Source organism: Flagellimonas sp. (assembly GCF_965233845.1).
Lineage (GTDB): Bacteria > Bacteroidota > Bacteroidia > Flavobacteriales > Flavobacteriaceae > Flagellimonas.
The window spans coordinates 812501-869143 of record NZ_OZ247584.1; the positions used below are offsets into that span (position 1 = coordinate 812501).

General features: G+C 42.3%; 57 protein-coding genes (2 of these 57 only partly in view). 26 read left to right on the forward strand and 31 right to left on the reverse strand.

All coding sequences use genetic code 11. The features are described from left to right. The 3 genes from ACO6S0_RS03685 to trhA all read left to right on the forward strand — a co-directional run. A protein-coding gene (locus ACO6S0_RS03685; RefSeq protein ID WP_422350664.1) for a TonB-dependent receptor domain-containing protein crosses the window boundary here: on the forward strand, window positions 1-825 show its 3' portion. Its footprint begins 2304 nt before the window's first position; 825 of the gene's 3129 nt are visible here — the last part of the coding sequence; its start codon lies beyond the left edge, outside the window; its stop codon occupies window positions 823-825. Window positions 826-886: 61 nt separating this feature from the next. Continuing rightward, complete coding sequence (locus tag ACO6S0_RS03690) at window positions 887-2227, forward strand: amidohydrolase family protein (protein WP_422350665.1); 1341 nt, start codon at window positions 887-889, stop codon at window positions 2225-2227. Between the two features lie 3 nt (window positions 2228-2230). Continuing rightward, window positions 2231-2863, forward strand: coding sequence for a PAQR family membrane homeostasis protein TrhA (trhA, locus tag ACO6S0_RS03695; RefSeq protein ID WP_422350666.1), 633 nt, complete (start codon window positions 2231-2233; stop codon window positions 2861-2863). A 55-nt stretch (window positions 2864-2918) separates the two neighbouring features. Here trhA and ACO6S0_RS03700 read toward each other — a convergent pair whose 3' ends face one another. Further along, complete coding sequence (locus tag ACO6S0_RS03700) at window positions 2919-4112, reverse strand: hypothetical protein (RefSeq protein WP_422350667.1); 1194 nt, start codon at window positions 4110-4112, stop codon at window positions 2919-2921. Window positions 4113-4257: 145 nt separating this feature from the next. Beyond that, window positions 4258-4947, reverse strand: a complete 690-nt coding sequence (locus ACO6S0_RS03705; protein WP_422350668.1) for a ZIP family metal transporter — start codon at window positions 4945-4947, stop codon at window positions 4258-4260. A 56-nt stretch (window positions 4948-5003) separates the two neighbouring features. Here ACO6S0_RS03705 and ACO6S0_RS03710 point away from each other — a divergent pair, with 56 nt between their 5' ends. Then, window positions 5004-6167, forward strand: coding sequence for a THUMP domain-containing class I SAM-dependent RNA methyltransferase (locus ACO6S0_RS03710; protein ID WP_422350669.1), 1164 nt, complete (start codon window positions 5004-5006; stop codon window positions 6165-6167). A 21-nt stretch (window positions 6168-6188) separates the two neighbouring features. Here the strand turns inward: ACO6S0_RS03710 and ACO6S0_RS03715 are convergent, their stop codons facing one another. Genes ACO6S0_RS03715 through rlmD form a run of 4 tightly spaced genes read right to left on the reverse strand, consistent with a single transcriptional unit; the run spans window position 6189 to window position 9241 of the window. Beyond that, window positions 6189-6530: a VOC family protein gene (locus ACO6S0_RS03715; RefSeq protein WP_422350670.1), complete on the reverse strand. Its 342-nt coding sequence runs from the start codon at window positions 6528-6530 to the stop codon at window positions 6189-6191. 11 nt (window positions 6531-6541) lie between these two features. Next, window positions 6542-7300 carry a DUF6048 family protein gene (locus ACO6S0_RS03720; protein ID WP_422350671.1) on the reverse strand — a complete coding sequence of 253 codons (759 nt, stop codon included), beginning with the start codon at window positions 7298-7300 and terminating at the stop codon, window positions 6542-6544. After that, window positions 7281-7799: a DUF6452 family protein gene (locus tag ACO6S0_RS03725; protein ID WP_422350672.1), complete on the reverse strand. Its 519-nt coding sequence runs from the start codon at window positions 7797-7799 to the stop codon at window positions 7281-7283. The genes ACO6S0_RS03720 and ACO6S0_RS03725 overlap by 20 nt, the downstream gene beginning before the upstream one ends. 29 nt (window positions 7800-7828) lie before the next feature. After that, window positions 7829-9241 (reverse strand): 23S rRNA (uracil(1939)-C(5))-methyltransferase RlmD, encoded by a 1413-nt coding sequence (gene rlmD, locus ACO6S0_RS03730; protein ID WP_422350673.1) that lies wholly within the window; start codon window positions 9239-9241, stop codon window positions 7829-7831. A 120-nt stretch (window positions 9242-9361) separates the two neighbouring features. Here rlmD and ACO6S0_RS03735 point away from each other — a divergent pair, with 120 nt between their 5' ends. From ACO6S0_RS03735 to rocD, 3 genes are all read left to right on the forward strand, one after another. Further along, entirely contained in the window at window positions 9362-9904 is a 543-nt protein-coding gene (locus ACO6S0_RS03735) for an RNA polymerase sigma factor (protein WP_422350674.1), read from the forward strand. 1 nt (window position 9905) lies between these two features. Then, window positions 9906-10286, forward strand: coding sequence for a DUF6768 family protein (locus tag ACO6S0_RS03740; protein WP_422350675.1), 381 nt, complete (start codon window positions 9906-9908; stop codon window positions 10284-10286). A 146-nt stretch (window positions 10287-10432) separates the two neighbouring features. Continuing rightward, window positions 10433-11677 (forward strand): ornithine--oxo-acid transaminase, encoded by a 1245-nt coding sequence (gene rocD / locus ACO6S0_RS03745; RefSeq protein WP_422350676.1) that lies wholly within the window; start codon window positions 10433-10435, stop codon window positions 11675-11677. A gap of 67 nt (window positions 11678-11744) precedes the next feature. Here rocD and ACO6S0_RS03750 read toward each other — a convergent pair whose 3' ends face one another. The 3 genes from ACO6S0_RS03750 to ACO6S0_RS03760 form a co-directional block, all read right to left on the reverse strand. Further along, the gene (locus ACO6S0_RS03750; protein ID WP_422350677.1) at window positions 11745-12797 is read right to left on the reverse strand and encodes a S66 peptidase family protein; all 1053 of its coding nucleotides are present in this window, start codon (window positions 12795-12797) and stop codon (window positions 11745-11747) included. 108 nt (window positions 12798-12905) lie between these two features. Further along, complete coding sequence (locus ACO6S0_RS03755; RefSeq protein WP_422350678.1) at window positions 12906-14162, reverse strand: carboxypeptidase-like regulatory domain-containing protein; 1257 nt, start codon at window positions 14160-14162, stop codon at window positions 12906-12908. 180 nt (window positions 14163-14342) lie between these two features. Then, window positions 14343-16793, reverse strand: a complete 2451-nt coding sequence (locus tag ACO6S0_RS03760) for a M14 family metallopeptidase (protein WP_422350679.1) — start codon at window positions 16791-16793, stop codon at window positions 14343-14345. A 146-nt stretch (window positions 16794-16939) separates the two neighbouring features. On the opposite strand from ACO6S0_RS03760, the gene bshC reads away from it, so the two are divergent. Then, window positions 16940-18541 carry a bacillithiol biosynthesis cysteine-adding enzyme BshC gene (gene bshC, locus ACO6S0_RS03765; RefSeq protein WP_422350680.1) on the forward strand — a complete coding sequence of 534 codons (1602 nt, stop codon included), beginning with the start codon at window positions 16940-16942 and terminating at the stop codon, window positions 18539-18541. Between the two features lie 289 nt (window positions 18542-18830). Here bshC and pgmB read toward each other — a convergent pair whose 3' ends face one another. Continuing rightward, a complete protein-coding gene (gene pgmB / locus ACO6S0_RS03770; RefSeq protein WP_422350681.1) occupies window positions 18831-19490 on the reverse strand; it encodes a beta-phosphoglucomutase in 660 nt (219 codons plus the stop codon). 235 nt (window positions 19491-19725) lie between these two features. Here pgmB and guaA point away from each other — a divergent pair, with 235 nt between their 5' ends. The 4 genes from guaA to ACO6S0_RS03790 are packed head-to-tail and all read left to right on the forward strand — an operon-like array spanning window position 19726 to window position 24299. Next, window positions 19726-21258: a glutamine-hydrolyzing GMP synthase gene (guaA, locus tag ACO6S0_RS03775; RefSeq protein WP_422350682.1), complete on the forward strand. Its 1533-nt coding sequence runs from the start codon at window positions 19726-19728 to the stop codon at window positions 21256-21258. Next, window positions 21255-23399 carry a LysM peptidoglycan-binding domain-containing protein gene (locus ACO6S0_RS03780; RefSeq protein ID WP_422350683.1) on the forward strand — a complete coding sequence of 715 codons (2145 nt, stop codon included), beginning with the start codon at window positions 21255-21257 and terminating at the stop codon, window positions 23397-23399. The genes guaA and ACO6S0_RS03780 overlap by 4 nt, the downstream gene beginning before the upstream one ends. Then, a complete protein-coding gene (locus ACO6S0_RS03785; RefSeq protein ID WP_422350684.1) occupies window positions 23377-23781 on the forward strand; it encodes an OsmC family protein in 405 nt (134 codons plus the stop codon). Before ACO6S0_RS03780 ends, ACO6S0_RS03785 begins: the two co-directional genes overlap by 23 nt. Beyond that, window positions 23769-24299: a DUF922 domain-containing protein gene (locus ACO6S0_RS03790; protein WP_422350685.1), complete on the forward strand. Its 531-nt coding sequence runs from the start codon at window positions 23769-23771 to the stop codon at window positions 24297-24299. Before ACO6S0_RS03785 ends, ACO6S0_RS03790 begins: the two co-directional genes overlap by 13 nt. A 12-nt stretch (window positions 24300-24311) precedes the next feature. Here ACO6S0_RS03790 and ACO6S0_RS03795 read toward each other — a convergent pair whose 3' ends face one another. The 7 genes from ACO6S0_RS03795 to ACO6S0_RS03825 form a co-directional block, all read right to left on the reverse strand. Then, window positions 24312-24788, reverse strand: coding sequence for a nuclear transport factor 2 family protein (locus tag ACO6S0_RS03795; RefSeq protein ID WP_422350686.1), 477 nt, complete (start codon window positions 24786-24788; stop codon window positions 24312-24314). A gap of 27 nt (window positions 24789-24815) precedes the next feature. Next, window positions 24816-25037: a hypothetical protein gene (locus ACO6S0_RS03800; protein ID WP_422350687.1), complete on the reverse strand. Its 222-nt coding sequence runs from the start codon at window positions 25035-25037 to the stop codon at window positions 24816-24818. Between the two features lie 133 nt (window positions 25038-25170). After that, a complete protein-coding gene (locus ACO6S0_RS03805) occupies window positions 25171-25458 on the reverse strand; it encodes a hypothetical protein (protein ID WP_422350688.1) in 288 nt (95 codons plus the stop codon). Between the two features lie 57 nt (window positions 25459-25515). Then, on the reverse strand, window positions 25516-25926 hold the full coding sequence (locus ACO6S0_RS03810; RefSeq protein WP_422350689.1) for a MarR family winged helix-turn-helix transcriptional regulator: 411 nt from the start codon (window positions 25924-25926) through the stop codon (window positions 25516-25518). A 58-nt stretch (window positions 25927-25984) separates the two neighbouring features. Then, window positions 25985-26803, reverse strand: a complete 819-nt coding sequence (locus ACO6S0_RS03815; protein ID WP_422350690.1) for a cyclase family protein — start codon at window positions 26801-26803, stop codon at window positions 25985-25987. A gap of 29 nt (window positions 26804-26832) precedes the next feature. Beyond that, a complete protein-coding gene (locus tag ACO6S0_RS03820; protein ID WP_422350691.1) occupies window positions 26833-27399 on the reverse strand; it encodes a 3-keto-disaccharide hydrolase in 567 nt (188 codons plus the stop codon). A gap of 45 nt (window positions 27400-27444) precedes the next feature. Beyond that, window positions 27445-28308 carry a hydroxypyruvate isomerase family protein gene (locus tag ACO6S0_RS03825; RefSeq protein ID WP_422350692.1) on the reverse strand — a complete coding sequence of 288 codons (864 nt, stop codon included), beginning with the start codon at window positions 28306-28308 and terminating at the stop codon, window positions 27445-27447. Window positions 28309-28352: 44 nt separating this feature from the next. Between ACO6S0_RS03825 and ACO6S0_RS03830 the strand changes: the two genes are divergently transcribed. The 3 genes from ACO6S0_RS03830 to yidC all read left to right on the forward strand — a co-directional run bounded on the left by ACO6S0_RS03830 (window position 28353) and on the right by yidC (window position 32224). Further along, the gene (locus ACO6S0_RS03830) at window positions 28353-28589 is read left to right on the forward strand and encodes a DUF3820 family protein (protein WP_422350693.1); all 237 of its coding nucleotides are present in this window, start codon (window positions 28353-28355) and stop codon (window positions 28587-28589) included. Between the two features lie 55 nt (window positions 28590-28644). Then, window positions 28645-30279: a CTP synthase gene (locus ACO6S0_RS03835; RefSeq protein WP_422350694.1), complete on the forward strand. Its 1635-nt coding sequence runs from the start codon at window positions 28645-28647 to the stop codon at window positions 30277-30279. A gap of 67 nt (window positions 30280-30346) precedes the next feature. Further along, on the forward strand, window positions 30347-32224 hold the full coding sequence (gene yidC / locus ACO6S0_RS03840) for a membrane protein insertase YidC (protein WP_422350695.1): 1878 nt from the start codon (window positions 30347-30349) through the stop codon (window positions 32222-32224). Window positions 32225-32501: 277 nt separating this feature from the next. Here the strand turns inward: yidC and ACO6S0_RS03845 are convergent, their stop codons facing one another. Beyond that, window positions 32502-34385 (reverse strand): fasciclin domain-containing protein, encoded by a 1884-nt coding sequence (locus ACO6S0_RS03845; RefSeq protein WP_422350696.1) that lies wholly within the window; start codon window positions 34383-34385, stop codon window positions 32502-32504. A gap of 478 nt (window positions 34386-34863) precedes the next feature. Here ACO6S0_RS03845 and mnmA point away from each other — a divergent pair, with 478 nt between their 5' ends. From mnmA to ACO6S0_RS03860, 3 genes are read left to right on the forward strand one after another with little or no spacing between them, the layout of a single operon-like run. After that, window positions 34864-36054, forward strand: coding sequence for a tRNA 2-thiouridine(34) synthase MnmA (gene mnmA, locus ACO6S0_RS03850; RefSeq protein ID WP_422350697.1), 1191 nt, complete (start codon window positions 34864-34866; stop codon window positions 36052-36054). A gap of 2 nt (window positions 36055-36056) precedes the next feature. Continuing rightward, window positions 36057-37001: an NAD(P)H-dependent flavin oxidoreductase gene (locus ACO6S0_RS03855; protein WP_422350698.1), complete on the forward strand. Its 945-nt coding sequence runs from the start codon at window positions 36057-36059 to the stop codon at window positions 36999-37001. 39 nt (window positions 37002-37040) lie between these two features. After that, the gene (locus tag ACO6S0_RS03860; protein WP_422350699.1) at window positions 37041-37520 is read left to right on the forward strand and encodes a hypothetical protein; all 480 of its coding nucleotides are present in this window, start codon (window positions 37041-37043) and stop codon (window positions 37518-37520) included. Here ACO6S0_RS03860 and ACO6S0_RS03865 read toward each other — a convergent pair. Genes ACO6S0_RS03865 through ACO6S0_RS03890 form a run of 6 tightly spaced genes read right to left on the reverse strand, consistent with a single transcriptional unit; the run spans window position 37512 to window position 43594 of the window. Next, a complete protein-coding gene (locus ACO6S0_RS03865; RefSeq protein WP_422350700.1) occupies window positions 37512-38843 on the reverse strand; it encodes a DUF58 domain-containing protein in 1332 nt (443 codons plus the stop codon). The genes ACO6S0_RS03860 and ACO6S0_RS03865 overlap by 9 nt on opposite strands. 2 nt (window positions 38844-38845) lie before the next feature. Then, window positions 38846-39829 carry an AAA family ATPase gene (locus ACO6S0_RS03870; protein WP_422350701.1) on the reverse strand — a complete coding sequence of 328 codons (984 nt, stop codon included), beginning with the start codon at window positions 39827-39829 and terminating at the stop codon, window positions 38846-38848. Continuing rightward, complete coding sequence (locus ACO6S0_RS03875) at window positions 39819-41048, reverse strand: DUF4350 domain-containing protein (protein WP_422350702.1); 1230 nt, start codon at window positions 41046-41048, stop codon at window positions 39819-39821. The genes ACO6S0_RS03870 and ACO6S0_RS03875 overlap by 11 nt, the downstream gene beginning before the upstream one ends. Beyond that, entirely contained in the window at window positions 41026-41712 is a 687-nt protein-coding gene (locus ACO6S0_RS03880) for a DUF4129 domain-containing protein (protein ID WP_422350703.1), read from the reverse strand. Before ACO6S0_RS03880 ends, ACO6S0_RS03875 begins: the two co-directional genes overlap by 23 nt. A gap of 48 nt (window positions 41713-41760) precedes the next feature. Next, window positions 41761-42639, reverse strand: coding sequence for a hypothetical protein (locus tag ACO6S0_RS03885; protein ID WP_422350704.1), 879 nt, complete (start codon window positions 42637-42639; stop codon window positions 41761-41763). After that, on the reverse strand, window positions 42623-43594 hold the full coding sequence (locus ACO6S0_RS03890) for a stage II sporulation protein M (RefSeq protein ID WP_422350705.1): 972 nt from the start codon (window positions 43592-43594) through the stop codon (window positions 42623-42625). Before ACO6S0_RS03890 ends, ACO6S0_RS03885 begins: the two co-directional genes overlap by 17 nt. A 32-nt stretch (window positions 43595-43626) precedes the next feature. Between ACO6S0_RS03890 and ACO6S0_RS03895 the strand changes: the two genes are divergently transcribed. Together ACO6S0_RS03895 and ACO6S0_RS03900 are read left to right on the forward strand one after the other, a co-directional pair. Then, a complete protein-coding gene (locus tag ACO6S0_RS03895) occupies window positions 43627-44343 on the forward strand; it encodes an RDD family protein (RefSeq protein ID WP_422350706.1) in 717 nt (238 codons plus the stop codon). A gap of 6 nt (window positions 44344-44349) precedes the next feature. Next, complete coding sequence (locus tag ACO6S0_RS03900; RefSeq protein WP_422350707.1) at window positions 44350-44961, forward strand: trimeric intracellular cation channel family protein; 612 nt, start codon at window positions 44350-44352, stop codon at window positions 44959-44961. Between the two features lie 18 nt (window positions 44962-44979). Here ACO6S0_RS03900 and ACO6S0_RS03905 read toward each other — a convergent pair whose 3' ends face one another. Both ACO6S0_RS03905 and ACO6S0_RS03910 read right to left on the reverse strand, forming a co-directional pair. After that, window positions 44980-45678 (reverse strand): response regulator transcription factor, encoded by a 699-nt coding sequence (locus tag ACO6S0_RS03905; RefSeq protein ID WP_422350708.1) that lies wholly within the window; start codon window positions 45676-45678, stop codon window positions 44980-44982. Then, entirely contained in the window at window positions 45662-46942 is a 1281-nt protein-coding gene (locus ACO6S0_RS03910) for a sensor histidine kinase (protein WP_422350709.1), read from the reverse strand. Before ACO6S0_RS03910 ends, ACO6S0_RS03905 begins: the two co-directional genes overlap by 17 nt. A gap of 214 nt (window positions 46943-47156) precedes the next feature. Here ACO6S0_RS03910 and ACO6S0_RS03915 point away from each other — a divergent pair, with 214 nt between their 5' ends. Beyond that, window positions 47157-48302: a transporter gene (locus tag ACO6S0_RS03915; protein ID WP_422350710.1), complete on the forward strand. Its 1146-nt coding sequence runs from the start codon at window positions 47157-47159 to the stop codon at window positions 48300-48302. A gap of 13 nt (window positions 48303-48315) precedes the next feature. Further along, window positions 48316-48837: a hypothetical protein gene (locus tag ACO6S0_RS03920; RefSeq protein WP_422350711.1), complete on the forward strand. Its 522-nt coding sequence runs from the start codon at window positions 48316-48318 to the stop codon at window positions 48835-48837. Window positions 48838-48941: 104 nt separating this feature from the next. Here the strand turns inward: ACO6S0_RS03920 and ACO6S0_RS03925 are convergent, their stop codons facing one another. Beyond that, a complete protein-coding gene (locus ACO6S0_RS03925; RefSeq protein ID WP_422350712.1) occupies window positions 48942-49661 on the reverse strand; it encodes a peptidylprolyl isomerase in 720 nt (239 codons plus the stop codon). Here ACO6S0_RS03925 and ACO6S0_RS03930 point away from each other — a divergent pair. Both ACO6S0_RS03930 and ACO6S0_RS03935 read left to right on the forward strand, forming a co-directional pair. After that, complete coding sequence (locus tag ACO6S0_RS03930) at window positions 49660-50301, forward strand: NUDIX hydrolase (protein ID WP_422351791.1); 642 nt, start codon at window positions 49660-49662, stop codon at window positions 50299-50301. The two genes, ACO6S0_RS03925 and ACO6S0_RS03930, sit on opposite strands and share 2 nt — an antisense overlap. 36 nt (window positions 50302-50337) lie before the next feature. Then, the gene (locus ACO6S0_RS03935) at window positions 50338-51150 is read left to right on the forward strand and encodes a lysophospholipid acyltransferase family protein (RefSeq protein WP_422350713.1); all 813 of its coding nucleotides are present in this window, start codon (window positions 50338-50340) and stop codon (window positions 51148-51150) included. Here the strand turns inward: ACO6S0_RS03935 and ACO6S0_RS03940 are convergent. The 3 genes from ACO6S0_RS03940 to ACO6S0_RS03950 all read right to left on the reverse strand — a co-directional run bounded on the left by ACO6S0_RS03940 (window position 51147) and on the right by ACO6S0_RS03950 (window position 53791). Next, entirely contained in the window at window positions 51147-51797 is a 651-nt protein-coding gene (locus tag ACO6S0_RS03940; RefSeq protein WP_422350714.1) for a hypothetical protein, read from the reverse strand. The genes ACO6S0_RS03935 and ACO6S0_RS03940 overlap by 4 nt on opposite strands. 3 nt (window positions 51798-51800) lie before the next feature. Next, entirely contained in the window at window positions 51801-52295 is a 495-nt protein-coding gene (locus ACO6S0_RS03945) for an RNA polymerase sigma factor (protein ID WP_420399156.1), read from the reverse strand. A gap of 68 nt (window positions 52296-52363) precedes the next feature. Continuing rightward, window positions 52364-53791 carry an amidohydrolase gene (locus ACO6S0_RS03950; RefSeq protein WP_422350715.1) on the reverse strand — a complete coding sequence of 476 codons (1428 nt, stop codon included), beginning with the start codon at window positions 53789-53791 and terminating at the stop codon, window positions 52364-52366. A gap of 102 nt (window positions 53792-53893) precedes the next feature. On the opposite strand from ACO6S0_RS03950, the gene ACO6S0_RS03955 reads away from it, so the two are divergent. Beyond that, window positions 53894-55195: an NAD(P)/FAD-dependent oxidoreductase gene (locus tag ACO6S0_RS03955; RefSeq protein ID WP_422351792.1), complete on the forward strand. Its 1302-nt coding sequence runs from the start codon at window positions 53894-53896 to the stop codon at window positions 55193-55195. On the opposite strand, the gene xerD is transcribed toward ACO6S0_RS03955, so the two are convergent. Further along, a complete protein-coding gene (xerD, locus tag ACO6S0_RS03960; RefSeq protein ID WP_422350716.1) occupies window positions 55168-56109 on the reverse strand; it encodes a site-specific tyrosine recombinase XerD in 942 nt (313 codons plus the stop codon). The two genes, ACO6S0_RS03955 and xerD, sit on opposite strands and share 28 nt — an antisense overlap. Window positions 56110-56328: 219 nt before the next feature. On the opposite strand from xerD, the gene ACO6S0_RS03965 reads away from it, so the two are divergent. Then, window positions 56329-56643: the 5' portion of a hypothetical protein gene (locus ACO6S0_RS03965; protein WP_422350717.1), read on the forward strand. The gene runs 177 nt beyond the window's last position; 315 of the gene's 492 nt are visible here — the first part of the coding sequence; it begins with the start codon at window positions 56329-56331; its stop codon lies off the right edge, out of view.

The window sequence follows — 56643 nt, forward strand, 5'->3', positions numbered from 1 at the left end:
ACTAATGGAGGATATCGTTATAATGCTTCGCTTGGGCTTAGTAAACGATTTAACGGTTACAGTTCGTATCTAGGATATACCTACGGAAAAAGCAAGGATGTGTCCAGTACCGTTCGGAGCTCACCAGCCGCCAACTATGAATGGAATCAAGCGATTTTTGGGAATGAGCCTGGACTTTCGTTCTCCAATTTTGATCTAAGGCATAAAATTGTGTCTACCCAGGCCTACAGTTTTGATTTTGGGAATGATGACCGCTTTTTTGTTTCCTTCTTATATAATGGTCGTTCCGGTAGCCCATATTCCTTTATTTATCAGGGCGATTTAAACAGAGATGGTTCTTCTAGAAATGACCTGATTTATGTGCCTCAAAACCAAAGTGAAATAGCTTTGGTGGATATTACGGACGGCAGCGGGAACGTTACTGTTTCAGCTGCTGAGCAATGGCAACGATTGGACGCCTACATCCAAGGTAATTCTTATCTCAGCGAAAGACGGGGCAATTATGTGGAACGGAACGGCGCCAAAACCCCATGGAACCATGAATTGGATGCTAAGTTTGAATTCAGCAAAAATTTGGGGAACCAAAAAAGATTGACGGTTTCTTTGGACATGCTGAATGTTTTGAACTTTATCAATCGAGATTGGGGACGATTGGTCTTTGTGCCCAATGTGGTCAATTCCAGCTTTAGCTTGTTGAATTTTGTTGGAATTGAGAACAATGTACCGCAGTTTCAGTTCAATATCTCAGATAATGAAACTCCCTGGGTGGTCGACTTTCAAAATTCGAGATGGAGAGCACAGTTGGGGTTAAAATTTAGTTTTTAGCAGTTTCCCTTAAAGAGAATCGACCTTTCTCATTCATCAGATGTTTAGTACATTTAAGATTATGAAAAAATCAACACTCCTGTGGGCTTTGGTACTTTCGCTACCCATGTCCATCTTAGCACAACAAAAATCAATCAAAGCCCTTGTTGGTGGAACCCTAATCGATGGTTTTGGTTCTGACCCGATTAAAAATAGCGTCATCATTATTGAAGGGGAACGTATCAAAGAAGTTGGAACGATTGAAACACTTGCTGTTCCAGAAAACGCCGAAATTATTTCTACAGAGGGGATGAGCGTACTACCGGGATTATGGGACATGCATGTGCATACCATGATCAACGGCCATGCGGATTATGGATATTGGGACAAAACCTACCCACCCTTGTTTGAGGATGTGATCATGCCTTCTTCGGCCCACCAACTGCTGATGGCTGGGGTTACCAGTGCACGGGATTTGGGAGCTCCGCTCAAAGAAAGTATATCCGTACGGGATAGGATAAATAAAGGCGAAATTCCCGGGGCCACCCTGTATGTGTCCGGCCCATTTATTCAGCACAAACCCTATCCAGGAACAGAGGACTTTAGATGGGGCGTCAATAGCCCTGAGGATGGGAAACGAAAAATTAAAAAATTGGCGGATGCTGGGGTGGATGTGATCAAGCTTATTGATCATGATCAAATGACTATGGAAGAACTCCGCGCTGTGGTGGATGAAGCACATAAACATAATTTAAAGGTTGTGGCACACGGACATCGCCCCGAGGAAATACGGAGAGGTTTACAGGTGGGTGTGGATTGTTTTGAACATACCGGACTGTCCTCGGCACCCAAATATCCTGATGATGTCATGGAAATGATCAAGGAGCGGACAGCTCAAATGAACAAAGGGCCTTTGTTTTGGTGCCCCACCGTGGAAGGACTTTACAATTATGAATATACCAGAGACAATCCAGAAAAATTGGACAATGATTCCTGGCATTTAGGGTTGCCGGACAGTGTAATCACCGATATTAAAAATAGTTTTAAGCATCCTGATCGCTTGCCGTACTTTCAGTTGACGCCTTCAAGGAGACCTACCTTGCAGACCAAAATCCAGCAACTTTTGGACGCCGGTGTGGTTTTATTGGTGGGAACGGATAGTGGAATCCCTATGAAGTTTCACAGTCAATCTACTTGGAATGAGCTGGACGTTTGGGTGAATGAGTTTGGCATTGATCCCATGTACGCCATTAGGGCTGCTACCTATTGGCCAGCCCTTTGGACGGGTGTTGCGGATGAAGTTGGGACCATTACCCCTGGAAAATATGCAGATATTATTGCCGTGGATGGCGATGTGCTTCGCTACATTAGCCTGCTACAAGATGTGGATATGGTAATCAAGCACGGCAAGCAATACAAGTAGTCTTTGGATCGAGAGGAAAGGCTTTTGGTTCTGGAAGAAAAATGGAATACCTATTCCCATGGTGTGGGTGCGGTATTGGCGGTGGTTGGGTTTTTCTTTTTAATTCAAGGAGACTTTTCGGCTAAATATGCGATCCTTAGTATTGTTGTTTATAGTCTTTCCTTGATTTTATTGTTCACCGCTTCTACCTTGTATCATGGGGTTCGAGAACCCAAATTAAAGGCGAAACTTCGGATTTTGGACCATATCAGTATTTATTATTTGATTGCCGGAAGCTACACTCCCGTTTGTTTGTTGGTTTTGCAAGAGTCCAAGGGATGGTTATTACTGTATCTGGTCTGGGGCATTGCTCTTTTTGGGACTGTGGTAAAGCTGTTCTTTACAGGAAAATTTGAAAAACTGTCCCTCTTGCTTTATGCGGTAATGGGCTATTTGGTAGTTCTGGATTACAGTTTCCTTTCGCAAAATTTATCTTTTACAGGCTTGTTTTGGATGGCTATAGGTGGTGTTTTTTATACCCTAGGGATTTTCTTTTATGCGATGAAACGTATCCCTTTTAACCATTTGATATGGCACCTGTTCGTTTTGGGAGGAGCGGTTAGCCATTGGATAATGATTTACAAGATTTTGCAATGAACAAAAAAGAGAGGGAATATACCCTCTCCTTAATAATACTATATATTTTACTTGATTAGAATGCATACGCTGGCAGTGCAACTAAACCATAATAAACATTTTCATTATTTGTCGCAATTTGAGCTACATGAATCAATTTCTTAGTTTCTAGGTTTACTTCGGCTATATGGGTGTTCCCATGGGTCAAATTATAACAGAGCGCATATAATGTTCCTGAACCATCCCTTACCAAATTCCTTAAATAATATCCAATGGGTTCTTCGTGCTCAAAACCTTCCAAAGTCAATTCAATAACTTCGGTGATTTCACCTTCTAAGTTGCTCTTATAGATTTTAAATATATCAGATTGCCCACTTCCAATGAGAACTTCATCGGTATTGGAACCAAAGGTCATCCCCAAACCGCAACAGGGAATATCATCACCTGTAAATGGCATTGGATCGGAATTGGTACCTTCCAGTTCAAATTCAAACAAACTTGGGGTGCCTTGGCCCAATCCAAAACCTCCTGTTGCTAAAAGTTTATTATCTGTGGTGACGACTAAATCTGAAATCCCCTTCCAAATTGCAACATTTTGTTCGTTCACAATTTGGTCATTTTCGTTGATTACTGTCGCTTGCTTAGAATTGAGATCCACCACGTATAACATTGATTTGAAATTGCCAATTTTTGCAGTTGAAACATACATTTTACCATCATTATAATTGTAAATAACACCACGAACTCTATTTAAGGGAACTTCCCCTTGCAAAAAGGTAAAAGCAGGAGTCAACCCGCCATCGCTTACATCCAGAACGTAAAATTGCCCTGTATCCTTATCAGAAACCAAAAGTTCCATTTTATCAGTAACTGTGGCTGCAAGGGTGATATCACTTTCCTTGACCACAAACTTGGCCAGATCACTCTCAGTATCAGCGGGTGCCAAAGAAGAACCTGACCAATCAAAATAAAAGTCTTCTTCGTAAATGTCCACTTCCCCATTGTTGATTTTAACCCAAAGCTCATCTCCCTTGGATAAATCTTGGGGCTTTTCCACTGTATAAGATTCTCCATTATCAATGGAATACCAAAAAGATAGCTCTCCAGGAGCGGTATAGCCATCATCATTGATAGTGGCTTGGGTAATATTGTAAAAAGTTTCTGTTGGCCCATCATCCGGGTTGCTCGGGGAATCATCTTTACCGCAGCCAAATTGTACAAATGCCCAACTCGCCATCAAGGCATAAAGGGCTAATTTTCTCATTTTCATTTGTAAAAGGTTTTAAGGGTTATGGCGCGAATGTAATTGGCGAAACCTTCCCAAAAGGGTATCAATGGACGGAAGCCCGTTTTGAATTGACGGATACCCTTTTTGAATTGACGGATTTTTTTAACTCCCTAAGAAAACCAAGTATTTACAGAAAATAGGCCAAGCCCACACCTAGAATAATGACCACCAATTTTCTAAGATTAAAGGAATGCCCTTGGGAGCTTTCAAAAAGTATTATGGTGGAAATATGAAGGAACACCCCTATGGCCAGGGCTGTGAGCAAATGCCCGTAACTGTCCAGCCAAGTGGAATGATGCGCCAAGAAACTGCCGAGTGGTGTCATTAATGAAAAAGCAAGCATGAACAGAATAGCCCATCCTTTTTTCATTTTAGAGTTCAATAAAAAAATACCCAATACAATAGCCACAGGAATTTTATGGATCACGATTCCATATAAAATCGGTTCATTACCATGGATGGGGGTGCCTTCAATCAAAGCATGGAGGGACAAACTCAAAAAAAGAAGTAAGGGAAAGTCGGTTTTCTCCAGATCCAAATGCATGTGGCCATGCTCTGCTCCCTTGGAAAAAAACTCCAGAAATATCTGGAGCAAAATCCCGGCCAATATAAATATGGCCGTGGTTCTTGGACTTTGATGTTCGTAGACTTCAGGAAGGAGCTCAAAAAACGTCAGGGCCAATAAAAATGCGCCACTAAAAGCCAATAACAGGCGTACGTTTTTTTTATCCTTGGTCTGCGTGAGCCGTGCAAAGGCAAATCCGGCCCAAACCGCCAAAATCGGTATTACATAAATCAAAACAATGGGGAATTCCATAGGTTGGATTGAAGGCGTAAAAATAGCCTATTTTTGCCGAAAGATTTTCATAGGAGATGGCAGGAAATTTTAGAATGTTGGCCAAAACTTTATACGGTTTTGAACCGTTGTTGGCCAAAGAACTTCGCAACTTGGGTGCAGGTAGGGTAGAGGAAGGGGTCAGGAATGTGTCCTTTGAAGGCGATACTGGTTTTATGTACAAGGCCAACCTTAGCCTACGCACTGCCTTGAAGGTCATGAAACCTATCTCCAAGTTTAGGGTACATAACGAAAAAGAGCTGTACCGTAACGTATACCAAATGGATTGGCCCAGCCTTTTTAGGGAGGACAAGACCTTTGCTATTGATACGACCATGAGCTCAGATGTTTTTAGAAATTCCATGTTTGTGTCCCAGCGAGCCAAAGACGCAATCGTGGATAAATTTAGGGCTGTAACACGACAACGACCCAATGTGGATTCCCATGATCCAGATGTTCGTATCAATATTCATTTGTATCGAAACAATTGTACGGTTTCTTTGGACAGCTCTGGGCCATCTTTGCACCAGCGCGGGTACCGAATCGCTACCAATATTGCCCCCATCAACGAGGTTTTGGCCGCGGGATTACTTTTACACAGTGGATGGGATGGTCAGACGGACTTTTTGGACCCCATGTGCGGTAGCGGGACATTTTTGATTGAGGCAGGGATGATTGCCTGTAATATTCCAGCGAATATCAATAGGGAATGTTATGCTTTTCAACATTGGAAGGACTATGATGCGGACTTACATGAGAAGATCGTAAATGCCAGTTTGAACAAAACCAGAGAGTTTCACCACAGAATTTTTGGATACGATAAGGCACCATCTGCGGTGAGAAAAGCCCAGGAAAATGTGGATAATGCCAATCTTTCAGATTACATTACCATAGAGCGCAAGGATTTTTTTCGAACCGAGAAACCTACAGATTCCAAATTGCACATGGTGTTTAACCCACCTTATGGAGAACGCCTACAAATCAATCCTGATGAATTCTATACGAAAATAGGAGATGCTCTAAAGCAGCATTATCCGGGAACCGATGCCTGGTTGATCACTTCCAATTTGGAAGCCCTAAAGCATGTGGGGCTTAAAACTTCCAGGAAGATAAAGACCTTTAATGCCAAGTTGGAGTCCAGACTGGTAAAATATGAAATGTATTCCGGAAGTAAGAAGAAGGGAAAGTCTGATAAGGACTGATACCTTTTGGCTTCTTAGTGCCTATTTATCTGACCAGATAGCCAATTCATTGCCTGCTGGATCCTTAAAATGGAACCGACGTCCGCCAGGGAAGGAAAAAATGGGTCTGCAAATCTCAGCTCCTGCTTCAACCACTTTATCTTGAATTTCCGATAGATTTTCATGATAAAGTACCACCAATGTACCATTGACAACGTTGTCCTCAGTTAGTTCAAAGCCACCTTCCAAACCACTATTGGAAAAAGCGGTATAGGTGGGACCAAAATCGGTAAAAGTCCATCCAAACGCTTGTTGATAAAACGCCTTTACTTTTTCAATGTCATTGGTTTTGAATTCAACGTAGTTGATGCGACTGTTCTCCATAGTTTCCGTATTTATTCTGCGGGTTGCTCTTTTTGTTTCTTGGACTTTTTGTAAAATGGAATCAAATAGGACAGGGTGTAATTATAGCTTACCCCAAAGTTACTTCCATCCGTTACCCGATTGAATCCCGGAATCCATAAATTGGGAAATTGGTCATCCTCTGTATTGGTCACCAAGAATCCCAAACGGGCACTTATTCCTACATATATATTGGCAAAAAGTTCAGCTTTTATACCCACTACAAATTCCAACCAAGAGGCGCTGAGGCCACTAAATTCTTGACCCGGGGTGGTGCCGTTTAGAAAGTCGGTAGGACTGAAAAAACGATTGGAATCATAAATCTTATAATCGTTCAAGGTTTGACTAAAAGTGGCAAAGGAATATCTACCACCTATGATGATGGAATTTTGCATACCAAACCAATTCTCGTAGGTGTTCAGATCAACTCCCAGTTTAATATAACTACCCTTGGACGTATAGTTGTACAATGGGGTATTGCCCAAGTCTTCAAATAGGGTTTTTTCCTCATTTCCCAGTTCCCCAGCCAGATACAGCTTTTGGGAAAGTCTAAAGTCGCCCGTCACCTCAAAACCGGTGTAATCTTCATCCAAAAAGGAAAACACAAGTCTATTTAGGTCTGCACCTACCCTTAGACCGTATTGTTGCTTGTACTCCACCGTGTCTTTGGGCTGAAGATCAACAGGTTCGTCCTGTGAGATTCCCCAAAAAGGGAGACCTAAGAAAAGGAGGCTAATGAAATATTTTGACATGGATGCTATTGGAATTTGCTACGGTTTCTTGTTCTATGGAGATGTTCTGAATCCAATTGGTATCGCTATCGGGCAAGGTCACAGTCAGGTTGTCAAAATTGGCAACAAATCCACAGGCTTTGGAGACATAGGTTTCCTGCACGCCATAGTTTATGGTAATGGCATCGCTGTTTCCTGTTTCCTCCCCAGTGTCCGCATCGGCGGCAGAGTCCATAATGAGTTCGTAAGTGGTAGAGGTATTTGCTATCCGAAGGGGCACCAAAAGGGAATCTGGAGAATCTGAACGATCCGTGAAGGAATCATTTTCCAACACGCTATTTACGTCCAAAGAGTTGATTCGTATGGAAGGTACTTCCTTGAATTCTTCGGTATTCTCGGCATCGTAAAAACCGATGATCAACAAAGGGGTATCACCATCCACGCAAATATCATCTTTTTCGCAGGAAGCAGAATAGATCAATAAGAAAGCGATGAGTAAGCTAGGGAGTACTTTTTTCATTCAAAGTTTAAAACAAAGGTTATCAAAAATTATACCCGTTTCTCCAAAAGTACAACATTTTCAACGTGATGTGTTTGGGGAAACATATCCACGGGTTGCACCTTGATTACCTGGTATTTTTCATCCAATAGAGCCAAATCCCTGGCTTGGGTTGCGCTGTTGCAACTCACATAAACAATTCTTTGGGTAGCTACCTGCAACAGCTGCTCCACAACCTGTTTGTGCATGCCGTCCCTTGGTGGGTCGGTGATAATAACATCGGGCCGGCCATGTTGTTCAATAAATTCTGTAGTGAACACGTTCTTCATGTCCCCCACATAAAACTCCACATTGGATATGTCATTTCCAAGGGCATTGTTTTTGGCATCTTCAATGGCTTCGGGAACAGATTCAACTCCAATGACCTTTTTGGCTTTTTTGGAAACGAATTGGGCAATGGTGCCGGTTCCCGTGTAAAGATCATACACCAATTCTTTGCCCGTAAGACCTGCAAAGTCCCGAGTAACCTTGTAAAGTTCGTACGCTTGCTCAGAGTTGGTCTGGTAAAAGGATTTAGCGTTTATCTTAAATTTTAGGCCCTCCATCTCCTCAAAAATATGGTCCCGACCTGAAAAGCAGACCACATCCTGATCATAAATAGTGTCGTTTGGTTTCTGGTTTATAACGTAAAGCAAGGAGGTGATTTCAGGGAATTTCTCCATCAAAAAATTGAGCAATAGTTCCCTTTGTTCTTTGTTGTCCTCAAAGAATTGAAGCAGAACCATGACCTCCCCAATACTGCTTGTCCGCAACATCAAGGTTCTAAGTAAGCCTTCTTGGGCCCTTGGATTGAAAAAGGAAAGTCCATTTTCTACAGCAAATTGTCTAATGGCTGTTCTAATGGCGTTGGAAGGGTCTTCTTGCAAGTGGCATTTGTTGATGTCCAAAATTTTGTCCCACATGCCTGGAATGTGAAAACCCAGGGCATTGCGATCCAAGATTTCCTCCTCCGACTTGATTTCCTGTTCGGTAAGCCATCTACTACTCGAAAATGAAAACTCCATTTTGTTTCGATAGAAATATTGCTTCTCTGAACCTAGGATGGGCATGGTATCCGGTAGCTCCACCCCACCAATTCGCTGAAGATTGTTCTCCACTTCCTTCTGCTTATAGAACAGCTGGTGCTTATACGCCATGTTTTGCCATTTGCACCCCCCGCAGACCCCAAAATGTTCACATTGGGGATCTGTTCGTTTGGCTGAGCGTTGATGAAAATTGGTGGCAACTCCTTCAAAATAAGCCTTGCGTTTCTTGGTGGTCATTACATCCACTACATCACCAGGAACCGCATTGGAAAGAAAAATGACTCTTCCGTCCGGTGCTTTTCCAACGGATTTTCCCTTGGCTCCCGCGTCCACCACTTCAACCTGTTCAAAGGTCTGTCGCCTCTTATTTCTTCGCATGGCGCAAAAGTAGGCATAGGTTTTTATACAGAACAACTAACTTGTATAAATGTATCCCAAAAATTCCGTCAAACTTTTGAACCTTTTCCTTGGCAACACGTCCTTGTATTGAAAGTAGATATGAAAACAACACGTTTTGTATTTGATGGCTTAATGGTATTGGAATACCAGTCTGGGAACGTAAAGTCTTTGTCCGTGCTGGTGAACCGACATCATAATCGATTGTGCAGGCATTCGTATAGATATACCAATGATGTAGAAGCCTCAAAGGATATAGTACAGGATTCATGGCGGGTGATCATAAAAAAGTTGAACACACTAAAGGACCCCAATAGTTTTAGTAGTTGGTCCACCAAGATTGTAACGCACAAAAGCTTGGATTACCTAAACAAACTTAAAACCAGTCAAAGGAACCTGAAAAGTTATGCGGAAAACAATCAAGAGCAAGTGCCAAAGGGAAATGATGACACGGGAAAGGTAACCCAGCTGTTGAGCGCAATAAAGGAGTTACCTGAAAACCAGCAAATGGTATTGAAGTTGTTTTATACGGAAGAATACTCCCTAAAAGAGATTGCCGAAATTTTGGAAATATCCGTGGGTACCACAAAATCACGATTGTACCACGCAAGAGAAAAGTTGAAGAAAATTTTAAAAAATAAATAAGATGAAAAAAGAGATGGAAGAAATAGACAAGTTGATCAAGGAAGCACTGACCCAGGAAGAGGCCAAATTTTACGATGAACTGGGAGAACAGAATGTCTTGGAAAAGTTTGGAGGAATTTTTAAGGGTAAAATGGGCTGGTTGGCCGTTATCATGAACATCATGGTGCTGATATTTTTCGGACTCCTGATCTACTGCTCCATACAATTTTTAGATTCCGAAGCTACCAATGACCTTATTAAATGGGGTATGGGCATATTTGTTTCCAGTTTGATTATGAGCATGCTCAAAGTTTATTTTTGGATGCAAATGGACAAAAACGATGTGCTTCGGGAATTAAAACGATTGGAGCTGCAAATCTCTGTGCTTTCCCATAAAAAGTGACCTACAATTCACTTTTAATTGGATAAAAATTTGATATTTTTGCGACACTACTAGGGATGATTTCTCTCCCACGCTGCTTTTTCGAGTCCTCGAAAGAATAAAGGTACAGAAGGAATGGTTGTTTTATCAATTTAAAAATTACTAAAATGGCTGTTTTAGAACATTTAACGTCGCAGCAAGCGATTGATCTAGAGAACAAGTACGGAGCCCACAATTATCATCCACTACCCGTTGTACTGAGCAGGGGAGAAGGTGTATACGTTTGGGACGCTGAAGGAAAAAAGTATTATGATTTTTTGTCGGCCTACTCGGCTGTGAACCAAGGCCATTGCCATCCAAAGATTGTTGGGGCCATGGTAGATCAGGCAAGAACCCTGACCTTGACTTCCCGAGCATTCTACAACGACATGTTGGGGATTTATGAAAAGTATGTGACCTCCACCTTTGGGTTTGACAAATTACTGCCCATGAACACTGGGGCAGAAGCGGTTGAAACGGCTTTAAAGATTTGCCGTAGATGGGCTTATCAGAAAAAGGGTATTCCTGAGAATCAGGCGAAGATCATTGTGTGTGAGAACAACTTCCACGGAAGGACTACAACAATTATCTCTTTCTCCAACGATCCCGTTGCAAGGGAGAACTACGGACCCTATACCGAGGGTTTTGTTAAGATTGAATACGATAATCTGCAAGCTTTGGAAAATGCCTTGATCGCTAATCCAGATGTGGCAGGATTCCTGGTTGAGCCTATTCAGGGTGAAGCAGGAGTCTATGTACCCTCAGAAGGCTACTTGACAGCGGCCAGGGCACTTTGCGAGCAGCACAACGTTCTTTTTATCGCGGATGAGGTGCAAACGGGAATAGCCCGTACAGGAAAACTATTGGCCGTTGATCATGAAGACGTAAAACCGGATATTTTGATTTTGGGCAAAGCCTTGTCCGGTGGAGCTTATCCAGTGTCTGCGGTTTTGGCCAATGATGAAATCATGGATGTCATTACTCCGGGAAGCCATGGAAGTACTTTTGGTGGTAATCCCGTTGCAGCTGCCGTTGGAATTGCCGCCCTTGAGGTGGTCAAGGAGGAGCAATTGGCAGAAAACGCCATGGAATTGGGTGAAATTTTTAGAGAAGAACTCAACAAGTTCATTCCTAGCTGCGATTTGGTTTTAAAAGTACGAGGAAAAGGCCTTTTAAATGCCATTGTGATCAATGACACCGAAGATAGTTCCACCGCGTGGGATATCTGCTTGGCGTTACGCGACAATGGATTGTTGGCCAAACCTACCCATGGTAATATAATTCGATTTGCACCACCATTGGTCATGAACCATGAACAATTGATGGATTGCATTTCCATTATAAAGAAAACGCTTCTGGAGTTTGTAAAATAAAAAACGCTTCTTGGAATAAAGGCTCGGTTATCCGGGCCTTTTTTATGCATGCTACTAAATCTGAAGGTTATAAAACTGCGTTCTCCAAGAGCTCCATGGTCATTTTATCCGCATCCCAATGGGCATGGATACCAATTGGAAAAGTAAAGTTGTTGGGGACATGGCCAAAACTCATTCCATAGGCTGCCGGAATGTTTAAGGAAGCTATTCGGTCCATGAGTACCTCTTTTAGGGTGAAGCCGTTGGGACTTGGATCTCTATCGCATCCGGCGCAAACCCCAAAAACGATTCCCTTGGCTTTTTTAAATGTGGAACCTTCAATCAACTGTGTCAACATTCTGTCCATTCTATAGGGTGCTTCCTCCACGTCTTCAATACAAACGATGGCATCGGTAAAATCAATTTCATGAGGGGTGCCAACAAGCGCCACAATCAAACTTAAACTACCGCCTACCAATTTTCCCGATGCAGAACCAGTAGTTATGGTGTATCGCTCATATTCCGCGTTTTCAAGCATTTCCTTGTCCTCCAAAACCACATTTTCTATGGTTTGGGGGTAATTGGGGGATTCCAACTTTGCCAGCAATTGTTGCTTACTGTAGTCGTCATCTATTGTGCTACCCACGGGACCATGGAAGGTGACCAATCCAGTTTCTTGGTTGATGCCATTGAGAAGGGCAGTAACATCACTAAACCCCACCAATATTTTAGGATTGGATTTTATGTTGTCGTAATTGATCCTTTGCATGATTCGGGTGCAGCCATAACCACCACGGGCGCAGAGAATGGCATCTATATCGGGATTGGCGAACATTTCATTGAGGTCGGCCGCCCGTTGCTCATCCGTATCACTAAAATATCCGTGGTTTCCATGAATGCGATCCGTATGGAAGGGAACAAAACCCATTTCAACCAAGGTGGATTTCATTTCTTTTAATACTTCCGGTTTAACCGCATAGCCTGGGGCAATAAGCCCAATAGTGTCCCCTTTTTTTAATCTTTTGGGCAACAGTTTGATGGAATCCTTGGCAAAACCTTCAATGTTGGGTCTTACCTGGGAGACCAAAGTGGAAGCGGACAGCAGTGCAGATAGATTGATAAATTGCCTTCTTTTAAGCATTGGGTTTAGGTTTTACATGGTCTTAAAATAAAATAGCCACCTTAAATATGGTGACTATTTTTGACTTTATAATTTGTACTTGCCACAGTATGGTCTGGGAAGGTGCCACTAAGGTGCCGCAGATCCACCCTTAGACCTTGCTCTACGCAATTGCCGCTGTATTTTTTTTATAGCGGATTCTATAGATTTCTCTGGCTCGATGATGTTATATTCTCCCCAGAAATCAGGATCCGAGAATCCTAATGCCTCATCACTCAAAATAATGGACTTTTTAAGACGCTCCCTGACTTTTGGTAATTGTCCGTCCAAGTTTTTCTCCCAATCGGTTACCGCCATTTCGGCTGTCATACTATACACGGAGTTGAAAAGCTTGTCTTCCCAATCCACTTTGAATTCCAAAAGGACATTGCTGTATCCATAATACCATTTACCTCCTTTTTCGCGGTAGTCCACCCTATAGGCTACCTCCGTAGGCCATACATCCACCTTGGCGGGTTTTTTGCGCACAAAGAGTCTAGCTGCCTTGTACTTGTCCGTGATGTTAAGGGTATAAATGGCACTGGTCAAGGTTTTGTTCTCCACATCTATAAATAGCTCCCCCTGGTACAAGGGCTCTTTAATGCTCTCCCATTGATTGAACTTGATAACATAAATCAGCTGGTCGTTGATTCTGGTAGAACGGCTAAAGGTGAACTGGTAATCTTGAATGGAGCCTTCAGCGAAAATATATTCTGGATACTTCATAATATCAACATAAAGGGTGTTGAAAGGCCCGCCCTGAAGTTTCAGGGCTACGGTATCCAATTTGCTGTAGTCAGTACTCTTTCGGGCTCTATAAAGTTCAACCGCATCTTTACGAAGCGAACTATAGGGAGTCTTGTAAATGTTTACCACAGCTTCGGACAGGGATACATTTTTTCTTCGCTTTTTGATGGTTTCCCTATAAAACGCCGTCATCAGCGTGGGATCGTCAAAGTAATTGTCCCCTTTTCTGGCCAAAGTCTCCCTTACCAAGGCAGCTGCATCTTTTGGGGCGTTGATATTCACCTCCGATAGCTCTGTAACCGAAACCACAAGGGTAATCTTGTTTTTATTGGGCTTTAAATCGGCCAGCGGAATGTTCTTGCTCTTATAGCCCAAAAAGGAAACCACCACCGTGCCATCCGTCATTTCTTTGGGTATCTTAAGCAAAAAATTACCTTCCGTATTGGTGATCGTGCTTATGTTGGTGCCCTCCACCGATAGGGTGGCAAAAACCAAGGGCTTTTTGGAGGAAGCATCCCTTATTTCTCCCTTATATTGGTTAAAAGCATTGTCCCCATCCTGAACATCCTGAAATGCCATGGAATCCAAAGGGGAAAGCATCCAAATAAGTAATAGGAAACATGTTGGGACCAATCGAATCCTTTTATATAAAGTGTTGGAAAATAAATTCATAGCCTGTGATTTTATAAATAATCCTATCTATAAAGATACAAATTTTTAAAATGCGAAGCTGAGATTGACTACCCATCCCAACCCTATGAATTTGCTACAGGATTGAACTTAATCTACCATAAACAGGGCATTTGCAAAGAACAGTTTACCATTTTCCCAAAACCCCCGGAACAACGGATTGTCAACCATGTAAACCACCGCACCTTCACCACGGTTCTCAACACCAAAAATCAGTGAGTTGGCTACTTTTTTGAGTGCTTCACTCCCAGCAAAACCTGACACTTGCTTGGGATTCTCACCTTCTAAATAAGCGGCGTTGCCATATTTTAAGTAGTCGTACCCTGCGCTTCCAAGTTTTAGCGTAAAGTAATCTGTCCCATACCCATAGGCCAAAGGATGCGAATTATCCACTCTCGCCTTGAAGATGGCTCCTGTAATGGCATTTTTGATTTGCTCCCGTTGCGCATTCTTATGGGGTTTCGGCTTATTTTTTGTTGAATCTTTGGCAGCTTCTTTTTTCTTGATGCCGAATCCTTTTTCACCATCAATGCCATCAATGGCACCGCCCATTGCAATAAGCTTACCTCCGGCCGACACCCAATCCTTGAGTTTGGTCAACTGGGCCTCACTAAAATGATTTCCGTAACCTCCACTGGGAAGTATCAGAATATCGTAGTCTTTTAGATCTACCTGATCGGCATATTCGCTATCAATAACCGTAATGGGATACTCCAACTGCTGCTCAAAGAAATGCCAGATTTCTCCAAATCGAAGGGTAGAAGTAGGCTTTCCGGACAAAACCGCAATTTTGGGCTTGGAAATCATTTGCACATAGGCAGAACCAAAATCCTTTCCAGAATCGACATAACCCGTACTGGAGGCCGTCAATTCTTGATTGAATTCCTTACTGATTCCAGTTAACTGGGAAATAAAATCGGTGTTATTTTGATTATCTCCCTTGGTGATGATCAAACTCCCTCTTGCAAAGGACTTACCTTCAACGGAAAATGGATGGTCAGCCTTGCGTACGCGAATACCGGCTTTAAGCAATGCAGCCAAGAATTTGGCATCTTTCATACTATTCCAATTGGAGATATAGGCATAGCTATTGGCATCCAAAGCACCAGAGTTTACCGCCGGATTTTGAGCTTGACTGGAAACCAACGAAGTGGAGGCAATACCATTCAAGCCATAGGCATACGGCAAAGACCAGGCTGTAATATCATAGGTCAGGGAATCACTCAGTTTTGCATTCGGCTCAAACAAAACCTTGACCAAAGTACCTTTGGACTGGTTGGTAGAGACCACCAAACTATTTTGGGAAACCGCCATACTTCCGTTGCCACCCGTTTGGTAGTTGTAGCCCTTTACTGATGAGACCGTTGGACTACCGTATTTAATTTTGTGTTTGGAAAGCAGTTGCTTCAATGCTTCAATTTTATCCGCGTCCCCGTTCAACACATAACTTTTGTATTTGAAATTTTTGTTTTGGTAGAATTTCTTGAATTCTTGGTTCAGCCGCTCTGCATTTTGGTGGGAAACCTCAATGGTGGAAAGACCTGTGGTATGGTGATGGGCAATACGATCTTTAAGGGTAAGAGTGTCACCAATACTGGTGATCACACCGAGTCCACCGCGTCCACTTCCACCTTGCTCATAGGTCATGCCAATAGCACCATTGTAGGTTGGGTAGGTATCCCCATAGCTTGGATAGAAGAGATCAAATATTTCCTTGGTGAAATAGAACCAGCCCTCGGCGTCAAAATATTTGGCGTGGTTCTTTCCTAAGGTAACTTGAAAATCGCGTTGGAAATCTGTGATTACCTCGTGGTAAGGTTCCGCCGCCGGGGCAAAATAATAGGGATTGTCCACACCTTGCTCGTGAAAGTCCACATGCACATGCGGAAGCCACTCGTTGTACACTTTAATTCTTTGTTGACTCTCCACCTGGGTCAACCAAGCCCAATCCCGGTTGAGGTCAAACATATAGTGGTTGCTTCGTCCGTTCCACCAGCCTTCGTTGTGTTCCTTGCTGTTGGGATCTAACTGATGGGGCGTGTTTTTATACTGATTGTACCAATTGCTATAACGGTCCCTTCCATCTGGATTGATACAGGGGTCTATGATTACGACAGTGTTATCCAAATAAGAACGCTTGCTGGTAAGGAGCTCATAAATGGTCTGCATGGAGGCTTCCGTACTTACGCTTTCATTTCCGTGAACATTGTAACTCAACCACACAATAGCTGTAGAACTGTTTCCGGAACCTTCTGTATCCTTTAAATGCTCTTTCCTAATGTTTTCCAGATTGGCCATATTGGTGGCGGAGGATACATAGGCCAGTAACAGAGGGCGTCTTTCATTGGTTTGCCCGTAAGTAGTTAATTTGACCATATCTGGAGCCTGCTCCGCCAAGTATTGGTAGTAATCCACCACTTCGTGGTGACGGGTAAATTCGGTTCCCAATTCATATCCCAAAAACTCGGAAGGGGATTTTAGATTTTGTGCAGTAAGGAAACAGCTTGTAAGGGCCAAAAGAGAAAATAAAAATCTTGTCATATGTGCGGGTGTTAGTAGAAATCAAATCTAACAATAAATTGGAGAATCACCATTTTTAAAACAATATTGAAGCTTTTGTAATTAACTTATTTTTAGGAAGAGAAAAAAAGAAGAGAAGTATCTTTAGCACTTCATTTTGAATTTTGATGGAAGTAGAGTGTATACCCTTTAAGGAAACTGGTTATTTTTCTAGACTTATTTGTGATTATTTGGATCAAAAGGAAGACTTAAAACCTTTTTACAATAGATTCCCCCAAATAGAAAATTTTAAGGACCAGATAAAGGAAAAGGAGGCTAATTTTCCTTCCCATCGAAGAGCCATTTTGGTGGATGCCCTTGAGGAACAGTATAAAGGACTAAAGGTTTCAGAACTTACACAAGAGAACATTTCCCTCTTAGGCAATTCAAAAACCTTTACCGTGGTGACAGGGCACCAGCTGAATCTGTTTACGGGACCACTTTACTTTTTATATAAAATTGCCTCCACGATCAACCTTACCAAAAAACTCAAGGAAACCTATCCGGAATACCATTTTGTTCCTATCTATTGGATGGCTACGGAAGATCATGATTTTGATGAGATCAACTACTTCAATTTCAAAGGTCAAAAAGTGCAGTGGAACAAGGAAGGTACAGGTGCGGTTGGTGTGTTCAACACTGAAGGTTTGGATGCTGTGTTACAGACTTTTTCAGCCAGTCTTGGAAATTCCAAGCAAGCCATGTATCTGAAAAGTCTGTTTCAAACCGCTTATTTGGAGCACAACAGCCTAACCGAAGCCACTAGGTTTCTGGCCAATACATTATTTGGGGAATATGGTTTGGTCATTGTGGACGGAGATCATTCCAACCTCAAAAAGGAACTGGTGCCGTACGCCAAACAGGACATCTTTGAGCATATCCCGTTTGATTTGGTTACAACCTCTATCAATGGACTCACCAAGGTATCATCGGATTATAAGATTCAGGTTAACCCACGGGAAATCAATTATTTCTACCATAAAGACGGCATCCGGGAGCGGATTGTTGAAAAGGATGGAAATTTTGAGGTATACAATACGGATATAAAATTCACAAGACAAGAACTTGAACGGGAACTGGAGCAGTTTCCGGAACGCTTTTCGCCCAATGTGATAGCGCGCCCCTTGTATCAAGAGATTGTGTTACCAAATCTGTGTTACATTGGTGGAGGAGGAGAACTGGCCTATTGGTTGGAGCTCAAGTCGTATTTTGAAGCTTTGGATGTGACCTTCCCTATGCTATTACTTCGCAATTCGGCCTTAATCATGACCGAAAAGCAACGCGGAAAGGTGGAGAAGTTGGGACTTTCAATTCCTGATCTCTTTTTAAAGCGGAACAGCTTTATCAATAAGAAAATCAGGGAAATTTCCAACATCGATATTGATTTTACTCCGCAGAAGAAACATTTGGAGGAACAATTTGAGGCCATGTACAGATTGGCCGAAGAAACTGATAAAACTTTCATTGGGGCTGTAAAAGCACAAGAAGTGAAGCAGAAAAAAGGTTTGGACGCCCTTGAAAAAAGATTGCTTCAGGCACAAAAACGAAAACTCCGGGACCACGTTATTCGAATGACGGATATTCAAAATGCACTTTTTCCAAACCAGTCGTTGCAGGAAAGGCAACTTAATTTCTCAGAAGTTTATTTGGAAATGGGGGAGTGTCTAATTCCCCATCTTATGGAGTCTTTGGACCCTCTGGTCGGTAAATTCTTGATTCTAAAGGATTAATTTTCCAGATTTTAACTATTTGTTTTTCAGTTTTTTACGATAAAAACTTGTTTTCTTTTGATGTTTTTTTCAAAAAAAATCGAAAATAAGGTAGGGTATTTTACCACCTAGTTGTTTTACTACTGAAAATTGCTATGAAATTTTTTAACAAAATGAGTTGGTAAACTCATATGTTTAGGTTGGTTTTGATTTTATTTTAAAAGCCCCGGAGTGGTTCCTGGGGCTTTTTTTATTATCTCGACCATTTGCCGTAGGCATGGCCTTTGATAAGTAAGTTGACTATGCTAATCTAAAACAAATCCTTGAAATGGGATTTTATTTCGAAAAGTGTGGCCTCGGCCATGGAATCAAATCTTAAGTCTGCATGGCCAACCCTGTCCTTGGGACCAATACCAACGCTGTAAAAACCACCGGCCTTGGCGGCATCAATTCCACTTTCGGCATCTTCAAAAACGATACATTCATCCGGTTGTAGCTTCATTTTCTCCGAACCATAAAGGAAGATGTCTGGTTCAGGTTTGCTTTTGGATACACTGTTTCCATCCCCAATCACATCAAAATACATATTGGCATTGAGCTGTTGCAAAACCTTGATGGCATTCTTGCTTGCGCTACCCAATGCTACGTTAAAACCTTCGGTTCTTAAATGCGTCAGTAACTCTTTCGCTCCGGGAAGATAGTCTTCGGATGTCATTTGATTCAAGCTTGCTACATAGATGTCATTTTTCTTTGTGGCCAGCTCGGCCAGGGTGTTTTCATCCAAAGTAGTTCGGTTGTGGTCCAGAATCACTTTTATGGAGTCCATTCTTGAGATACCGCGAAGTTTATCGTTTACCTCGTAATCAAAGTCCCAACCCATTTCATCGGCTAGGTTTTTCCAAGCCTTGTAGTGAAGCTCGGCGGTGTCGGTAATGACACCATCCAGGTCAAATATGAATCCCTTAATCATAGTTTGGCGTATTTAGGACAGCAAAGAAATGATGAAAAATGTAAAGAAAAAAACGAATTGACGTTATATTTAAGTGAGATATTTCCCAATTAAATGCTATTTGGAACTTCTGATTTTAGAAATCAGCATTGCCCCAAAAGGATGGCAAACCTCATGGAATAGCCCTTTTGAAAACTTATAAAAAATATCCCCAAAAAGATACTTTTCCAACTCCGTCAAATTGCTATTTTTGCCCATGCAAAACAACGTACTTATCCTAGACTTTGGCTCCCAGTACACCCAGTTGATTGCTCGAAGGGTCCGCGAGCTGAACATTTACTCAGAAATCAAACCATACAACAATCCCCCGAAAGATTTATCGGCCTTTAAAGCGGTTATTCTTTCAGGATCTCCTTTTTCTGTTAGAAGTGAGAATGCTCCGCATCCTGATCTTACGGAAATCAAGGGAAAAATCCCGCTATTGGGCATTTGTTATGGAGCGCAATATCTATCCCATTTCAATGGAGGTAGTGTGGCTCCATCAGCAACAAGGGAATATGGTCGAGCCAACCTGTCCACGGTAGAAGAAGGTGAAACCTTTTTGGAGGGCTTGGAAATAGGAAGCCAAGTATGGATGAGCCATAGTGATACCATTAAGGAACTTCCCACAGGGGCAGTCCGTTTGGCCAGTACCCATGATGTTGAAAATGCGGCCTTTCGCATTGAAGGCGAGCAAACTTTTGGTATTCAATTTCACCCGGAAGTATATCATACCAAGGATGGAAAGCAGCTATTGGAGAATTTCCTGGTAAAGATTGCTGGTTTAAAACAAGATTGGACGCCGGACGCCTTTATTGAGACTACCGTGGCCGAGCTCAAGGAGAAAATAGGCGATGAGAAGGTAATTTTGGGACTTTCAGGTGGAGTGGATTCCAGTGTGGCGGCCATGTTGTTGCACAAGGCCATTGGGAAGCACCTGCATTGCATCTTTGTAAACAATGGATTGCTGCGTAAAAATGAGTTTGAAAGTGTTTTGGACCAATACCAACACATGGGGCTCAATGTCAAGGGTGTGGATGCTTCGGCACGTTTTTTGGAAGCCTTGAAGGGAGAATCCGAGCCGGAGAAGAAAAGAAAGATCATTGGACGGGTGTTTATTGAAGTTTTTGATGATGAAGCCCATAAAGTAGAAAATGCAAAGTGGTTGGCGCAAGGAACCATCTATCCCGACCGGATAGAGTCGGTTTCGGCAAGTGGCGGACCATCGGCCACCATTAAAAGTCACCACAACGTTGGCGGACTTCCGGACTATATGAAATTGAAAATTGTGGAACCACTGCATTTGCTATTTAAGGATGAGGTCCGAAGAGTAGGTAAAAATCTGGGAATGGATCCTGCAATTTTGGGAAGACACCCATTTCCGGGCCCAGGTTTGGGGATTCGGATTTTGGGTGACATTACCGCCGAAAAAGTGGCTATTCTGCAGGAAGTGGATGCCATTTTCATCGACGGACTCAAAAAATGGGGACTTTATGACAAGGTTTGGCAGGCCGGAGCCATGCTTTTGCCCGTAAATAGTGTGGGGGTCATGGGAGATGAACGCACCTATGAAAAATGTGTAACGCTCAGAGCCGTGGAAAGTACGGACGGAATGACGGCGGATTGGGTGAATTTACCCTACGAATTTTTACAAAAGACCTCCAATGATATAATAAATAAGGTGAAGGGCGTTAATAGAGTAGTGTATGACATAAGCTCCAAGCCTCCAGCAACTATAGAATGGGAATGAGAAAACATCTTGTATTATTGGGTTTTGTGGCATTTTTCTTGGCCACAGCGCAGCTTTCTGCGCAAAAGTTTACAACACATGCCGTGAAGGAGGGAGAGACCTTGCAGAGCATTTCCCAAAAATACAGGGTTACACCCTATACCATTATCCAATCCAACAAAGAGATAAAAACCGCTGCAGACGTAAAGGTCAATACCATTTTGGTCATTCCTTTGGATGGCAGTGTCATCACCCCTGAAACGGAAACCAAGAAAGAAAAGGAGGTGGAAGAGCGCAAACCAACAAGTTTTATAAGGCATAGGGTAAGGAAGCGCGAAACCTTATTTGGATTGACCCAACGCTACGAGATCACGGAGGAACAGTTGAAGCGCCATAACCGGCAGCTGTATGCAGAACCTTTGAAAAAGGGCATGATTCTGCAGATTCCTGTCTATCCAGAACTAACTGAGGAAGAGGAACGAGCCCTGGATTTTGAGACCTATACCGTACAACCCAAGGAGACCCGATGGAGCATTGCCCATAAATACGGTATCTCCGTGGATAGTTTAGTGAAGCTGAACCCTGAACTGGACGGGACTTCCGATTATTTGGCCATTGGACAAGAACTTAACTTGCCAAGGCCCAAAGGAGATAGCTTGGAACAAGAAATAGATCTTTTCACTTCGTTTACCGTACCTCCCAAACAGACATTATATAGCTTAGGAAAGGAATATGGGATTCCTTCAGATTCCATAGTGAAACTCAATCCCGAAATCATGGAGCAAGGAGGCTTGAAAGAGGGAATGGTGCTGCGTTTGCCCAAAAAGAAAAATACTTCTGGGGAAGTCAACACGGACAATTTTATTTTTTACGAAGTAAAACCCAAACAAAACATCTTTAGACTCACCCAAAACCTGAAAATCTCTAGAGACACCCTTTTTGCCTTAAATCCTGATTTGGAAAATGGGCTTAAAGCTGGAATGGTACTGAAGTTGCCCAAAGCAAATTCCGAGGAGTTGGTGGTTAAAAATGCTTTGGTCATAGATAAAATCAATTTGGCGGACAGTATCAATTTGGAAAACAGGCCCAAAGTGGTATTTATGTTGCCTTTTCGGTTGGATCGTATCGACTTAAATGACCGCAAAATGACTTCCAGTCAAATTAGCACAAGGCGGGATTTAAAGTTGAGTCTTGGATTTTATTCCGGGGCTCTTGTGGCTTTGGATTCCATTAAAAAAATGGGCGTTTCGGTGGAAGTGGATACCTATGACACCGAGTTGAGCCAAGCTAAGGTAAAGGAGATACTTTTCCGTGAAAGTATTTGGGATGTGAGCGCCATAATTGGCCCGGTATCAACCAAGGCTTTGGATGAAGTTGCCGTTCAAGCGGCAAGCAAGAACATTCCTGTTATCTCCCCAACGGCCTCGGATAGTGAACTGAGCCATGGAAATGTGTATTACTCGGTACCCAAGGATGAGGTGTTAAGAAAAAAGATGTTGGATTATCTGGCTAAAGTACATACCGACCAAAATGTGGTGATCATTGCTGATTCCACGCATCAAGTGGCGTACGACTCCATTTTGTCCAAGTTTCCTACCGCCCAGATTGCCAAGGTCATTGACAATAAGTCATTGCATTTGGATGAGTTCCTGATTCAATTGTCCGAGGAAAAGGAAAACTGGGTATTCTTGGAAACCGATCAGGCCAATATGGTATCCAGTGTAAGCTCCATTTTGAACTCTGCCAACACCGAGGAGATTTCTGTACGCATGTTCACCACCAACTTTAACAGTGCCTTTGAAAACGATGCGGTTTCCGTTACACATTTGTCCAACCTGAGATTTGCTTATCCAAGTTTTTACAGGAAGGCAGGCAATGATTCCTTTACAAGGGCCTATAAACAAAAATATGGGGGATTGCAGCCCGACAGATATGCAGTGAGAGGCTTTGATGTTACTTTTGATTTGTTGTTGAAGCTGGCCCATAAGAACAATCTATTCGAAACCTCCAAAATAGTGGGGTTGACCGAATACACTGGAAACAGTTTCAATTACTTTAATGAATACGCATCAGGGTTCTACAACAGAGCGGCTTATCTGATGGAATACGATAGTTTACAAATCAAGGAAATACAACTGGATGACCTCAAAAGTAACTTATAAGGGCGAACTACGGACCACTTGTCTGCACCTCAGATCAAATAATGAATTTGTAACCGACGCCCCGGTGGACAATAATGGTTTGGGGCAGGCTTTTTCACCTACGGATACCGTGGCAACAGGTTTGGCCAGTTGCATGTTGACCATGATGGGGATTAAAGCCCGTGATTTGGAGGTTGATTTGGCAGGTTCTACCGCTGAAGTAACCAAGCATATGGCGGCAAACCCCAGACGTATCAGTAAGATTGAGGTGAAAATGGAATTTCCTGCCAACGTTTCCGATAAACACCGGAAAATTCTTGAAAATACAGCGAACACCTGCCCTGTACACTACAGCTTGCACCCCGACATTGAAAAGATAATTGAATTTAATTGGGTAAAATAAATGCCATAATATGCTTGATTCTTTTTGGTTTTTTGGGTTGGGGCCAGGAAATTGAGGAAGGAGTGTTATGGGATGCCAATAAGCGTTTATCCTGGTCTGATTTTAAAGGGAAAGTACCTCCAGCAGCCGAACCCGCGGCTACCACAGCAAGTGGCATAAGTTATCGCTACTCGGCAAACCTAATTCACCACGAGGTAAAGTTGGATTTTGAAGTAAATGCCTATTTCTATCCCAATGAATCGTGGTACAAGCCAGAGGTTTGCGACGAGCTTATCCTAAGTCATGAACAACTTCATTTTGACATTGCAGAGCTTTTTGCCAGAAAAATGCGGAACAAATTGCGACGCACCTCCTTTTCGGATAATGTAAAACAGGAAATCCGGGATATTTACCAGGATATTTTACAAGAGCTTCAAGATTTTCAAGATCAATACGATTGGGAAACCGGATATTCCAGAAATGCGAAAAAACAATTGGAGTGGAATCGTAAAATTGCCAAAGCACTAAGCGAGGAATAACGTCCAATCACTTCACTTGATTTTTCCATCGTGGAATCCCGCTCGTTTCCAATTGCCATTTTCACTTACCCATAAATGCGTAACCCTATATTGATTTTCAATGGTGTCTTGGGAAATTCTGTTGGTAACCAACACCCTTCCCGTAACTATGGCAAAATCCTTGTAATGGACAAATCCCAAGTCATCCATTTCATAGAGCAGCACTTCCAACTCACCTGTGGCCATGCGCTTGCTTCTTTTTTCCAAGTAGCCCAACCAGTTTGATTTGTGAATCGCTTGGGAGGTTCCGTTGGTGTGCACATAAGAATCGGTTATCATGGAATCCAGGGTTTTGGTGTCTCCCTGTTGGAATGCCGTATTGAATTTATGCAAAGCAACCAAGAGTTTTTCTTTGGATGCCTCGGAGGTTTCCTCGGATTTTGGATTTGGCGAACAATGACAGAGTGCCAAAAAAACCAATGACCAGAGTAAGTAAGGTTGATTTTTCATCAGTCTTAGGCAGATTTGACAGGATACTTACTTGTTCTTGGCCTTGTCTATTAGGTTAAGCATTCCGTTAAATTTCTCTTCTATTTTTTCCCATCCTAATCTGTCTCCGTAGGAAATTAAATTTACAATGCCTCCATTGATTACTTTCCAAGCTTCGGCATGTAGGAATTCGAGCAATTCTTGATCTTCTTTGGAGAGTGAATCTCTGTTTTCAAGTCTTTTAATGGTTTCGAGAATAGTGTTTAACATATTTTCAAGTTTATCTTGTTATATCCCATTTATCAAATAAACGAATATAATTTCTTGAAAGAATAAAGTTTATCTAAAATATCAGTTTTATTATAGACCGTCAAGCAGTACAATATACCTTGACGGCCTAAATTTAGTTCAGTAAGGTAGCAAGAGGTGTTAAGGCTCCAACTGGAATCAAGTCAAAGTCGAGAATACCTTCTTCTACCAACGGAAGTTGTTCCAAAATGGACCTAGCTTCATCCAAGGATGCGGTTTCCATGAAGAACACCACACCGGGGCGGTCCTTTCTAAAATAGAAACTACGGATTTTCTCATCCAGATAGAGCTTAATGGTGGCCGCAAGCTCTTCGGGCAGGTGCTGATTCAATTCTGATTCGCTAACCGCTCGTTTCATTTTGTCAATAGCTAAAATTTGCATAAAAAAGATTTAATGATTAATAAATTAAAATGTATATACAACATAAAAATGAAAATTTTACAGATTGCTAATTTTGGATTCAAATTGCTGGAAACCCTTAAGGTCATACCAACTGAGTACGGCATGGATTTCATCCATGGCCGCTTCCCAAACCGGACGTAGTTGCTCCACCAACGTTTTTCCTTCTTTGGTGAGACCTATTTTGGGTCGGTTGGTGGGGCCTGTTTTGCTTACATAACCGGAGTTTACCAGTCTGACCAGGTTTCTGCTAAGTGAGGACCTTTCCAAGGTCAGAAGCTGTGCGATTTGATTTTGCTCTATAGAGCCAGTCTTATAAAGTGCCATCATAATACTCAACTGGTTTTCGGTAATGTCAGAATTACCAAGGTGTTTTCTATAGATTCCATCCAGTTTTCTGGATAGACTCCTCACTCGGGAACCCAAACAAGATTCAAACGTATAATTCATTTTTGTTGTATATACATCACAAAGGTAGTGATTTGTAATTTATCACCAAAAAAACTTATTAGGGCAGAAGGGCAACAATACGGAGAGGGGCGCCGCTACCACCTTGTATTTTCATGGGCAGGGCTACAATTTCAAAACCTTTTGCGGGCAGTTGATCTAAGTTGGTCAGGTTTTCAAAGGCTGGGATGTTTTCGCCCAAAAGAATCACGTGACTTTTGAAGTACTGGGATTGTCCATAATCAATACTGGGCGTGTCAATCCCGATGGAGGCGATGTTCCGATTTTGTACAAGCCATTCCGCCGCTTCCGGTGAGAGTCCTGGAAAATGAAGCAATTTAATGGCATGTTCCCCACGTTCGTTGGTACCTAGGTATTCCACTTTGTTGGGGTAGTATTGGGAAAAACCGGTTTGCAACAGCACAATGCTTCCATCTGGAATGGGAATTCCCTGTTGGTGTTCCCAATCTTTTAAATCCTGTATTGAAATCAAATAGTCGGGATTATTCAATGCCTTGGATGAAACATCAATCTTGATGGCGTCACCAATGAGATTATCCAATGGAATTTGATCCACCGTCTTGCCACTTTCCGAAAAATGGATTGGGGCATCAATATGGGTCCCACCGTGCTCGGCAGTACTAAAATTATAGGCAGAATAGTAGTAACCTTTTTCTGTTTGGCCTTCAAAAACGGTATCCATTTCAAACTCCCTGGCGGTAACCCAATAAACCGTTTCATCCGAGTAGGTATGGGACAGGTCAACAATAACTTTCTTTTTAGGTTGCTGTTGTGCTTGCGAATCCGGTTCGGATGTTGATCTTTCGTTACAGGATACCAAAGCCCAAAGAACCATTAGATATGTTGAGACGTTTTTCATGTGGATAGCTTTAGGGCTGTGGAACCAAATCAATCCAAGGTTTCCACAGTAACATTCCTAAATTTAATCTTTCCCTTTCCAGCGGCTTGAAGACCAATGAATCCTTCCGTTAAACTTTCATCACGAAGATCTGCCGTTAGCGTGTCGTTCACCCAGACCTGTAAATGATCACCTTGGTTTTTTATTTTGTAGGTGTTCCATTGGTTCAATGTAGTCACTTTGGCCAGGGGTATGGCCTTGGTTACTACAGCACCGGTTCTAAAATCCTGATTGGGATGCAAATCCCAGATGTTGATTTCATGGCAATCAGCTGCGTCAATGTTGTGCTCCTTGCACCTCAGAAACACCCCTGAATTAATGGTACTATCTGGATGGAACTCCAACTCCAAACTGAAATCCTTATAAGAGCTATTGGTCATGACAAATCCAGACCCCTCTACACTGGTTCCTACCAGTTCGCCATTATCAAAGGACCATGAGGCATCACCCTTTTCAAACCAATCGTTCACATTTTCTTTGAATAAATGCTCTTTATGATTACATGAAAACAAAAGGACGGATACTATGACTAGTAAAAGGTATGGCTGTTTTTTCATTTAATAAAGGGATATTTGGTTGGTTGTTACAAGGTTATAGGTCGATTACACATCACACCGCAGAAATCCATCCTTGAGCGCTTCAATTTTGTCACTCCAAGTAGGGATGAACTCTTGGGCCACATAACCGGTATATCCCGTATCCAAAATGGCCTTCATAATAGCTGGGTAGTACAATTCTTGGGAATCATCAATTTCATGCCTTCCCGGAACCCCTGCAGTATGATAGTGCCCAAAATAGGGGTGGTAGTTCTGGATGCTCCTTATGATATCACCTTCTTGTATCTGCATATGGTAAATATCATATAACAATTTAAAATTGTCGCTTCCCAAGTGCTTGCAAAGCTCTACCCCCCAAAGCGAACTATCACACATATAATCTGGGTGGTTTACCTGGTTGAATAGTTCCATTTGAATGATGACCCCATGTTTTTCTGCCAAGGGAATTATCTGTGAAAGTCCATCCACGCAATTTTGTAGGCCCACATAATCGTTCATGCCATTTCGGTTTCCACTGAAACAAATAAGATTGGTGTAGCCGGCCTCAGCAACTTTCGGAATCATTTCCGTGTAGTTCTTTATGAGCATTTCATGGTTTTTGGGGTCGTTCCAACCTTCTTCCAAACTAATTTCGGCCCCATTGCACATAGAACAATGGATATTATATTTTTTAAGGAGGGGCCAGTCCTTTGGGCCTATTAAATCAATGGCCTTGATACCCAATCCATTCAAAGTTTTGAGAAAATCCTCAAGAGGGATATCGCCAAAACACCATTGGCAAACACTGTGGTTAATATTGTTTTTTAGTTTAAAGTCTTTGGTGGTTTCCATGTTTTGTGCGTTAACTTTGGTTGTTGCCATACCCGCAGCTCCTACGGCCGTGGTTGCAATAAATTTTCTTCTCTTCATGATGGATGGATTATTGTGGTTAAGATAGTACTTTAGAGATTGATATGGAAATAAGCCCGGACAAACAAAAGCTGCTGGAACTGGCCCATTACAAAATGCCATTTGGTAAGTACAAGGAACGATATTTAATCGATTTGCCTTTGGCTTATTTGGTGTGGTTCAGGCAGAAAGGCTTCCCAAACGGGAAATTGGGGGAGTACCTTAGCACCACTTTGGACATCAAGGAAAATGGTTTGGAACCCATCATTCGGAAAATCCAAAAAGAATTTCCGTTGGATTGAGTTCGTTTTCTACTTGCAATTTGTACCTTTACACCCCGTAATAGAGCATCCAAATATGTCACAGACAAAGTACATTTTCGTTACGGGAGGGGTAACTTCATCCTTGGGAAAGGGAATTATAGCCGCATCTTTGGCCAAACTACTACAGGCCAGAGGTTACCGAACCACCATCCAGAAATTAGACCCCTATATCAATGTTGATCCCGGTACCTTAAATCCGTATGAACACGGGGAATGTTACGTGACCGATGATGGAGCGGAGACCGATTTGGATTTGGGCCATTACGAACGCTTCTTGAATGTCAAGACCTCACAGGCCAACAATGTGACCACAGGTAGAATTTACCAAAGTGTTATTGAAAAGGAACGTAAAGGGGAATTTTTAGGCAAGACGGTTCAGGTGGTTCCACATATTACCAATGAAATCAAGGAACGTATCCAAATCCTTGGGAATAGTGGTGATTATGATATTGTAATTACGGAAATAGGAGGAACCGTTGGTGATATTGAATCCTTACCTTATATAGAAGCAGTAAGACAGCTGCTTTGGGAACTTGGTGAACATAATGGTATTGTGGTCCATTTGACTTTGGTGCCCTTCCTATCGGCAGCTGGAGAGTTGAAGACCAAACCCACCCAGCACTCGGTGAAGACTTTGATGGAAAGTGGTATCAAGGCTGATATTTTGGTCTGTAGAACGGAACATCAAATTTCGGAGGAGATAAAGGAAAAACTGGCTCTTTTTTGCAATGTGAAGAAAGAAGCAGTGATTCAATCCATAGATGCGTCCACCATTTACGATGTACCCATGCTGATGCAGGAAGAGGGACTGGACAAAGTAGCTCTTGAAAAATTGGCCCTGCCCAATGATGTGGAACCCGAATTGGGCCAATGGGAACAGTTTCTACAAAAACACAAGAATCCCAAAAATCAGGTAACCATTGGACTGATCGGGAAATACGTTGAGCTTCAAGACTCCTATAAATCCATTCTGGAATCCTTTATCCATGCCGGGGCGGCCAATGAGGTCAAGGTGGTGGTCCGTTCCATACATTCAGAATATTTGTCCGCAACAAATGTGGATAAGAAATTAATGGGACTTGATGGGGTTTTGGTAGCTCCAGGTTTTGGTGAAAGAGGAATTGAGGGCAAGATCAAAGCTGTTCAATATGCCCGTGAAAACGATATACCCTTCTTGGGCATTTGTTTGGGAATGCAAATGGCAGTTATAGAATTTGCTAGAAATGTATTGGGTTATAACAAAGCCAATTCTACCGAGATGGACCCAGATACGCCAGACCCGGTGATTAACCTAATGGAAGAGCAGAAAAAGGTGACCAATATGGGAGGTACCATGCGATTGGGAGCTTGGGATTGCGATTTGCAAGAAGGTAGCTTGGTACACGAAGTTTATGGAGAAACCGAAATAGCTGAACGACACCGACATCGATTTGAATTCAACAACGATTACAAAAGTCAGTTGGAGGAGGCTGGATTGAAAGCGACCGGTTTCAACCCAAAAACCGAGTTGGTAGAGGTGATTGAAATTCCGGCACATCCGTGGTTTATTGGAGTGCAATACCACCCGGAATATAAAAGCACCGTAGCCAATCCCCATCCTTTGTTTGTTGGATTTGTAAAGGCAGTTTTGGCGCAAAAACAACAACAAACTAATGCCAGTTTGGCATAAACTGCGGTTTTGGACATATATTTGCGACCTGAAAAGCGCAGATAAAGATTTTCACTAAATGACTTTCATGGAAGAAAAGAAACTGGACCCCAATTCCATTATTGGATTTGTGTTGATTTTTGGAATACTCATCTTTATGTTTTACCAAAATCAGCCTACCCCTGAAGAATTGGAGGCCCAAAAAGCGGAACAGGAAAAGATTGAGGCGGCTGCACAGCAGGAGGAAGTTGCCCAAGAACCCCAAATAGAGACCCCGGCACCAATCAATACACAAGATTCTACGGCTGTGGCCAACTACAAGAATTCGGTTGGGGCATTTGGATTCACTTCTACCCAAGAGGGGACAACCAAACTGGAAAATGAAGTATTGTACCTGGAGGTTTCCAACAAAGGAGCGCAAATTGTAGAAGCACGGATGAAGAATTTTGTCACCTATGATTCTGTGCCTGTATATTTGGTAAAGGACGGCAATGCCAATTTTGCCTTGAATTTTACGTCTGCGGACAATCGTGTTTTAAACACTTCGGACCTTTATTTTGAACCTACACTTTCCAATAATGGGGACAACCAAGTGCTTTCCATGAAGGCCAAGGTGTCCGATAACCAATTTTTGGAATACAGATACGAAATGAAACCCAATGATTATTTGTTGGGCTTTACCATAAGAACCCAAGGGTTGAATGGGGTAATCAATTCTGGAAGACCGATAGACTTGGAATGGGATTTAAAAGGAATACGCCACGGGAAAAGTGTTAAGTATGAGAACCGTTATACCCGTTTGACCTATAACCATGATGAAGGAAAGATCAGTAAGCTTTCAGAGGGTAGCGAATTTGATGAAGAAACGGAGGAAGACATAAAATGGTTGTCTTATAGACAGCATTTCTTTAGTACCATCCTGGCCACAGACACTCATTTTAAAACGGCTGAACTGAGTTCACAAAACTTGGTGGAAGAGGAGAGCAAGGAAACTGAATTCACCAAAATCTATAAGACCAAGGCTCCTTTGGAACTCCAGGGTGGGGAATTATCCTTTAATATGCATTGGTACTATGGCCCCACTGATGTAAAGGTGCTAGATCAATATCAGGATTTAGGGTTGGCAGACACCATTCCTTATGGCTGGGGGATTTTTGGTTGGATCAATCGATATGTGTTCACACCCTTTTATAATTTCTTGAGTTCTTTCTTGCCTTACGGTATTGCAATTATTGTGATGACCATTTTGGTTCGATTGGCCTTGTCGCCCGTAACGTATAAGTCCTATCTATCCCAGGCCAAGATGAAAGTCTTGAAACCTGAGATCACTGAGATTAACGACAAGTACAAGGACAATGCCATGAAGAAGCAGCAGGAAACCATGAAGCTTTATAATAAGGCTGGGGTAAGCCCGATGAGTGGCTGTATACCCGCTTTGCTGCAATTGCCGATATTCTATGCACTGTTCATGTTCTTCCCAACATCTTTTGAGTTGCGACAGAAATCGTTTTTGTGGGCAGAGGATCTGGCGTCCTATGATTCCATATTTGAATGGTCCACAAACATTCCGGTAATTTCCAGCTTCTATGGAAATCACGTGAGTCTGTTCCCAATTTTGGCGTCCATTGCTATTTTCTTCTATATGACTTTGACCACGGGTCAGACCATGCAGATGCAACAACAGCCAGGCATGCCCAACATGAAATTTATTATGTACCTCTCTCCGCTGATCATGTTGATTTTCTTCAACAACTATGCTAGTGGATTGAGTTTGTACTATTTCATCTCCAACTTGATTACCATCTTCATTATGTTGGCCATCAAGAACTATATCTTGGATGAGGACAAGATCCATGCACAGATCCAGGAGAACAAAAAGAAGCCCAAAAAGGAAAACAAATTCCAGAAAAAAATGCGGGAGATGATGGAGCAGGCCGAAGAGCAAAAGAAGACCGGAAGAAGGTAATCCTTCACAAAAAAACAAAAACTCCCCCAAGAACTTTGGGGGAGCTTTCACCATTGATAGGTATAGTTTGGAAAGATTTGGGACTCCAAAGATGCCACTTAAAACCTACCCAAAAAATTAATAGTTGTCAAAGCAGGCATTTTGTATGGTAAAAGAGATCTGTTTTGATGTGTCATCGACGAACGGTAAACCCTTATAGATAAAGGAACTCCCTTAATGTTATTTAAGGGAGTTCCTTTGTAATATTTGACCTACAAAATCAAACAATAAAGGGTTCTCAATTGTTTGTGTCTGGAATCAAGACTGCATCCAAAACATGGATTACTCCGTTAACAGCCTGGACATCAACGGCATCAATACCGATGCCCATATTTCCAGCTCCATCGGTTACATCGGCAATGTTACCATTTGTGCCAGGCAGGGTAATGGTGAAAGTATCACCTTCCAAGGTGGCCGGTGTTACCGTGTCTCCATTTGGAGTTAAATCCCCAGAGCGGATATTGGCGCCGGCAATTACATGGTGCTGTAGGATAGGAATCAAATCGGCTTCCTCAGGAATGGCGGCCAATGCATCAAAGGCTGCATTTGTTGGTGCAAATACGGTGAATGGATCGGAACCATTTCCATCTTGGGCGGATAAAACCGAAACAAAATCCGTGCTAGGGGTTAAATCTGTTAATGCGGTCACCAAAGTTGAGAAATTTGGATCTGCGGTTGCAAAGGTAACCACGGTAGGAAGGTCAATAACCATATCCACAGCATGGATAACCCCGTTTGTGGCCACAATATCCGCAATGGCGACTTGGCTCATTCCGTTCAATGTAACCCCATCATCTGTATTGATATACAAGCTCAATGGCTCATCAGTGTCAAAGGCTGCTGCGGTATTCACATAGGAATTGGACAATCCTGATGAGAAAGCGGCCGCGCCTACCACAACATGGTTGGAAAGGATATCATTGATATCGTTGCCATTTGGATTCATGAAGGCATCAAAACCTGTATTGACCGGAGCAAATACGGTGAATACTTCCATTTCATCGGAAAGTAAATCAGTAAATGTGGTGTTTCCTCCATCCGTAAGGGCAGCAACCAAGGAAGTTAAATTTGGATTCGCCACTGCGTGGTCTATAATATTGGGCAAGCCTATAACGGCATCAACAATATGTACAACCCCGTTCAATGCTTTTACATCGGCGGTTTCAACCGAGGAAACTCCATTAAATGATACACCATCGGAGGTGTCAAAGAAAATGCTCATTTGCTGATCTCCTGCTCCGGTCGCCAAGGTATTGCTGTATCCTGACCCTAGCCCTTCCAAATCGGCTTGGTACAACTCGCCTTGAAGAACATGATTTAAAAGGACGTTGGTAAGTACTTCAACGGGAATGTCTTCCAGTGCCGCTCCGTCCAAAAAGGTTTCAAAAGCTTCATCGCTGGGAGCCAAAACCGTGAATGGCCCTGTGCCTCGCAACACCTCTGGCAAATCTCCATCAGCAGCGGACAAAGCAGCCACCAAGTTCTCCAGATTTTCGTTTCCTAAGGCCAAATCGGTAATGGGAACCAGTAAAATATCGGCCAAGTCGTCCAAAATGGTTTGTGGGAGCAACACCTTATTGATAATATGTACCACTCCATTGGAAGTCTCCACATTGGCGGTAGTCACCTGGGCATCTGCATTGGTATCGTCACCAATAAATACACCTCCATCGGTGGAGACCGTTAAGTTGGAACCTTGCAGAGTGGTTAAGGTTTGTCCATCGGATAAATCTGTGGACATGGCTGCAGTCCCTGAAATAACATGATATGTGAGAATTGTAGCCAACAAATCTTGCAGTTGTTCAGAGTTGAAATCATCCAAGGAATCAAAACCATCCAATTGGGCCAAGAGATCTGCAAAGGCAGCGTTGGTAGGTGCAAAGACCGTGAAAGGCCCATCACCACTTAAAGCACTAATTAGATCATTATTGGCACTTTCATCGGCTTTTTGTAGGGCACTTACCAAGCTGCTTAAATCTGCAGTAGCCTGAGCAGCCTCAACAATGTTGGTGGTCTCTTCAGGCGGTGGATTCATGACTCCGTTGTCATCTTCCTCACAGGAAGTAAAGATCAATGCGAAAATTAACAAGGTCAATTTTGAACAATTAATTAGTGCTTTCATGGGTAAAATTTTTGATTATACATTTTTTTTAACAAAACAAAGATTTGATTAAACATTGTAAATATATAGAATGTTTAATGTTTTTTATAAAAAGTTTAACAAAAAACAACAAAAAGGACAAAGGTTTTGCCATTTTTCTTACAGAATTGCCAGTAAAAAAACCAATCATGCTAAACAGTAAGTACTTGGAACCAGTTTCTGAAGATTTTCTTTAGGGCACCTAGTCAAGACTTGTTTTTGAAAAATTGGCATTGCTTACTGTAATGACACTTATAAATATTGTTTAATCATATTATAAATAATCTTAGTCAAATTAAATTTTGAGTATTTCAATTGGACTACGTATACAATTACCATGTTGTTATGATTTGGCTCAACTTGATACTACCCTTAAGTGCAAATTGTAACTATTGTCCAATTGTCACGACCTAGCATCAATGTTTCTCATTTTGTATTTTTGCACACGTAATTCAATAGGATGAAAAAAGTTGTAGTAGGACTTTCTGGTGGAGTGGATTCCAGCGTTACAGCCTATCTTCTAAAGGAACAGGGATATGATGTTATTGGGCTGTTCATGAAGAATTGGCACGACGATAGCGTTACCATTTCCGAAGAATGCCCATGGTTGGAGGATAGCAATGATGCCCTGATTGTTGCGGAGAAGTTGGGAATACCGTTCCAAACCGTTGATCTAAGTGCGGAATACAAGGAGCGTATCGTGGATTACATGTTCAATGAATATGAACGTGGGCGTACCCCTAATCCAGATGTGCTTTGCAATAGGGAGATAAAGTTTGATGTGTTCCTAAAAATCGCATTGCAGTTGGGTGCGGATTATGTGGCTACCGGACACTATTGTCGAAAAGGGATTATAGAAAATGAAGATGGTTCCAAAACATATCAATTATTAGCTGGTGTGGACAATAACAAGGATCAGTCTTATTTTTTATGCCAGCTTTCCCAGGATCAATTGGAAAAGACCTTGTTTCCGATTGGGGAACTTACCAAACCAGAGGTTAGACAAATCGCTTCGGAAAACAATTTGATTACGGCAGATAAAAAAGATTCCCAAGGCCTTTGCTTTATCGGGAAGGTGCATCTACCTGAGTTTTTGCAGCAGAAATTGAAACCCAAAAAGGGAGTGATTGTGGAGGTTCCTGATGATGCAGACCAATATAGCCACGGAACCCCATCATTCAATAACAAAAGGGAAGAGTTGGCATTTCAAGCGGAAAAACCAACATATTCTGTTGCGGATGGCAAGGTAGTGGGTGAACATCAGGGAGCGCATTACTTTACTATAGGGCAGCGTAAAGGACTCAATGTGGGTGGCACCAAAGAGCCTTTGTTCGTAATAGAAACGGATGTGGACGCGAATGTCATTTTTACGGGACAAGGAAAATCCCATCCAGGGTTATATAGAAGCACCTTGTTTGTCAAGGACGATGAGTTGCACTGGGTACGCCCAGATTTGGCATTGAAGGTGGATGAAACCATGGAGGTCATGGCGAGAATCCGATATAGACAACCCTTACAACAAGCCACACTTTATAAAACAGATAACGGTCTTTATGTTGATTTCAAGGACAAACAATCGGCTATAACCGAAGGGCAGTTTGTTGCTTGGTATATAAAAGACGAACTTGTGGGTTCAGGAGTTATCTCATGATTATGAATCCCAGCAGAATCACCCAACTTTTTGGTGTTAAATATCCCATTGTACAAGGAGGTATGATTTGGACCAGCGGCTGGCGATTGGCATCTGCGGTGTCCAATGCCGGTGGCTTGGGACTGTTAGGGGCGGGTAGCATGTATCCCGAAGTACTCAAGGAACATATTGCTAAATGCCAACAGGTCACGGACAAGCCGTTTGGTGTAAATGTTCCCATGCTTTACCCCAACATTGAGGAAATCATGGACATCATTGTTCAATCCGGGGTCAAGATTGTTTTTACCTCCGCGGGAAACCCAAAGACCTGGACCACCTTTTTGAAAGGACATGGAATTACCGTTGTGCATGTGGTGAGCAGTGTGAAATTTGCCTTAAAGGCACAAGAAGCTGGTGTGGACGCCATAGTGGCCGAAGGTTTTGAGGCTGGAGGACACAATGGAAGGGATGAGACCACTACCATGGTGCTCATTCCGTCGGTTAGGGAAAAAGTGGAAATTCCGTTAATAGCTGCAGGAGGTATTGCTACAGGCAAGGCTATGTTGGCAGCTATGGTCTTGGGCGCAGATGGAGTCCAGGTTGGAAGTCGTTTCGCCGCAAGCCATGAGGGATCTGCCCATGCCATGTTCAAGGACTGTATTGTAAATGCCAAAGAAGGGGATACCCAACTTACTTTAAAGGAATTGGCTCCGGTACGCTTGTTAAAGAACAAGTTTTATAATGATGTACAACAAGCTTACGCCAATGGAGCAACAGCCGAAGAATTAAAGCAACTCCTGGGCCGTGCCAGAGCCAAAAGGGGAATGTTTGAAGGGGATATGGAAGAAGGCGAATTGGAGATTGGCCAGGTATCCGGGCTAATTCATGAGATTCTACCAGCGGAAGTCATAATCAAGAATATGATGGAGGAATACAGGGCTGCCATCTATGATGTCAAGGGACTTTAGGCCCATCAAATCGATAATTTTCCCTACTTTTACTGGGTAATGAGAACACTAATCCCCACATTGGTCGTGCTCCTTTTTGCATCGCAATTGCATGCACAACTGGAACGGGACAAAGTACTTCATTTTGTAGGCGGCGGGCTTTTTGGCCTAGCTGGCGCAGGTATCGCTAAACATGCATCAGATGGGAATAGGGTTTGGACGTTCGTTGGAGCGGTGGCTGGCAGTGCCTTGGTTGGGGTGGCCAAGGAAGCCATAGATTCCGGTCAACAGGACAACGCTTGGGACAATGAGGATTTATTGGCAACGGTTTTGGGAGGTGTTACGGTTGGGGTGTCCATTGAATTGTTCTCAAAGAAGCGAAATAAAAGACGGCCCATGGGAAGTTTGACCACTCAAACTTTTGATCCCGAAGATTTCAAGGTGAATACGAAAGCATACCAGTACGTTGACTCGGATTCCCAATTGCCAACCATTAATGCCCTAGGGTTTAATGCGCCTGGGGAGTTCAATCTAGAGTAACCCTCGAGCTTTTATCTCCAAATATTTGTTGATTGTATTGATTGTCAAACCTTCCGGTTTGGTCAATATGGTCTGGATACCATATTGTTGTAGTTCTTTTTGCATCAACCTTTTTTCCAAACAGAACTTCTCCGCAATGGTCTTGTGGTAAATGGTCTGAAGGTCTTCCGCATCCGTGGAGATTAGGGCTTCCAATTCAGTGTTTTCAAAGAAGATGACCACAAGGACATGTTTTTTTGCAATGGCGAGCAGATAGGGCAGTTGTCTTTTTAAGGCTGAAATATGTTCAAAGTTGGTGTAAAGCAGTAACAAACTTCGCTGGTTGACTTTTCTTTTGATATGTGCATAAAGCAGTCCAAAATCGGAATCCGTAAACTCTGTGGTAATGTTGTAGAGCTTTTCCAAAATGGTATTGAGATGCGATGTTTTTTGGACAGCAGGAACAAAGGTTTCTATGTTTTTGGAAAACGTGAGCATCCCTGTTTTATCGTTCCGCTTTAGGGCCACATTTGAAAATGCCAAAGTGGAATTGATGGCATAATCCAATAGTTTAAGCCCGTCAAAGGGCATTTTCATAACTCTTCCCGTATCGATAATGGAGTAAATGGGTTGGGACTTTTCATCCTGGTATTGGTTCACCATCAACTGGTTTTTTTTGGCCGTGGCCTTCCAGTTTATGGTTCTGATATCATCCCCTTTGATATACTCCTTGATCTGTTCAAATTCCTGGGTATGTCCTATTCTCCTAATCTTTTTCAATCCAATTTCAGACAGTCTATTGTTGATGGCCAAAAAATCATATTGCTGCATTTGAATGATGGAAGGGTATACCGGAACCATTTGGTCTTTTTGGAACACAAAACGTCTTTTTACTATTTGCAGTGGGGAAGAAGCATAGACGTTGAGGTTCCCAAAGACATATTCCCCGCGTTCCACGGGTCGCACTGAGTAATCAAAAGTGTGGTTTTGATTCTTGTTCAGAAATGCTTCGTATGCAAAGTCCCGTTTTTGGAACTGGACAGGGAGTTCGTCAATGACCACAATACCGGTCTTGAACGGATATTTGGAGGTCAACTGAACTGCCAGCAGATTTTCATCGCTGTTGGAAAGTTTTTGGGGAAGTTCTCTTTGTGCCCTAATGGCATCGTCCGTGGCAAACAACAAATAACAATCCAAAAGGAACAAAGCCAATAGCCCATATACCAACAACCAGGCAATAGGGTATATACTGGGTACCCAATAGGAAATCACAAAGCAGGCCGCCAAAATTGCGATGTACCAAAAAAATCGGTTATGAATGTAAAACGACCTGAGAATACGCATGCCTATCTTGGAATTTCAACGGATTCCATAATCATATTGATTACATTTTCAGTGGTCATTCCTTCCATTTCCCGTTCAGGAGTGAGGATGACTCTATGGTTCAGTACTGGAACAAGCGCTTTTTTAACGTCTTCGGGAATCACAAAATCCCTACCGGATATGGCAGCAAACGCCTTGGATGCCGCCAAGGTGGCTATGGATGCTCTGGGTGAGGCACCCAAATAAAGATGCGGATGGTTTCTTGTATTGGTAATGATGTTGGCAATGTAGTTGATGATTTTTTCCTCAACGATCACATCATGGATGTTCTTTTTGAACGCTGCCAAATTTTTCGAAGTCAACACCGCTTTTACCTTATCCTGGGGCTTTTCTCCCTTGCGTTCATGATGTCCTTGGATGATTTGCACCTCTTCTTCAACGGAAGGGTAATCAATCTTGATCTTGAACAAAAAGCGATCCAATTGGGCTTCCGGGAGTGCATAGGTGCCCTCTTGTTCAATAGGGTTTTGTGTAGCCAGCACCATAAAGGGTTCGGCCATTTTATAGGTAGTGCCATCCACTGTGGCCTGTCGTTCCTCCATGGTCTCAAAAAGGGCTGCCTGGGTTTTGGCGGGTGCCCTATTGATTTCATCAATTAAGATAATATTGGAGAAGATAGGCCCCTTTTTAAATTCAAACTCTGAATTCTGGACATTGAACACGGAGGTTCCCAAGATATCGCTCGGCATTAAATCCGGTGTAAATTGTATCCTGCTAAAACCCGTCTTTAGAGTCTTTGCAAATAATTTGGCGGTGATGGTCTTCGCAATTCCAGGCACCCCTTCAATCAAGGCATGCCCATCTGCCAAAAGGGATACAATAAGGAGGTCCATAAAATTTTGTTGGCCCACAATGACTTGGGAGAGCTCTTCCTTAATTTGTGAAACAGTATTTTTTAGCTCCTCTAAAGGAACCCGACTGTCAAAGTTCAAATCGTTATTTTCCATCAACTTTTGCTTTAAATGCTTCTATTTTTTTATTCAGTTCTTCAAGTGCTGTATCCGATATTTGGGTTTTGCCCTGCAGCTTTTCTATCAGCCTAAACAATTTTTGAACATCCGTTGGGTCGTTGTTGCTGCGTATAGCCAATCGATTGAGAAATGCTTCGTCCAGGGTTTGCGTGGAGATATGCAATCGTGTACGGATATAGTCCAAAAAGTAGGCAATTTTATGTGTTGTTATTTGCTTTTGCTCTCCATTTTCAAAGTACATGTCGGCAATGGTTCGGGTAAATGCCAAGGTTTGATTTTTTAAAGGAGTAACAATGGGGATGGCCCGTTGTTTTCTCTTTCCTTCAAAAATGACATAAACCAAGGCCCCGATAAGGACTAAATAATAAGCCCATTTAAATTCCTTGGTATTCAGGAACAGATACATGGGAGAGGTATAAAAAGACTTCCCGGATTTGTAATGGTTGTCCATCAAAATGGCGCCACTTGTTGGCAAATAGGACAGCAACCCTGCGGTATAATTTCGATGTTCATCCTTTAGGATGAAATAGTTGGTGAACGCTTCTGGAAAGGTGGAAAGCACAATAGTACCCTGGCCAAATGGCTGTTTTATGGCATTGATTCCCTTGGTAGTGGTTTGGACACTGTCCGTATTTTTCCAAACCTCCCCCAACACCACTGTATTTAAGGTATCTATTTTACTAAAAGTTCGCGCGTTGTAGTTCTTGCTAAAGGATATCTCTTTGGCAGTAAGCTTGGGGTTTACCAATTTATGGTGAAACTCCGGCTCTAGGTCTTCGGTGCTATAGAGGTATTCCTCTTCCAGGTGCAAAGTATCCAGAAGCTTCTCATCAAACCCTTTGGAGGCCACAAACAAGGTATTCCCTTGATCTACCCACTCCAACAGCGTGTTCAGTTCGGATTCTCCAAAAAAGACGGACTCATTCACAAAAAAATATGCTCCAGCTACATCTTCCCTGCTTTGCAAGAACTCAAATGGGGGTCTGGTCACTTGCTGTATGCGCTCTGGATAAAAACCCTCCATGAGTTCATTGAGCACATAAGTTCCATAGGGTATTTTATGATGGGTTACGTAAGATGGAAACCAATTCACCTTTTTGGGTTTGTTATACTCCAAAAGAAGCAGAAGCCCTACCGTGATAACACTGATGATGATATATGCCCTTCCCTTCTTAAACATCTGTGGCAATGGCATTTTTTAAGGTTACAAATACTTGCTCGGCCTTGGTATATCGGTCTTGATCTATGTTGAACTCTCCATACCAAATATAATCGTAGAGCAAGGTGGCCCTGCTAAAAGGAGTCTTTAATTGGCTGTTGGAAAGCTCTGCAATATAGTCGTCGTTGGTTTTTTGCAACTGCCATTCAATGAGTTCCCTTTCGGTAAGTAGTTTCAGGATAAAAAGGTAATAATAGCGAATGGCCAGACGATAGTTTTTCTGGGCAAGGGCGTCCCTTATAAGTTGTTGTATGTCCTCTGTTTTGATGATACGTTCCTCCTCTGAAAGGGAAACAACATTTGGGTTTTTCTGGGTATATATCAAGGAGCGGGTATTTGCCTTGACAAAAAATCCGATGATCAAAAACAATAGGATCCCAAGCAAAATGTAGGGAAGTATCTGAAGGAAGGAAGCCACGGCACCTACAGCGGCCTCCACACCAAAAAGCCATTCAAAAATCTGAAGTAGGATGTTGTACATCCAATCCTTGAAATTATCCCACCAACTGCTATCCGTCTTGACAATCTCATAATTAAAGGCCTCGTCCTCCAGAAAAGGCTTCAAATGCCCTTCGGAAATTTCAAGTGGAACAATGTTGGCATCGTCATGTTTTATCAACGTATCATTTTGCCCAAGCATTGGGATGCAAATTGACAAAAACACAACAAAAACTATCCACCTCCGCATTTATCCCTCAGACGATTTTCCCAAATTATCTATGCGCTCATAGGTTCCCGTAAAATTTTTCTTTTCGTTGAGGTTAAAGTAAATAAGTACCCCGGCAACCAAAGTGATGATATTCAACAAAAATTGTACGGAAACCGACAGCAAATTCAACAAAATATAAATAGGATCAAAAATACCGCCGGTCAATGCAACTGGATCTGTCTCCCCGGCCATAGTGCCCATTTTTACCATCATGTAGATATAGGCTGGAATGCTAAAGGCATAACTGGCAATCCCCACAATTATTCCGATAACAAAAAAGGTAATAAAGGTAATCCACCAATTGTCTTTGATCAAGGTAAAACTGTATCCGTAGGCTTCGCTTACCCCTTTTTGGTTAAAGACCATCACGCTAAAAGACAGTGCAAGAATCGGGTAGAGATAAATACCGGGGATGATACAAAAAATGAACCCTACCATTATGGACAATCCCACTAAAAGTCCCAGGCCTATAAAGCTCCAGAAGTGCGTGTATACATTTTTCTTGATTTCCTCAAAGTTGATGACCCCTTTGTTGTTTGCATAGGACTTGATATAGAACAGCACGGTGGCCTGTGCCATCACATAGGCCGCAATAATGGCCAGAAAAAAGATAAAAAACACCAACACCATCATGATGGGATTGAAAAAATCGTTGGAGGTCTCCACACTAAAGGAGAACATATCCCCAATAAAGTAATAGTAGAATCCTAGGGAGATCAACATCACCAATAGATAGGGGCCAACAATCTTTAAAATGGTACCAAAAAAAGGTTGGAATTGGTTTCGGATAAAACCGAAGGTATCCGATAAGATTTCTCCCAGTTCCCGTTGTTTTTTAAACTCAATGTACTGCTGCATGCTTTGCTTTTCGTTTGAATTGGTTAGGATATATGATATAGTAAAATACGATAAGGAATAAAGAACTTGCAATGATCAAAATGGCCAACCAGTCCGGCATTTCGGTATGACGGGTTACATAGCCCTCCAAAAATCCCGCTAGAATAAAGAACGGTACGGTACTGATCATAATCTTTAATCCGTTTTTCACGCCTCGTTTAAAGGATTCCATGCGAGTATAGGTGCCAGGAAACAGCATCCCGTTGCCCATGACCAAACCTGCACATCCTGCTATAATAATCACGGAAATCTCGATGGTACCATGAATCCAAATGGTGCGCACAGATTCCCATAATAGGCCTTTTTCGTAAAAAAAGTACTGAAAGCTGCCCAACATAATCCCATTTTGCAACATGATAATCAAGGTGCCGATACCCAACAAAATTCCCAAGGCGAAGGCGTAGACCGCTACCTTTATATTGTTGATGGTAATCCCCAAAAACATATTGAACTCTCCTTGTTCTTTGTAGACTGCCATGGGATCGCCCTTCTCAATATTTTCCAAGGTCATGTTCACATAGCCATCCCCCAAGATGGAGCGGACAAAATCCCCTTCATTGGCCGATGAAAAGGCTCCCACAAAGGAGAAAAAAGCAAAAACCAAAAAAGAAATCAGCAATTCTCGGTGATGCTGGTAAAACATGGATGGAAATTCCGTTTTCCAAAAGCCCACAATACGGTTCTTGGATTCCCGTTTGGTCTTATATATTTTCTGATGTGCCTGTGAGGCCAGAGCGTTGAGGTACAACTCGGTATTGCTCTTGGGATAAAAAGTTTTGGCGTAGCTAAGATGATCTGTGATTTCAATGTAGAGGTCGGATAGCTTATCTGGAGTCAGCCGATCTTGATTGTTCAAGACATTTTCAAAAGCGATCCATTTGTCCTTATTTTGCTTAACAAAAGCAGCCTCTCGCATTAAATTTGGTTTGTAAGTAAAGAAACTAAAATATGGATCAATTTCAAATAGAAACGGCCCAAAATATAAGTATCACCCAAAACACTTCCAACCTTGGGGAGCGCATGCTGGCCTATATCATAGATAGCTTTGTGATCGGTGTATACACCATTTTGGTCTTTATTCTTTTGGCTTCCCTGGACATGGATTTGTTTGACCAATGGGCTTACTATTTAGTGATGAGTATTCCTGCTTTTTTGTACTATCTTTTGTTTGAGACTTTCTCTGACGGAAAGACCATAGGAAAAGGATTGATGTCCCTACGCGTGGTAAAACTGGATGGTTCCAAACCTAGTTTTGCCAACTATTTTGTGCGTTGGGTATTGCGCATTATCGATGTGGTGCTCACTTCTGGAGGAGGAGCTGTCTTGACCATACTGATTCGAGGCAAAGGACAACGATTGGGAGATATTGCGGCAGGCACCACGGTCATCAGCGAAAAAAAGAAAGTTTCCCTAAAAGATACCTTGCTGCGCGAGCTGCCAAAGGATTATAAACCACAATTTCCGCAGGTTACCGTTTTTAAGGATTCCGAGATACAGACCATTAAGGAACTGTATGATAAATCCAAGCTTAACGGAGATCATAATGTTATTGTTTCCTTGGATAAGAAGATTAAGGAGGTCACTGGGATTCAGACCACCCTGCATCCCATTCAATTTGTGGATGAGGTCATCAAGGATTACAACTACTACACTCAAAAAATGTAATTGAGTATGTTTTATCAGACCATAGATATTTTGGGTACCGTAGCCTTTGCCATTTCAGGAGTTTTGGTGGCCATGGACAAGAAATTGGATTTGTTCGGGGTGCTGATCATTGCCTTTGTAACAGCCATTGGCGGGGGAACACTTCGGGATTTGCTCATTGGAAATACACCTGTGGTCTGGATGCGTGATCTTACCTATGTTACCACGATTTTCATTAGCGTGGTGTTTGGGATATTGTTTGTAAACCAATTAAAATACTTGAGACGCTCCCTGTTTTTGTTTGATACCATTGGGATTGGACTTTTTACGATGATTGGGGTGGAGAAGGGGTTACAAGCTGAGCTTTCCCCGGTGATGTGTGTTGCTTTGGGAACCATGACTGCAAGTTTTGGAGGGGTAATTCGGGATATGTTGTGCAATGAGATTCCAGTAATCTTCCGTAAGGAAATTTACGCCACGGCTTGTATTTTGGGAGGTGCCAGCTACTTCTTGTTTACCCAATTTCCCATCAAGGAGAACTATGCCTATGTAGCTGCTATACTTGTAGTGATCAGCTTGCGGTTATTGGCCGTAAAATTCGGAATTCGGTTGCCCAATATTTACAGAAAAATGCCCTAGCCAAAATCCATTTTGGAACTATTGGTCAACTCGGAGAATAAACCCGCGGCCATGAAGGTTTTCAATTTTAATGTTCGGGTCTTTTTCCAAATGCTTGCGTAAATGTGTTATAAAGACATTTAAGCTCTTTCTGTTGAAATAGTCATTGTTTCCCCATATCGGAACCAAGATATCTTTATGGGAACAGAGGTTGTTCTTGTTCTGCACCAAAAATTTCAATAGTTCATTCTCCCTGGCGGTGAGGCGTATGCTCTCCCCTTTATGGACAAGTTGGTTGTTGCGACTATCGAAAATATAGCTTCCTATGGGCACCAGGTCTTCCTTGCCCTTATGGGAAGCAGCTTTTTCCATCCGGGACAAATGCGCCATAATGCGGGTCAATAGTTCCTCTTCATCTATTGGCTTTTTCAAATAGTCCAGGGCCCCAAGCGAAAACCCTTTCAGAACGTCAATCTTAAGCGACTTAGCGGTAAGGAAGATAAACGGAAGATCCGGAAAACGTTTCTTAATTTGGTTGGCCAAGGTAAAACCATCCATTTGTGGCATCATTACGTCCAAAACCGCTAGATCAAAAGCGTGGAGGTCCATGGCCTCCATGGCCTTTGTCCCATCCTTTGCCCATATAATATCAAGCTCTTTCATTTTAAGGTATTCCGAAAGAAGGTATCCCAGTGATTCGTCATCCTCAACCAGTAAAATTCTATGCTTTTTTTCCATTTTTGACCAGTGGTATAATAACAGAGATCTTGGTGCCCTTTCCCAGTTGGCTCTCCAATTCAATTTTTCCTTTAAAACGATCTATGACCCTTTTTACATAACTAAGCCCCAAACCGTACCCCTTTACATCATGTAAATTGCCATGACTTACCCTATAGTATTTTTTAAAAATGAGGTCTTTGTTTTTGGGGTGGATTCCCTTGCCATTATCCTTTATGGCAATGATCAGTTCTTGGCCGTTTTTGGATGCCATAAGCTCAATTCTTGGGTTTTCTGAATACTTTTTGGCATTGTCCAATAAATTATTGACGGCATTTTCCAAATGAAATTGCTCTACATTGACCCAATAGGGGCCTTCATCCAGCACATAGGTGAAATCCATCTGTTCCACTTCTGAAAGGGTTTCAAATTCTTGACAGAGTTTTGATAAACTTGGATAGAAGTCCAGCTTTTCTGTGGAAACCACATTTTTTTTGTGCTCCAGATTGCCCAGTTCCAACACCTTGTCAATGTGTGTGGATAACCTTTCGGTCTGTTGCCGGATCATGGAGATTACTTTTCGCTGCTTGGGCTGGGATTCCCTTTCCAACAATTTTGTGGCCAAACTTATGGAAAAGACCGGGGTTTTAAGTTCATGGGTAAGGTTGTTGATGAATTCATTGGTGGTTGTGATCAGGTTTCGCTGCCAGTAGTAGGTTCTCAAGGCCCATATAATGGCCAAAATAATGCCTAGAATAAAGAGAAGACTGGGAACCGTCAAGCCATTGAGTTGGCTCAGGAAATAGGTGTTCAAATTTTTGAACCGCAGCTCAAGAATCAACCTTTTGTCTATGATCTCTGGAAGGTACCCAATAATTTCAATGGGATAGGCAACCACGTTTTCCTGTTTTTTGAAACCCGTTGGAGAATTTAAATAATGAATGCTGTCTTTTGTGAAAAGATCATAGGAAAAATCGGTTTCCACACCACTACTTACCAACCTTTCCGTAATAAAATCGTTCAAAAAATGGCTTGAGGCATCTTGGATACTGTCCAAGCCCAATCTAAAATACGTACTATCTTTTTCAAGTACTTTCCCAATTAAAAAAGTGAGCTGGTTGGGCTGGCTAAGATCCTTTTTGATTACTGCAACCGAATTCTCAATTTTTTTGTTGAACTGTACTTTGGCCAGAATAAGCCCAATTTGCAGATATCGGTATTGCACTACTGCCAAACCTAGGACAGATACCGTAAAAAGTACTATGTAGATGTTCCGTTTTCTCAAAGCCCGTACAAGGTAAATCAAATATATCCATTCCTTAAGCTTTGTTAATCTTTGATTAATACAATTAATCCTTCCTTAATTTTTTTATGCTTTGGTTAGTCTTGCTGTGTTATCTATAGTAATACATTGGCACTCAAGTTTAGTGATCTTTATAAATAACAAAAAGGCCGTCCCAGTTGGGGTCGGCCTTTTCAACGAACCAATCAAAACCATCATGAGAGCCAATCAACCATTGATTTTATTATTTTTTATTGCCATCACTTTTTTCAACAGTAATGACATAAACGCCCAAGGCTGTGTGGCCATTAGACATTTTTCATCTTGTGTGGGCAATACTTTGGAAAACAACTTATTGGCACCAGGAGATATACAGCTGGGAATAAACTATAGGTATTTTAAATCTTTCCGGCATTTTAGGGGCACCGAAGAGGAACCGGATAGGGTGGCCAATGAAACTGAAGTGATCAATCATTCACATTCTTGGGACTTTTTCCTAACCTACGGTATCACGGATAGGTTATATACCAGTATTACCGTTCCTACAGTCATAAATACCCGATCTTCCTTGTACGAGCATGGCCGCGAGGAACGAAATACCACCTATTCCCGTGGACTGGCTGACATTAGGGTTGGGGTAGGCTATTGGTTGTTTGATCTGGAAAAAAATCCAAATGGTAACCTTGCACTGGGTCTGGGCGTTAAATTACCAACAGGGAACTATAATGCTACGGATATTTTCTACAATGTTGGTCCGGAAGAAAGTCCGCAGGTAAGACCAGTGGACCAGAGCATCCAACCGGGCGATGGAGGTTTTGGGATAACCCTGGATTTTCAGTTTTACCAAAAAATTGCGGAAAAGCTCTTTGCCTACGGAGGTGGATTTTACCTGATCAATCCTAGGGAGGTAAACGGAACAAGGACTTTTAGGGAAACCCTGAGCCCAATCCTTCAAAACGAGGCTATTATGGCCGTTCCCGATCAGTTTTCCGTAAGGGGTGGTGCAAGCTATACCTTATCAAACAGTTTCTCCACTTCTTTGGGGGCAAGATATGAAGGGGTGCCCGTAAAGGATCTTATTGGAGGGAACGACGGATTTAGAAGACCTGGGAATGTTGTTTCCATTGATCCTGGAATCGCCTTTATGAAAAATAACTTTTCCTTGAACCTGAATGTTCCTTTTGCCATCCACCGCGACCGCCCTCAAAGTGTTACCGATAAACAAACGGAGGCGGCGACTGGTAATCCAAGAAATGGGGATGCTGCCTTTGCGGATTACCTGATCAACGTTGGAGTCACCTATCGCTTTGCGAACAAAAAGGTAAAAATTGATCGAGATTTGATGAATAAGTTCAACAACTAAACCCATTTTTCCTATGCAGCAAAAGACCAAGAACAGAATTTTGGCAATTTCCATTGGATTGGTATATCTGTGGTTTGGAACCTTAAAATTCTTTCCGGAGGCCAGCCCTGCGGAAACACTTGCCAAGAACACCATTCATGAACTCACTTTCGGATTCATACCAGATAATATATCCATTATCCTGTTGGCCATCTGGGAAACAGGAATTGGGATTCTATTGGTAGCGGGAAAACAGCAAAGAGTGTTGGTGTTGCTTGCTTTGGTACATATGATGCTTACTTTTACACCGCTGCTATTTTTTCCTGATGACACATTTAACGGTGGACCGTTGCAGCTGACTTTTGTAGGGCAGTACATTATTAAGAACCTGATCATTATTGCTGCCCTCGTAACACTTTTAGATGTGGATTTCCAAACAGTTTTGGACAAGACAAGGTTAAAATCAAAAAACTTGGGCACCTGGCCTCTTTTCCTTTCCTGGTTTAGATGGGCACCTTCAAAGATGTATCAAAAACCCCCTAGGGAAAAAGTGTGATGCGAAAGAAAATAATGTGTTACGGTTCTTTCCTTTGTTATAGAAACAGCTGGATACAACAATTGGTTTTGACCGGGTAGTCCAACATTTATTTCTTGAACAAACTATAGTACCTCTGCCTTAAGAATATAGACATTTTGCCACGGCCAGTCGCCGTCGCCAACAGGAACGTTGTTGATGGCGTCCACTACATCCATTCCTTCGATCACTTTGCCAAATGGAGTATAGGAGCCATCCAAATGGTAGGAACCTGGTTTGGTGACCACAATAAAAAACTCATAGGGGGAGGCCAATTTGTGTGGATTGTGGCGTTCGCTACTTGGCATTGAAATGGTGCCTCGGTGATGCTTGTGTCCTTTTCTGGTGTCCGGGGGAAGCAAATATCTGCCAATTAATCTTCTTTTCTTGGCAGTTTTACTATCATCAGAATTGCCTCCCTGAATAATAAAATCCTTGACCACCCTGTGGAATTGGGTATTGTCAAAATAGCCTTTCTTGCTCAGATAGATGAAATTGGCTTTGTGGTAGGGTACATTGTCGTACAGTTGAATGGTAAAACTACCCATGCTGGTGGTCAATCTTACCTTATCTTCCTTGAGTTCCTTAGCGTAATTAAAAAAGAAATCAATGGCATTTTCCTCGTCAAGTACAAAGGCCTCTTCTTCCTTTTCCCCAGGAGTTTCAGGTATGGGTTCTGCCGGAATTGAATCCGTTTTCACCACATTTTCCTCGGTCTTTGGAGCTTCCTTTTTTGGAGCATCACCACAAGCGACGAGAAAAAATAGTGGTATAATTGCAATGAACTTTGAGGGTTTGATCAACATGGATTTTAACGAATTTTATCATCAAGCTTTAAAAATAAAGAATCTACCACTTCCCGGAGAGGAATCACATCATAAAATGTCCCCTTTGATGAGGGTCCAGTGGCTGAAGTCCAACGACATTAAAAAAAGGAACCCCAAGCAAGCTGCTGTAATGGCCTTGTTTTATCCAGATGCCAAACAATACACTAAAATGTTGCTCATACTTAGAAAATCTTACAATGGGGTTCATTCCAACCAGATAGGATTTCCAGGGGGCAAGGTAGAGGATGGGGATGCAAATTTGCGGGAAACGGCTCTCCGCGAGACTTTTGAGGAAGTAGGCGTACCTCCAGAATCTGTGGAGGTGATCAAGGAATTGAGTGAATTATATATTCCTCCAAGCAATTTTATGGTGAGACCGTTTCTGGGTTTTTACACCAAACCAAGTCCATTTGTAATCCAGCAAAGCGAAGTTGAGGCTCTGGTGGAGGTAAATCTGTACGATTTTCTGGACAAGAAAAATCGGATTGAAGAAACCTTGAGTACTTCGTATGCCAAAAGCATAAATGTACCTGCTTATAAATTAAATGGTTATACGGTTTGGGGTGCCACGGCCATGATGCTTAGCGAGATTCAGCAGCTACTGGAGGAAGTGCTTTAACGGCTATTTTGTAAATTAGCCCCCAACAGTAAGCGCATGGGTCTCTTCAAGAAAAATCCTTTTGGTCACATTTTATTCTTAAAACGTTGGTTGATTCGTGTTGCCGGAATGATGACCCATCAGCGATATAAAGGATTCAACACCTTGGAAATTGAAGGTTCCCAGGTCATCAGGGATTTACCAGATACCAATGTGCTGTTTGTAAGCAATCATCAAACCTATTTTGCCGATGTTGTGGCCATGTTCCACGTATTTAACGCCAGTCTAAAGGGGAGGGATGATTCCATCAAAAATTTGGGTTATCTCTGGAATCCGAAGTTGAACATTTACTATGTGGCGGCCAAGGAAACCATGAAAAAGAGCCTGCTCACCAAAATATTGGCCTACGCAGGATCCATCAGTATTGAGCGTACCTGGCGGGCAGATGGGCAGGATGTGAACCGGCACGTAAAGTTCAGTGATATCAGCAATATTGCCCGTGCGTTGGATGATGGTTGGGTTATTACCTTCCCACAAGGTACCACCACACCTTGGAAGCCCTTAAGAAAAGGAACAGCGCATATCATAAAAAGGTACAAGCCTGTTGTGGTTCCTGTTGTAATTGATGGGTTTCGCAGGTCTTTTGATAAAAAAGGATTGCGGGTAAAGAAAAAGGGCATTTTGCAGTCCATGCAAATCAAGGCTCCTTTGGAAATCGACTACGAGAATGAATCCATTGACTCCATTTTGGAAAAATTGGAATATGCCATTGAGCAGCATCCGTCTTTTTTAAAGGTAATTCCCAAAGAAGAACTGGCTGCCTATGAGGCTGATCATCAAAAGCGCAGGTACAGCTACCGCGGAGACTAAACTTCCAATTTCTGCAATTCCTTGAAGTTTTTCCTAAGTTTTCTGGTCAATAGGCCATACAGCAGAAAATAAATCCCACCAAATAGAGCAGTGACAAGGATCCCAAAAATGGCAAACACAACCATGATGATGAGTTTTACCCTTTCTGCGGACATGCCTTCAAAATTGCCTTCAAGGTTCAATGTTTCAATTACATTATCACTAAAGTATATCCCTACTACCAGAATAGCAAAGCTCAGTAGTACCATGGATAGCGAGAAGAATACGTAATGTTTAACCGTTTTTCGGGTACGTAGTATTTTGGAGGTCAATTTTTTGGCACTATCCAAAACAGAAATTTCCCGATAACGTTTATAGAATTGATGGATAAAATAGAACACCACCAAATATTGCACTATGCTCACACCTAGAACCACTTTGGTGAGCCCTAAATTGGAGTAAATGTCCAAAGAACTGTTCCGCATGGAGGGGACAAGGTAGAGTAGATGGGGGATAATAAATTCAATAATGCTGATATAAAATATCCATTTGACAATGGAAGAGGATTTCTTCCAGATCATGGTATGTATTTCATCATAGGACAGCCTAGGAAGATGTTCGTCCTTTTTCTGCCAGTCTTTCTTTAAGAGTTCCAATTCATCCATCATCGGCTAGGGATTTAATATGGTTCTTAGTTTATTTTTAACACGATTCATTTTAACCCTGGCGTTCACTTCTGTAATACCTAGTGTTTCGGATATTTCTGCATAATCCTTGTCCTCCAGATATAGAAATACCAAGGCCTTGTCAATATCCCCCAACTGTTTTACCGCCTTGTACATTAACTTTAGTTGTTGTTCCTGGGTATCGTCATATTCGTCGGCCTTGATCTTAAAAATTACGGAATCGTAGTCCTGTGTTTGCACTTTCTTTTTGGATTTCCGATACAAGGTAATGGCGGTGTTCAGAGCTACACGGTACATCCAGGTACTGAACTTGGCATCACCCCGAAACTTGGGATAAGCCTTCCACAATTGTATGGTAATCTCCTGGAAGAGATCGTTGTGGGAATCCCTATCATTGGTATAGAGACTGCATACTTTATGAACAATATTTTGATTGTTCTCAAGCTCCGTCACAAAACGATGTTCCAGTTCTTTGTTCACTCAGGTTGGTTGTTTGACTAATTGGTAGGTGTTAGATCACTTTTGTTACGATCTTTTTCTGGATTTGTTCACTTCCGATAATCCAGGGCAGGCGGACGGTCTCCCAAAAGTGGAATATATTTAAAGTCCTTTCCTCTTCTTTCTTCCAATTCAGCTTTGGCTTTGGCAACTGTATCCGGGTTTTCCAGAAGATTTATGGCCGTAAGCGATAGTGTTTTGGCAGCGACCATCATTCCCTTATTTCCTATAGATGTTCCACCCGCAGCTACAGCCTGCCAGCTATGTGCAGGTGTTCCAGGAACCCAGGTAGCGGCACTCATACCCACTGTGGGAACGGCAAAACTTACATCACCAACATCTGTGGAACCGTATGCGCGAGCCTCTTCTTTATAGGCTTGTACGTCAAACGCTTGAGCCTCATCCAATTGAGTAAACCCAAGACTTTTGGAGATTTTCTCGGCAAACACCTTTTCCTCATCCGTATAACGGATGCCTCCAATTTTGGAAAGATTTTCATGCATCAACTTTTGAAGTGTCAGGTTGGGCAGTAATTCGTGGGTTCCCCCTATCATTTCGTAATCCATGGTGGTTCCCGTTCCCAGGGCAGCGCCTTCGGCAGCCTTCACAATTCGGTCAAAGATATCGATGACCACATCACGACTATTGTGACGGGCATAGTAATAGACTTCAGCAAAATTGGGTACCACATTGGGAGCCTTGCCTCCATCCGTAATCACGTAGTGGATTCGAGCTTCCTGCGGAATGTGTTCCCGCATCATGTTCACCATAATGTTCATGGCTTCAACGCCATCCAAAGCAGAGCGTCCTCTTTCAGGGGCACCTGCTGCGTGGGCCGAGGTTCCATAAAATCTGAATTTGGCAGATTTATTGGCCAATGCTGCTCCGGCACTGGCCGCATTTTGGGAACCAGGATGCCAATGAAGCGCTACATCAACATCATCAAAAAGCCCTTCCCGAACCATATATACCTTACCAGAACCTCCTTCTTCGGCAGGACAGCCATAAAAACGAATGGTTCCCTGTTTTTTGGATTTTTTCAACCAATTTTTGGCTTCAATGGCCGCCGCGGTAGACGCCGTACCAAACAAATGGTGTCCGCAAGCATGTCCTGCAGCAGCGTTAGCCGATTTTTTTTCGGCAACCGCTTGTTGTGATAGACCGGGTAGTGCGTCATACTCCCCCAAAATAGCTATAACGGGATAGCCGGAACCATATTCGGCAACAAAAGCAGTAGGAATCCCCGCTACTCCCTTGGTAATGGAAAAGCCTTCATCCTCCAATGTCTTTTGTAATAAGGCCGAACTTTTATATTCCAAATAGCCCATTTCGGCCAATTGCCAGATTTCTTGGGCAATTTCCCCATATTTTTTGGATTTGGAATCTAAGGATTTAACGACCGATTCTTCATTTTTTTGAGATAAAGCGGTATGTATGCACAAGATGCCCGCAATAGCAAACAGGATTGATTTTTTCATTAGGATAGCTGTTTCGTTAGTCAAGATTTAAAGATAGCAAAAAACCTTTCCAAACATGATTTTAGCCATAGGGTATTACGTAAATTTGCGGCTATGTCCAGCATGAACATTCCACAGTCCAATCTCCCAAGGATTATCATCATTGGGGGTGGTTTTGGCGGTATCGCCTTGGCCAAAAAGCTATCGAAAAAAGATGTGCAGGTGGTGCTGTTGGACAAACACAATTATCATAATTTCCAGCCACTTCTATATCAGGTTTCTACCGGGGGACTGGAGCCAGATTCCATTGCCTATCCCATTCGGAAAGTGTTGCAGGGATACCCTAACTTTTATTTTCGCTTGGCGGAGGTGGTTCAAATCGATATTAAAAACCGAAGGGTTCACACCAACATCGGTCCTATCCATTACGATTATTTGGTGGTGGCCACGGGTTCTGAAACCAATTTTTTTGGGAACAAGAACATTGAGGAAAAAGCAATGGCCATGAAGACCATTCCACAATCCTTGAATTTAAGAAGCTTGATCCTTGAGAATTTTGAACAGGCCTTGCTCACGGATGACCTTCATGAAAGGGATGCCTTAATGAACTTTGTTATTGTAGGAGGAGGCCCTACAGGGGTGGAGTTGGCAGGTGCATTGGCTGAAATCAAAAAAGGAATTTTGCCCAAGGATTATCCTGATTTGGATACACGTAGGGCACAAATCAATTTGGTGCAAGGAGGTAATCGGATTTTACCGGCCATGAGTGAAATTGCTTCCCAAAAGGCAGAAAAATTTCTTGAAAAACTGGGTGTCAATGTTTGGAAAAACATCCGAGTCACCGATTATGATGGAAACCTCATTACTACGAACACCGATACCACCTTTGAGGCCGCAACCTTGGTTTGGGCCGCTGGAGTAAAAGCGGTGAGCATTAATGGATTGGATGCCAAGGAACTTCTTTCCCGTGGGAATCGGTTGATGGTGAACGAATTTAACCAAGTACTTGGGCACAAAGAGATTTTCGCCATTGGCGATGTGGCCCATATGGAAACCGAAGCTTTCCCCAATGGACATCCCATGATGGCGCAACCCGCCATACAGCAAGGACAAAATCTTGGAGTCAATTTGATTCGATTACTGGAAAACAAGCCTATGAAACCTTTTGCCTATAAGGATAAAGGTAGTATGGCCACAGTAGGGAGAAATAAAGCGGTTGCCGATTTGAAACGATTTAAGTTTCAAGGGGTTTTTGCTTGGTTTGTTTGGATGTTTGTACACCTGTTTTTCTTGATAGGTTTCCGAAACAGGGTCGTAGTCTTTATCAATTGGGTGTACAATTACATTCGATTTGACCGTGAGGCCCGTCTGATCATAAGACCATTCAAAAAGAGATATCAAGATTTTTCCTCAACTTCTGACTGAGTAACCTCATTCTCTTCCGTGTTTCTGGGATGGTAATCAATAAGTACATCGTGTAGGTGTTTCCGGTTTACATGCATATAGACTTCTGTGGTGGTAATGCTCTCATGGCCCAACATTTGTTGAATGGCCCGGAGGTCAGCACCACCTTCTAGTAGATGTGTGGCAAAAGAGTGCCGAAAAGTGTGGGGACTAATGTTCTTTTGCAGTCCCATTTTTTCCGCCAAACGTTTAATAATGGTAAAAATCATGGCACGGGTCAGTTGTTTTCCCCTTCGGTTAAGGAAAAGATAGTCTTCATGCCCAGACTGGATTTTCAAATGGTTTCTGACCTCGTTTTTATAGAGGTTGACATATTTTTTGGCTATTTGGCCAATGGGTACAAAACGCTGCTTGTCCCCTTTTCCGGTCACTTTGATAAAGTCCTCCTCGAAATAAAGATCGGACAATTTTAGATGGATTAACTCCGAAACGCGAAGTCCGCAACCATACAAGGTTTCCAGCATGGCACGATTTCGTTCACCCTCAGATTTGCTCAAGTCTATATGCCCAATTAACTCGTCAATTTCTGAAGAGGAGAGGGTGTCCGGTAACTTCCGACCAATTTTTGGTGATTCTATGAGATCCATGGGGTTATCGGTTCGGTAGTCCTCAAAAATAAGGTAGGTGAAAAAGCCTTTTAATCCCGATATGATTCGGGCCTGGGAACGGGGATTGATGATTTTGGCCAGTTCATAAATGAACTGCTGAATGGTCTCTTGACCAATATCCAAGGGAGAGGCCTTAATCTCGTACTGATGTAGGTAGTCCACCAATTTTTGCAGGTCCCGGGTATAAGCAAAGATGCTGTTGTCAGATAAGCCGCGTTCAATTTTCATGTAATGTTGGTAGTCTTGCAAGCCTTGTTTCCAGTTCATGATTTAAAGATAAAAACAATTCATATTAGACCACTTGCCCCATTGGTCAATTCAAAAGGGCCATTGATCAATTCAGGGTGCTAAAAGTTGGTAAATGACGGTATTTTCGAACCAAGTTCTGTCGGAAGTAAAGTAGACAAATTCTTGTGGAATTTTAGTGAGGTTCCATACTAGATTTGTTCAGAGTGCGTTCTAGGTATTCACAAAGTTTTAACAATTATGAAAAGAACATACCTGATTGCAATTGCCCTTTTTGTTTTGATGTTTTCTGCTAAGGCGCAGGATAGAAGCAATATCAAAGCTGGATTTAGTGGAGGTATTCCTGTTGGGGATGCTGCAGATTTTTCCAGTTTTAGCCTTGGATTGGACTTTAACTACCACTGGGGAGTTTCGGAGCTCCTGGATGCTGGTGTGGCCACTGGATTTATCAACGCATTTGGTGAAACCCTGGAAAACCAGACGGAGTTTGAGGACATTCAGTTTATTCCTGTAGCTGGTTCTGTGAGAATCTACCCTACCTACCATTTTAAGTTT

Excerpts from the sequence above, each read along its gene's own strand:
- ACO6S0_RS03940 (WP_422350714.1), bottom strand. The coding sequence starts at position 51,797 with ATGATGGATGAATTGGAACTCTTAAAGAAAGACTGGCAGAAAAAGGAC.
- ACO6S0_RS03760 (WP_422350679.1), bottom strand. The coding sequence starts at position 16,793 with ATGACAAGATTTTTATTTTCTCTTTTGGCCCTTACAAGCTGTTTCCTT.
- ACO6S0_RS03740 (WP_422350675.1), top strand. The coding sequence starts at position 9,906 with ATGAAAAAAGAGATGGAAGAAATAGACAAGTTGATCAAGGAAGCACTG.
- ACO6S0_RS03750 (WP_422350677.1), bottom strand. The coding sequence starts at position 12,797 with ATGCTTAAAAGAAGGCAATTTATCAATCTATCTGCACTGCTGTCCGCT.
- ACO6S0_RS03950 (WP_422350715.1), bottom strand. The coding sequence starts at position 53,791 with ATGAAAAAATCAATCCTGTTTGCTATTGCGGGCATCTTGTGCATACAT.
- rocD (WP_422350676.1), top strand. The coding sequence starts at position 10,433 with ATGGCTGTTTTAGAACATTTAACGTCGCAGCAAGCGATTGATCTAGAG.
- ACO6S0_RS03820 (WP_422350691.1), bottom strand. The coding sequence starts at position 27,399 with ATGAAAAAACAGCCATACCTTTTACTAGTCATAGTATCCGTCCTTTTG.
- ACO6S0_RS03715 (WP_422350670.1), bottom strand. The coding sequence starts at position 6,530 with ATGGAGAACAGTCGCATCAACTACGTTGAATTCAAAACCAATGACATT.
- ACO6S0_RS03800 (WP_422350687.1), bottom strand. The coding sequence starts at position 25,037 with ATGTTAAACACTATTCTCGAAACCATTAAAAGACTTGAAAACAGAGAT.
- ACO6S0_RS03920 (WP_422350711.1), top strand. The coding sequence starts at position 48,316 with ATGCAGCAAAAGACCAAGAACAGAATTTTGGCAATTTCCATTGGATTG.
- ACO6S0_RS03690 (WP_422350665.1), top strand. The coding sequence starts at position 887 with ATGAAAAAATCAACACTCCTGTGGGCTTTGGTACTTTCGCTACCCATG.
- ACO6S0_RS03865 (WP_422350700.1), bottom strand. The coding sequence starts at position 38,843 with ATGCGTATTCTCAGGTCGTTTTACATTCATAACCGATTTTTTTGGTAC.
- ACO6S0_RS03905 (WP_422350708.1), bottom strand. The coding sequence starts at position 45,678 with ATGGAAAAAAAGCATAGAATTTTACTGGTTGAGGATGACGAATCACTG.
- xerD (WP_422350716.1), bottom strand. The coding sequence starts at position 56,109 with ATGAACTGGAAACAAGGCTTGCAAGACTACCAACATTACATGAAAATT.
- ACO6S0_RS03825 (WP_422350692.1), bottom strand. The coding sequence starts at position 28,308 with ATGAAGAGAAGAAAATTTATTGCAACCACGGCCGTAGGAGCTGCGGGT.
- ACO6S0_RS03705 (WP_422350668.1), bottom strand. The coding sequence starts at position 4,947 with ATGGAATTCCCCATTGTTTTGATTTATGTAATACCGATTTTGGCGGTT.
- ACO6S0_RS03895 (WP_422350706.1), top strand. The coding sequence starts at position 43,627 with ATGGATCAATTTCAAATAGAAACGGCCCAAAATATAAGTATCACCCAA.
- ACO6S0_RS03700 (WP_422350667.1), bottom strand. The coding sequence starts at position 4,112 with ATGAAAATGAGAAAATTAGCCCTTTATGCCTTGATGGCGAGTTGGGCA.
- ACO6S0_RS03890 (WP_422350705.1), bottom strand. The coding sequence starts at position 43,594 with ATGCGAGAGGCTGCTTTTGTTAAGCAAAATAAGGACAAATGGATCGCT.
- pgmB (WP_422350681.1), bottom strand. The coding sequence starts at position 19,490 with ATGATTAAGGGATTCATATTTGACCTGGATGGTGTCATTACCGACACC.
- bshC (WP_422350680.1), top strand. The coding sequence starts at position 16,940 with ATGGAAGTAGAGTGTATACCCTTTAAGGAAACTGGTTATTTTTCTAGA.
- ACO6S0_RS03885 (WP_422350704.1), bottom strand. The coding sequence starts at position 42,639 with ATGCAGCAGTACATTGAGTTTAAAAAACAACGGGAACTGGGAGAAATC.
- ACO6S0_RS03925 (WP_422350712.1), bottom strand. The coding sequence starts at position 49,661 with ATGTTGATCAAACCCTCAAAGTTCATTGCAATTATACCACTATTTTTT.
- ACO6S0_RS03870 (WP_422350701.1), bottom strand. The coding sequence starts at position 39,829 with ATGGAAAATAACGATTTGAACTTTGACAGTCGGGTTCCTTTAGAGGAG.
- ACO6S0_RS03915 (WP_422350710.1), top strand. The coding sequence starts at position 47,157 with ATGAGAGCCAATCAACCATTGATTTTATTATTTTTTATTGCCATCACT.
- ACO6S0_RS03855 (WP_422350698.1), top strand. The coding sequence starts at position 36,057 with ATGAATCCCAGCAGAATCACCCAACTTTTTGGTGTTAAATATCCCATT.
- ACO6S0_RS03805 (WP_422350688.1), bottom strand. The coding sequence starts at position 25,458 with ATGCAAATTTTAGCTATTGACAAAATGAAACGAGCGGTTAGCGAATCA.
- ACO6S0_RS03815 (WP_422350690.1), bottom strand. The coding sequence starts at position 26,803 with ATGAAAAACGTCTCAACATATCTAATGGTTCTTTGGGCTTTGGTATCC.
- ACO6S0_RS03810 (WP_422350689.1), bottom strand. The coding sequence starts at position 25,926 with ATGAATTATACGTTTGAATCTTGTTTGGGTTCCCGAGTGAGGAGTCTA.
- mnmA (WP_422350697.1), top strand. The coding sequence starts at position 34,864 with ATGAAAAAAGTTGTAGTAGGACTTTCTGGTGGAGTGGATTCCAGCGTT.
- ACO6S0_RS03835 (WP_422350694.1), top strand. The coding sequence starts at position 28,645 with ATGTCACAGACAAAGTACATTTTCGTTACGGGAGGGGTAACTTCATCC.
- ACO6S0_RS03725 (WP_422350672.1), bottom strand. The coding sequence starts at position 7,799 with ATGAAAAAAGTACTCCCTAGCTTACTCATCGCTTTCTTATTGATCTAT.
- ACO6S0_RS03755 (WP_422350678.1), bottom strand. The coding sequence starts at position 14,162 with ATGCTTTCCCCTTTGGATTCCATGGCATTTCAGGATGTTCAGGATGGG.
- ACO6S0_RS03720 (WP_422350671.1), bottom strand. The coding sequence starts at position 7,300 with ATGTCAAAATATTTCATTAGCCTCCTTTTCTTAGGTCTCCCTTTTTGG.
- ACO6S0_RS03735 (WP_422350674.1), top strand. The coding sequence starts at position 9,362 with ATGAAAACAACACGTTTTGTATTTGATGGCTTAATGGTATTGGAATAC.
- ACO6S0_RS03900 (WP_422350707.1), top strand. The coding sequence starts at position 44,350 with ATGTTTTATCAGACCATAGATATTTTGGGTACCGTAGCCTTTGCCATT.
- ACO6S0_RS03845 (WP_422350696.1), bottom strand. The coding sequence starts at position 34,385 with ATGAAAGCACTAATTAATTGTTCAAAATTGACCTTGTTAATTTTCGCA.
- ACO6S0_RS03795 (WP_422350686.1), bottom strand. The coding sequence starts at position 24,788 with ATGAAAAATCAACCTTACTTACTCTGGTCATTGGTTTTTTTGGCACTC.
- ACO6S0_RS03930 (WP_422351791.1), top strand. The coding sequence starts at position 49,660 with ATGGATTTTAACGAATTTTATCATCAAGCTTTAAAAATAAAGAATCTA.
- rlmD (WP_422350673.1), bottom strand. The coding sequence starts at position 9,241 with ATGCGAAGAAATAAGAGGCGACAGACCTTTGAACAGGTTGAAGTGGTG.
- ACO6S0_RS03780 (WP_422350683.1), top strand. The coding sequence starts at position 21,255 with ATGAGAAAACATCTTGTATTATTGGGTTTTGTGGCATTTTTCTTGGCC.
- ACO6S0_RS03785 (WP_422350684.1), top strand. The coding sequence starts at position 23,377 with ATGACCTCAAAAGTAACTTATAAGGGCGAACTACGGACCACTTGTCTG.
- ACO6S0_RS03935 (WP_422350713.1), top strand. The coding sequence starts at position 50,338 with ATGGGTCTCTTCAAGAAAAATCCTTTTGGTCACATTTTATTCTTAAAA.
- ACO6S0_RS03860 (WP_422350699.1), top strand. The coding sequence starts at position 37,041 with ATGAGAACACTAATCCCCACATTGGTCGTGCTCCTTTTTGCATCGCAA.
- guaA (WP_422350682.1), top strand. The coding sequence starts at position 19,726 with ATGCAAAACAACGTACTTATCCTAGACTTTGGCTCCCAGTACACCCAG.
- ACO6S0_RS03710 (WP_422350669.1), top strand. The coding sequence starts at position 5,004 with ATGGCAGGAAATTTTAGAATGTTGGCCAAAACTTTATACGGTTTTGAA.
- ACO6S0_RS03875 (WP_422350702.1), bottom strand. The coding sequence starts at position 41,048 with ATGCCATTGCCACAGATGTTTAAGAAGGGAAGGGCATATATCATCATC.
- yidC (WP_422350695.1), top strand. The coding sequence starts at position 30,347 with ATGGAAGAAAAGAAACTGGACCCCAATTCCATTATTGGATTTGTGTTG.
- ACO6S0_RS03880 (WP_422350703.1), bottom strand. The coding sequence starts at position 41,712 with ATGCTTGGGCAAAATGATACGTTGATAAAACATGACGATGCCAACATT.
- ACO6S0_RS03955 (WP_422351792.1), top strand. The coding sequence starts at position 53,894 with ATGAACATTCCACAGTCCAATCTCCCAAGGATTATCATCATTGGGGGT.
- ACO6S0_RS03830 (WP_422350693.1), top strand. The coding sequence starts at position 28,353 with ATGGAAATAAGCCCGGACAAACAAAAGCTGCTGGAACTGGCCCATTAC.